The 55646-nt window shown below is 59.8% G+C and carries 57 protein-coding genes and 2 pseudogenes (1 of these 59 cut by a window edge); 38 read left to right on the forward strand and 21 right to left on the reverse strand.

All coding sequences use genetic code 11. The annotated features are described in order from the left end of the window. Positions 1–57: 57 nt before the first annotated feature. Complete coding sequence (locus tag BFP95_RS12450; protein ID WP_065875672.1) at positions 58–954, forward strand: LysR family transcriptional regulator; 897 nt, start codon at positions 58–60, stop codon at positions 952–954. 11 nt (positions 955–965) lie between these two features. On the opposite strand, the gene BFP95_RS12455 is transcribed toward BFP95_RS12450, so the two are convergent. Then, positions 966–1292 carry a DUF883 family protein gene (locus BFP95_RS12455; protein ID WP_032885107.1) on the reverse strand — a complete coding sequence of 109 codons (327 nt, stop codon included), beginning with the start codon at positions 1290–1292 and terminating at the stop codon, positions 966–968. 155 nt (positions 1293–1447) lie between these two features. On the opposite strand from BFP95_RS12455, the gene BFP95_RS12460 reads away from it, so the two are divergent. Together BFP95_RS12460 and BFP95_RS12465 are read left to right on the forward strand one after the other, a co-directional pair. After that, complete coding sequence (locus tag BFP95_RS12460) at positions 1448–1663, forward strand: dodecin (RefSeq protein ID WP_049710778.1); 216 nt, start codon at positions 1448–1450, stop codon at positions 1661–1663. 113 nt (positions 1664–1776) lie between these two features. Then, positions 1777–2001 (forward strand): DUF1161 domain-containing protein, encoded by a 225-nt coding sequence (locus tag BFP95_RS12465; RefSeq protein WP_049710777.1) that lies wholly within the window; start codon positions 1777–1779, stop codon positions 1999–2001. Positions 2002–2060: 59 nt separating this feature from the next. Here BFP95_RS12465 and BFP95_RS12470 read toward each other — a convergent pair whose 3' ends face one another. Then, complete coding sequence (locus tag BFP95_RS12470) at positions 2061–3062, reverse strand: LLM class flavin-dependent oxidoreductase (RefSeq protein ID WP_065891272.1); 1002 nt, start codon at positions 3060–3062, stop codon at positions 2061–2063. Positions 3063–3279: 217 nt separating this feature from the next. Between BFP95_RS12470 and BFP95_RS12475 the strand changes: the two genes are divergently transcribed. Together BFP95_RS12475 and BFP95_RS12480 are read left to right on the forward strand one after the other, a co-directional pair. Then, positions 3280–3711 (forward strand): OsmC family protein, encoded by a 432-nt coding sequence (locus tag BFP95_RS12475; protein ID WP_065875609.1) that lies wholly within the window; start codon positions 3280–3282, stop codon positions 3709–3711. Between the two features lie 155 nt (positions 3712–3866). Then, a complete protein-coding gene (locus BFP95_RS12480; protein WP_049710774.1) occupies positions 3867–4106 on the forward strand; it encodes a DUF1161 domain-containing protein in 240 nt (79 codons plus the stop codon). On the opposite strand, the gene BFP95_RS12485 is transcribed toward BFP95_RS12480, so the two are convergent. After that, complete coding sequence (locus BFP95_RS12485; RefSeq protein ID WP_065875610.1) at positions 4107–4529, reverse strand: PA0061/PA0062 family lipoprotein; 423 nt, start codon at positions 4527–4529, stop codon at positions 4107–4109. Positions 4530–4671: 142 nt separating this feature from the next. Here BFP95_RS12485 and BFP95_RS12490 point away from each other — a divergent pair, with 142 nt between their 5' ends. Continuing rightward, positions 4672–5715, forward strand: coding sequence for an aminopeptidase (locus BFP95_RS12490; RefSeq protein ID WP_065891271.1), 1044 nt, complete (start codon positions 4672–4674; stop codon positions 5713–5715). Between the two features lie 95 nt (positions 5716–5810). On the opposite strand, the gene BFP95_RS12495 is transcribed toward BFP95_RS12490, so the two are convergent. Continuing rightward, complete coding sequence (locus BFP95_RS12495) at positions 5811–6470, reverse strand: HAD family hydrolase (protein ID WP_065875612.1); 660 nt, start codon at positions 6468–6470, stop codon at positions 5811–5813. Next, positions 6467–7009 carry a gamma carbonic anhydrase family protein gene (locus BFP95_RS12500; RefSeq protein WP_065910195.1) on the reverse strand — a complete coding sequence of 181 codons (543 nt, stop codon included), beginning with the start codon at positions 7007–7009 and terminating at the stop codon, positions 6467–6469. The genes BFP95_RS12495 and BFP95_RS12500 overlap by 4 nt, the downstream gene beginning before the upstream one ends. Before the next feature lie 101 nt (positions 7010–7110). Between BFP95_RS12500 and prlC the strand changes: the two genes are divergently transcribed. The 8 genes from prlC to BFP95_RS12540 all read left to right on the forward strand — a co-directional run bounded on the left by prlC (position 7111) and on the right by BFP95_RS12540 (position 17279). Then, complete coding sequence (prlC, locus tag BFP95_RS12505; RefSeq protein ID WP_065891269.1) at positions 7111–9162, forward strand: oligopeptidase A; 2052 nt, start codon at positions 7111–7113, stop codon at positions 9160–9162. Continuing rightward, on the forward strand, positions 9159–9434 hold the full coding sequence (locus tag BFP95_RS12510; RefSeq protein WP_049710768.1) for a YheV family putative zinc ribbon protein: 276 nt from the start codon (positions 9159–9161) through the stop codon (positions 9432–9434). The genes prlC and BFP95_RS12510 overlap by 4 nt, the downstream gene beginning before the upstream one ends. A 272-nt stretch (positions 9435–9706) precedes the next feature. Continuing rightward, positions 9707–10459 carry a gluconate 2-dehydrogenase subunit 3 family protein gene (locus BFP95_RS12515; protein ID WP_065875615.1) on the forward strand — a complete coding sequence of 251 codons (753 nt, stop codon included), beginning with the start codon at positions 9707–9709 and terminating at the stop codon, positions 10457–10459. Between the two features lie 2 nt (positions 10460–10461). Further along, entirely contained in the window at positions 10462–12246 is a 1785-nt protein-coding gene (locus BFP95_RS12520) for a GMC family oxidoreductase (RefSeq protein WP_065875616.1), read from the forward strand. 12 nt (positions 12247–12258) lie between these two features. Beyond that, positions 12259–13557, forward strand: coding sequence for a c-type cytochrome (locus BFP95_RS12525; protein WP_065875617.1), 1299 nt, complete (start codon positions 12259–12261; stop codon positions 13555–13557). Between the two features lie 70 nt (positions 13558–13627). Then, complete coding sequence (locus tag BFP95_RS29785) at positions 13628–14686, forward strand: PA0069 family radical SAM protein (protein WP_065875618.1); 1059 nt, start codon at positions 13628–13630, stop codon at positions 14684–14686. A gap of 228 nt (positions 14687–14914) precedes the next feature. Then, the gene (locus BFP95_RS12535; protein WP_065875619.1) at positions 14915–15646 is read left to right on the forward strand and encodes a carbonic anhydrase; all 732 of its coding nucleotides are present in this window, start codon (positions 14915–14917) and stop codon (positions 15644–15646) included. Between the two features lie 85 nt (positions 15647–15731). Next, on the forward strand, positions 15732–17279 hold the full coding sequence (locus tag BFP95_RS12540; RefSeq protein WP_065891267.1) for a SulP family inorganic anion transporter: 1548 nt from the start codon (positions 15732–15734) through the stop codon (positions 17277–17279). A gap of 128 nt (positions 17280–17407) precedes the next feature. On the opposite strand, the gene BFP95_RS12545 is transcribed toward BFP95_RS12540, so the two are convergent. Continuing rightward, a complete protein-coding gene (locus BFP95_RS12545) occupies positions 17408–18055 on the reverse strand; it encodes a hypothetical protein (RefSeq protein ID WP_065875621.1) in 648 nt (215 codons plus the stop codon). A 368-nt stretch (positions 18056–18423) separates the two neighbouring features. On the opposite strand from BFP95_RS12545, the gene coxB reads away from it, so the two are divergent. The 4 genes from coxB to BFP95_RS12565 are packed head-to-tail and all read left to right on the forward strand — an operon-like array spanning position 18424 to position 22729. Continuing rightward, positions 18424–19551 (forward strand): cytochrome c oxidase subunit II, encoded by a 1128-nt coding sequence (gene coxB, locus BFP95_RS12550; RefSeq protein ID WP_065875622.1) that lies wholly within the window; start codon positions 18424–18426, stop codon positions 19549–19551. Positions 19552–19609: 58 nt separating this feature from the next. Next, positions 19610–21196 carry a cytochrome c oxidase subunit I gene (gene ctaD, locus BFP95_RS12555; RefSeq protein WP_065875623.1) on the forward strand — a complete coding sequence of 529 codons (1587 nt, stop codon included), beginning with the start codon at positions 19610–19612 and terminating at the stop codon, positions 21194–21196. Positions 21197–21254: 58 nt separating this feature from the next. Further along, positions 21255–21806 (forward strand): cytochrome c oxidase assembly protein, encoded by a 552-nt coding sequence (locus BFP95_RS12560; RefSeq protein WP_065875624.1) that lies wholly within the window; start codon positions 21255–21257, stop codon positions 21804–21806. 35 nt (positions 21807–21841) lie between these two features. Beyond that, a complete protein-coding gene (locus BFP95_RS12565; protein ID WP_065875625.1) occupies positions 21842–22729 on the forward strand; it encodes a cytochrome c oxidase subunit 3 in 888 nt (295 codons plus the stop codon). Between the two features lie 6 nt (positions 22730–22735). Here the strand turns inward: BFP95_RS12565 and BFP95_RS12570 are convergent, their stop codons facing one another. After that, a complete protein-coding gene (locus BFP95_RS12570; RefSeq protein WP_016978774.1) occupies positions 22736–22939 on the reverse strand; it encodes a twin transmembrane helix small protein in 204 nt (67 codons plus the stop codon). A gap of 28 nt (positions 22940–22967) precedes the next feature. On the opposite strand from BFP95_RS12570, the gene BFP95_RS12575 reads away from it, so the two are divergent. From BFP95_RS12575 to BFP95_RS12595, 5 genes are read left to right on the forward strand one after another with little or no spacing between them, the layout of a single operon-like run. Further along, on the forward strand, positions 22968–23732 hold the full coding sequence (locus BFP95_RS12575; protein ID WP_065880365.1) for an SURF1 family protein: 765 nt from the start codon (positions 22968–22970) through the stop codon (positions 23730–23732). Then, the gene (locus BFP95_RS12580; protein ID WP_065875673.1) at positions 23698–24282 is read left to right on the forward strand and encodes a hypothetical protein; all 585 of its coding nucleotides are present in this window, start codon (positions 23698–23700) and stop codon (positions 24280–24282) included. The genes BFP95_RS12575 and BFP95_RS12580 overlap by 35 nt, the downstream gene beginning before the upstream one ends. A 10-nt stretch (positions 24283–24292) precedes the next feature. Then, the gene (locus tag BFP95_RS12585; RefSeq protein ID WP_065891263.1) at positions 24293–25372 is read left to right on the forward strand and encodes a COX15/CtaA family protein; all 1080 of its coding nucleotides are present in this window, start codon (positions 24293–24295) and stop codon (positions 25370–25372) included. After that, positions 25360–26259 (forward strand): heme o synthase, encoded by a 900-nt coding sequence (cyoE, locus tag BFP95_RS12590; protein ID WP_065875628.1) that lies wholly within the window; start codon positions 25360–25362, stop codon positions 26257–26259. Before BFP95_RS12585 ends, cyoE begins: the two co-directional genes overlap by 13 nt. Next, complete coding sequence (locus tag BFP95_RS12595; RefSeq protein ID WP_065910197.1) at positions 26256–26891, forward strand: SCO family protein; 636 nt, start codon at positions 26256–26258, stop codon at positions 26889–26891. The genes cyoE and BFP95_RS12595 overlap by 4 nt, the downstream gene beginning before the upstream one ends. 161 nt (positions 26892–27052) lie before the next feature. Here the strand turns inward: BFP95_RS12595 and BFP95_RS12600 are convergent, their stop codons facing one another. Genes BFP95_RS12600 through BFP95_RS12610 form a run of 3 tightly spaced genes read right to left on the reverse strand, consistent with a single transcriptional unit; the run spans position 27053 to position 29554 of the window. Next, positions 27053–27823: a MetQ/NlpA family ABC transporter substrate-binding protein gene (locus tag BFP95_RS12600; RefSeq protein ID WP_065875630.1), complete on the reverse strand. Its 771-nt coding sequence runs from the start codon at positions 27821–27823 to the stop codon at positions 27053–27055. Between the two features lie 49 nt (positions 27824–27872). Next, complete coding sequence (locus BFP95_RS12605) at positions 27873–28547, reverse strand: methionine ABC transporter permease (RefSeq protein WP_065875631.1); 675 nt, start codon at positions 28545–28547, stop codon at positions 27873–27875. Next, positions 28547–29554, reverse strand: a complete 1008-nt coding sequence (locus BFP95_RS12610) for a methionine ABC transporter ATP-binding protein (RefSeq protein WP_065875632.1) — start codon at positions 29552–29554, stop codon at positions 28547–28549. Before BFP95_RS12610 ends, BFP95_RS12605 begins: the two co-directional genes overlap by 1 nt. Positions 29555–29799: 245 nt before the next feature. Here BFP95_RS12610 and katE point away from each other — a divergent pair, with 245 nt between their 5' ends. Next, entirely contained in the window at positions 29800–31962 is a 2163-nt protein-coding gene (gene katE / locus BFP95_RS12615; RefSeq protein ID WP_256534204.1) for a catalase HPII, read from the forward strand. Between the two features lie 84 nt (positions 31963–32046). Here katE and BFP95_RS12620 read toward each other — a convergent pair whose 3' ends face one another. From BFP95_RS12620 to zur, 4 genes are read right to left on the reverse strand one after another with little or no spacing between them, the layout of a single operon-like run. Continuing rightward, the gene (locus BFP95_RS12620; RefSeq protein WP_065875634.1) at positions 32047–32766 is read right to left on the reverse strand and encodes a PA5502 family lipoprotein; all 720 of its coding nucleotides are present in this window, start codon (positions 32764–32766) and stop codon (positions 32047–32049) included. Positions 32767–32803: 37 nt separating this feature from the next. After that, entirely contained in the window at positions 32804–33592 is a 789-nt protein-coding gene (znuB, locus tag BFP95_RS12625) for a zinc ABC transporter permease subunit ZnuB (protein WP_065880366.1), read from the reverse strand. Continuing rightward, entirely contained in the window at positions 33585–34364 is a 780-nt protein-coding gene (gene znuC, locus BFP95_RS12630) for a zinc ABC transporter ATP-binding protein ZnuC (protein ID WP_065880367.1), read from the reverse strand. Before znuC ends, znuB begins: the two co-directional genes overlap by 8 nt. After that, positions 34364–34846, reverse strand: a complete 483-nt coding sequence (gene zur / locus BFP95_RS12635) for a zinc uptake transcriptional repressor Zur (protein ID WP_065875637.1) — start codon at positions 34844–34846, stop codon at positions 34364–34366. Before zur ends, znuC begins: the two co-directional genes overlap by 1 nt. Positions 34847–34904: 58 nt before the next feature. Here zur and BFP95_RS12640 point away from each other — a divergent pair, with 58 nt between their 5' ends. Then, a complete protein-coding gene (locus BFP95_RS12640; RefSeq protein WP_065880368.1) occupies positions 34905–35834 on the forward strand; it encodes a zinc ABC transporter substrate-binding protein in 930 nt (309 codons plus the stop codon). 124 nt (positions 35835–35958) lie between these two features. Here BFP95_RS12640 and BFP95_RS12645 read toward each other — a convergent pair whose 3' ends face one another. Together BFP95_RS12645 and BFP95_RS12650 are read right to left on the reverse strand one after the other, a co-directional pair. Further along, positions 35959–36912 carry a homoserine kinase gene (locus tag BFP95_RS12645; RefSeq protein ID WP_065875639.1) on the reverse strand — a complete coding sequence of 318 codons (954 nt, stop codon included), beginning with the start codon at positions 36910–36912 and terminating at the stop codon, positions 35959–35961. A 56-nt stretch (positions 36913–36968) separates the two neighbouring features. Then, a complete protein-coding gene (locus BFP95_RS12650; RefSeq protein WP_065875640.1) occupies positions 36969–37259 on the reverse strand; it encodes a DUF2782 domain-containing protein in 291 nt (96 codons plus the stop codon). A gap of 74 nt (positions 37260–37333) precedes the next feature. Here BFP95_RS12650 and polA point away from each other — a divergent pair, with 74 nt between their 5' ends. Then, entirely contained in the window at positions 37334–40111 is a 2778-nt protein-coding gene (polA, locus tag BFP95_RS12655; RefSeq protein ID WP_065910200.1) for a DNA polymerase I, read from the forward strand. A 269-nt stretch (positions 40112–40380) separates the two neighbouring features. Here polA and yihA read toward each other — a convergent pair whose 3' ends face one another. Further along, positions 40381–41022, reverse strand: a complete 642-nt coding sequence (gene yihA, locus BFP95_RS12660) for a ribosome biogenesis GTP-binding protein YihA/YsxC (RefSeq protein ID WP_065875642.1) — start codon at positions 41020–41022, stop codon at positions 40381–40383. A gap of 192 nt (positions 41023–41214) precedes the next feature. On the opposite strand from yihA, the pseudogene BFP95_RS30315 reads away from it, so the two are divergent. The 7 genes and pseudogenes from BFP95_RS30315 to BFP95_RS12690 all read left to right on the forward strand — a co-directional run. Next, positions 41215–41311, forward strand: a pseudogene (locus BFP95_RS30315) (cytochrome); the annotation flags it as partial. 3 nt (positions 41312–41314) lie between these two features. Further along, positions 41315–41434: pseudogene (locus tag BFP95_RS30320) on the forward strand (cytochrome c5 family protein); the annotation flags it as partial. 36 nt (positions 41435–41470) lie between these two features. Beyond that, complete coding sequence (locus BFP95_RS12670; protein WP_065880370.1) at positions 41471–42082, forward strand: c-type cytochrome; 612 nt, start codon at positions 41471–41473, stop codon at positions 42080–42082. 168 nt (positions 42083–42250) lie between these two features. Further along, positions 42251–42886, forward strand: a complete 636-nt coding sequence (gene dsbA, locus BFP95_RS12675; RefSeq protein ID WP_049710737.1) for a thiol:disulfide interchange protein DsbA — start codon at positions 42251–42253, stop codon at positions 42884–42886. 10 nt (positions 42887–42896) lie between these two features. Further along, positions 42897–43775, forward strand: a complete 879-nt coding sequence (locus BFP95_RS12680) for an endonuclease/exonuclease/phosphatase family protein (protein WP_049710736.1) — start codon at positions 42897–42899, stop codon at positions 43773–43775. Then, positions 43772–45838, forward strand: coding sequence for a diguanylate cyclase (locus tag BFP95_RS12685; RefSeq protein ID WP_065910202.1), 2067 nt, complete (start codon positions 43772–43774; stop codon positions 45836–45838). Before BFP95_RS12680 ends, BFP95_RS12685 begins: the two co-directional genes overlap by 4 nt. Before the next feature lie 88 nt (positions 45839–45926). Beyond that, the gene (locus BFP95_RS12690) at positions 45927–46703 is read left to right on the forward strand and encodes an N-acetylmuramoyl-L-alanine amidase (protein ID WP_065875645.1); all 777 of its coding nucleotides are present in this window, start codon (positions 45927–45929) and stop codon (positions 46701–46703) included. Here BFP95_RS12690 and BFP95_RS12695 read toward each other — a convergent pair. Next, on the reverse strand, positions 46700–48487 hold the full coding sequence (locus BFP95_RS12695; RefSeq protein WP_065880372.1) for an ATP-binding protein: 1788 nt from the start codon (positions 48485–48487) through the stop codon (positions 46700–46702). The two genes, BFP95_RS12690 and BFP95_RS12695, sit on opposite strands and share 4 nt — an antisense overlap. 10 nt (positions 48488–48497) lie before the next feature. After that, complete coding sequence (algB, locus tag BFP95_RS12700) at positions 48498–49844, reverse strand: sigma-54-dependent response regulator transcription factor AlgB (RefSeq protein WP_065875647.1); 1347 nt, start codon at positions 49842–49844, stop codon at positions 48498–48500. 379 nt (positions 49845–50223) lie between these two features. Here algB and BFP95_RS12705 point away from each other — a divergent pair, with 379 nt between their 5' ends. The 5 genes from BFP95_RS12705 to BFP95_RS12725 all read left to right on the forward strand — a co-directional run bounded on the left by BFP95_RS12705 (position 50224) and on the right by BFP95_RS12725 (position 54635). Beyond that, positions 50224–50508, forward strand: a complete 285-nt coding sequence (locus BFP95_RS12705) for a hypothetical protein (RefSeq protein ID WP_065875648.1) — start codon at positions 50224–50226, stop codon at positions 50506–50508. A gap of 80 nt (positions 50509–50588) precedes the next feature. Further along, positions 50589–50753, forward strand: coding sequence for a DUF1328 domain-containing protein (locus BFP95_RS12710; RefSeq protein ID WP_003170804.1), 165 nt, complete (start codon positions 50589–50591; stop codon positions 50751–50753). A 2-nt stretch (positions 50754–50755) separates the two neighbouring features. Continuing rightward, positions 50756–51223 (forward strand): inhibitor of vertebrate lysozyme family protein, encoded by a 468-nt coding sequence (locus BFP95_RS12715; protein WP_065875649.1) that lies wholly within the window; start codon positions 50756–50758, stop codon positions 51221–51223. A 752-nt stretch (positions 51224–51975) separates the two neighbouring features. Further along, entirely contained in the window at positions 51976–53307 is a 1332-nt protein-coding gene (gene gltP / locus BFP95_RS12720) for a glutamate/aspartate:proton symporter GltP (protein WP_065880373.1), read from the forward strand. Between the two features lie 98 nt (positions 53308–53405). After that, entirely contained in the window at positions 53406–54635 is a 1230-nt protein-coding gene (locus tag BFP95_RS12725; protein WP_065880374.1) for a nucleoside recognition domain-containing protein, read from the forward strand. A 92-nt stretch (positions 54636–54727) separates the two neighbouring features. Here BFP95_RS12725 and lptE read toward each other — a convergent pair whose 3' ends face one another. Then, positions 54728–55339 carry an ABC-type transport auxiliary lipoprotein family protein gene (gene lptE, locus BFP95_RS12730; protein ID WP_065910204.1) on the reverse strand — a complete coding sequence of 204 codons (612 nt, stop codon included), beginning with the start codon at positions 55337–55339 and terminating at the stop codon, positions 54728–54730. Beyond that, positions 55336–55646, reverse strand: the final stretch of a protein-coding gene (locus BFP95_RS12735) for an MlaD family protein (protein WP_065910206.1). It continues 628 nt past the right edge of the window; the window shows 311 of its 939 coding nt (coding positions 629–939); its start codon lies off the right edge, out of view — the gene reads right to left on this strand; its stop codon occupies positions 55336–55338. Before BFP95_RS12735 ends, lptE begins: the two co-directional genes overlap by 4 nt.

Raw genomic sequence — 55646 nt, forward strand, 5'->3', positions numbered from 1 at the left:
TGACGGCCTATGCTGAAAACCGATAAGATCGCCGTAACCTGTCAGGAAAACTCACAGATGAGCCGAGACCTTCCACCCCTCAATGCCCTTCGCGCGTTTGAAGCCACCGCGCGGCTGAACAGCGTCAGCCAAGCAGCCGAACAATTGCACGTGACCCACGGCGCCGTCAGTCGGCAGTTGAAGGTGTTGGAGGAACACCTGGGTGTCAGCTTGTTCGTCAAGGATGGGCGCGGCCTTAAACTCACAGATTCCGGCGTGCGGCTACGGGATGCCAGCGCCGAAGCCTTTGAGCGATTAAGGGATGCATGTGCAGAGCTGACCCAGGCCAGCGCTGACGCGCCCTTCGTGCTTGGCTGTTCAGGCAGCCTGCTGGCGCGTTGGTTGATCCCGCGCCTGGGTCGCTTGAATGCGGACTTGCCGGATCTGCGCCTGCACCTGTCGGCAGGTGACGGTGATCTTGATCCTCGCCGCCCCGGCCTGGATGCGCTGCTGGTGTTCGCCGAACCGCCTTGGCCGGCGGATATGCAGGTGTATGAACTGGCCAGCGAACGCATCGGCCCGGTGATGAGCCCGCGTTTTGCCGGTTACGAGCGGTTGCGCGAGGCACCCGCCGCTGCGTTGTGCGATGAAGCGTTGCTGCACACCACATCGCGCCCGCAAGCCTGGCCCAGCTGGGCGCAGCAACACGGCATCAAGCCGGGCGCGTTGAAGCACGGCCAGGGTTTTGAGCATTTATATTATTTGCTGGAGGCGGCGGTGGCAGGGCTGGGTGTGGCGATTGCGCCGGAACCGCTGGTAGCAGAGGATTTGCGGGCGGGTCGCCTGGTGGCGCCGTGGGGGTTCAGTGAAACCCCGGCGCACCTGGCGTTGTGGCTACCCAAGCGCGCCGCAGACGGGCGCGCCGGGCAACTGGCGCAGTGGCTCAAGGTTGAGCTGTTGCGACAGGCTGATTAGCGGGTAAAAAATCAGTCACCACGTTTGCACAGCAGATAGGCTGCCAGCAGACCCAGTGCGCCGACAGCAACGCCGGCTGTGGTCCATGGGTGCTCTTGCGCGTAGTCACGGGTAGCAACGCTGGTTTCGCGGATTTTGACTTTGCTTTCTTCGTAGGCATCGCTGATCAGATGACGGGAGTGCTTGAGGGCATTCTCGGCATTGCTTTTCAGGGCCTTCAACGTTTTGCGCGACTCGTCGGACGCATCGTCCTTGAGGCTCTCAAGGGACTTGAGCAGGCTCGAAATCTCGGCTTCCATGCTTTCCAGTGACGCTTTGCGTAAAGAAGTGTTGGCCATGTGGACATCTCCTGAAGTGATTGAGTGGCGTGTGTAGATACCGACTGCGGCCTATTCAAAAAGTGCAGTAAATCTGAACTTTCGAGGACGAATCGTCGCCAGAAGCAGTAGGAACATTGACTGCTACGCTCACTAGAGACCTCAGGAGAAACGCCATGTCTGATCATCACACGTACAAGAAAGTCGAATTGGTGGGTTCGTCCACCACCAGCATCGAAGACGCCATCAACAACGCGGTGGCTGAAGCCAACAAGAGCATCAAGCACCTGGAATGGTTTGAGGTGACTGAAACCCGCGGCCATATCGAGAATGGCAAGGTTGCGCACTATCAGGTCACGCTCAAGGTAGGGTTCCGAATTGCCAGCAGTTGATCCTGTGAGTTGAACTTGCTGACTGGCCGATTGCCATAACCTGCGCTACAACGTTGGGGTGCCGATGCGACAGCGTCGGCACGTTCTATTCGATCAGCGTAAGGAAGTAACGGATGAAGAAGTTTCTGTTAGCAGTCGGTTTGTTGAGCATTGCAGGTACAGCCCTGGCGGCGGGCAAGCCATGCGAAGAGCTGAAAAGCGAAATCGCAGCGAAAATCGACGCCAAGGGCGCTTCAGGTTATTCGCTCGAAGTGGTGGATAAAGGCGCTTCTACCGACGCTCAAGTGGTCGGCAGCTGCGAAGGCGGTACCAAGGAAATCGTCTACAAGCGCGGTTAATCTCGTGCTCCAGACATAAAAAACCGACGCGAGTGCGTCGGTTTTTTTTCGCTTCGGGTTTAGCCTTTCATGACTTGCGCGAGCAGCTCGTAGGAATGAATCCGGTCAGCATGTTCGTACAGGTCGCTGGTGAAAATCAGCTCATCGGCGCCGGTCTGCTCGATCAACACCTCCAGCTTGGCGCGAATCTTCGCCGGGCCGCCGACCATCGCCAGGCCCAGGAAGCTGCCGACCGCGTCTTTTTCATGGGGCAGCCACAGGCCGTCCATGCTGTCCACCGGTGGGCGCTGCACCAGGCTTTGGCCGCGCATCAGCGCGAGGATGCGTTGGTACACCGAAGTGGCCAGGTAGTCGGCCTGCTCATCAGTGTCTGCGGCGACCAGCGGAATGCCGAGCATCACGTAGGGTTTGTCCAGCACGGCTGAAGGCTTGAAGTGGTTGCGGTAGACGCGAATCGCTTCATGCATCAAACGCGGTGCGAAATGCGAGGCGAATGCGTAGGGCAAACCGCGTTCGCCCGCTAGTTGTGCGCTGAACAAGCTGGAACCGAGCAGCCAGACCGGCACATTGGTACCGCTGCCGGGCACCGCAATAACCCGTTGGTCAGGCGTGCGTGGGCCCAGGTAGGCCATCAGTTCGGCCACATCGTCCGGAAAATCATCCGCGCTGCCGGAACGCTCACGGCGCAGGGCGCGGGCGGTCATTTGGTCGGAGCCGGGTGCGCGGCCCAGGCCCAGGTCGATACGGCCGGGGTAGAGGCTTTCCAGGGTGCCGAACTGTTCAGCGATCACCAACGGCGCGTGGTTGGGCAGCATGACACCGCCGGAACCGACGCGGATGGTCGAGGTGCCGCCGGCCAGGTAACCCAGCAATACCGAGGTGGCAGAGCTGGCGATGCCGTCCATGTTGTGGTGTTCGGCCACCCAGAAACGGTTATAGCCAAACTTTTCCACATGCTGGGCCAGGTCCAGGGAATTACGCAGCGCCTGCGCCGGGCTGCCGTTGGCGCGCACGGGCACGAGGTCAAGGGTCGAGAATTTTACGTCGGACAGCGATTTCATAAGCCTGCTTCTCCAATGGGGGCGCAGGCTTCTTAGACGAACCAAAACCTGCCGCTTCATGTGCATGGTCTATGCAATGAGGGCATATACCCGAGATTCAATAGCGGAATGGAAATTTCCTACTAAATTGCTAGGTTTCTCCGACAAGATGAACTTTGCCACGCCAACTATCCTCAGAACCCTTACTGAAGCAAAACCACCGTTCGAGGAGACCGCTATGAGTATCGTTAAAAAAGCATCCGCGCATTGGGAAGGTGACCTGAAGACTGGCCTGGGTTCCATTTCTACGGAGACCGGCGTATTGCGTGAAGCACCTTACGGCTTCAAGGCCCGTTTCGAAGGCGGCAAAGGCACCAACCCTGAAGAATTGATTGGCGCGGCCCACGCTGGCTGTTTCTCCATGGCGTTTTCCATGATTCTCGGCGACGCCGGGCTCAAGGCTGACAGCATCGACACCCAGGCTGACGTCACGCTGGATCAGGTCGAGGGTGGTTTTGCGATCACCGCCGTGCACTTGACCCTCAAGGCCAAGATCCCAGGCGCGAGCCAGGCGCAGTTCGATGAGCTGAGCAAGAAGGCCAAGGAAGGATGCCCGGTGTCCAAGGTGTTGAATGCGACCATCACCCTGGATGGCACGCTGGTTAACTGACACAGCAGATCCAATGTGGGAGCTGGCGTGTGTGGGAGCCAGCTCCCACACTTAGTTATGCGTTAAATCAGAACTCGTGTTTCACAAATGTGGTCCTATAGCCATTGCAGCCTTAGCCGCACACTCGTGCGCAATGCATTCAGGGAGCTTCACACATGAAACGTTTTGCCTTGGCGATCATCTGCGGTGTATTGGCCACATCGGCTGTGGCCGCTCCGAAAGATTGTGAAGAGCTCAGGAAAGAGATCGAGGTAAAGATCCAGGCCAAGGCTATTCCCTCCTACACCCTGGAAATCATTACCGCCGAAGAAGCCAAGAATCACGACAGCGCCATGCTTGTCGGTTCGTGCGAAAACGGTACCAAGCGTATCGTCTACCAGAAGAACAACGACTGATCAGATGCAGTTGACGCTGCGTTCTTCCGCGAGCAACTGACGTGCCGAGTCATACAGCCGGATATTAGGTGTGAAGGCCAGCGAGCGCCCTTCCAGCACATAGCGTTGGCCAGCCTGGAAGTGGTCGTATTGCAGGGTCATGAAGCAGGTGCGATACATCATCGAGCTGAGTCCGCCCAGGCCACCGCCTGCGGGCACTTCAAAATCGAAGCGCACCATTAATTCGTGACTGCCGGGCGGCATTTGGAAGTAACGCCCATCATTCAGGTTCTTACCGTCCAAACGCTGTGCCATCACCAGCCTGGACCCCGGCGTCGGCGTCGTGAAATCGACCCAGGCCTGTTGCGGGTCTGCCGGTGGCACAGGGGTTGTGGTGCAGGCACTGAGGAACAGGGCGGCGACGGGAAGCAAGAGCTGACGCATGGCAGGCACTCAACGGGATGAGAGAATTAAGCCTGGCGCCGACGGCAACAGACTCCCTATGAGTATAAACACGTCATGCCATGAAAAAATTCCACGCAGGCGCGATAGTCTGGCGGGCAGATTTCCCAGGAGCGGTCGGGGCATGGTCAGGCGTTTTCTTCCAGGGCTGATGGTGGTGGTGCTCAGCGGCTGCTCGAGCGTGAGCTATTACAGCCAATTGGCGAGTGGCCAGTGGCAATTGCTGCGGGCCCGGGAGCCAGTGGCGCAGGTTATCGCCGACCCTTTCCGCCCACCGCTGCTGCGCGAGCACCTGGCGCAATCACAAAAAGCGCGAACGTTCGCCAGTGAACATCTGCGCCTGCCTGACAACCAGAGTTACCGGCTGTACGCCGATATCGGCCGGCCTTATGTGGTCTGGAATGTCTTCGCCACGCAAGAATTTTCCCTTTCACCTGAAACCCATTGCTTCCCCATTGCCGGTTGCGTGGCCTATCGCGGCTACTACAACCAGGGCGCGGCGCGGGGCGAGGCGGCGTTGTTGAAGCAGCGGGGCATGGATGTGTCGATTGGCGGCGTCGAGGCTTACTCCACGCTGGGTTGGTTCAACGACCCGATCATGAATTCGATGATGAATTGGGGCGATGAACGCCTGGCCACGCTGATTTTTCATGAGCTGGCGCACCAGCGCTTCTATGTGAAGGACGACACCGAGTTCAATGAGTCGTTTGCCACGTTCGTTGAGCAGGAAGGCACTCGCCAATGGCGAGCCGCGCGAGGTTTGGCACCGCTTAGCAACGCATCACTGCAGCAGCGCGACCAATTTATCCGCCTGATTCTCGACACCCGTAAACGCCTGGAAGCGCTCTACGCCAAGCCCTTGGCGGCCGACGTGATGCGCCAGGCCAAGGCCGCGCAGTTCGAGCGCTTGCGCAGTGATTACCGACAATTGCGCGATAGCCAGTGGGGCGGTGATAAGCGGTATGACGCCTGGATCAACCAGCCGATGAACAATGCGCGGCTGTTGCCGTTTGGGTTGTATGACAGGTGGGTACCGGCGTTTGCGGCGTTGTTTGCGCAGGAGGGTGGGGATTGGGTGAGGTTTTATGCGGCGGTGGAGAAGATGGGCGGGTTGCCGGTGGAGCAGCGTAGAGCAGCGTTGAAACAGTTGGAAGGTGTTGGGCTTTAGGGCCTCATCGCAGGCAAGCCAGCTCCCACAATAGACCGATTTCCAGCATGAGAATGCGGTCGAATGTGGGAGCGGGCTTGCTCGCGAAGGCTATTTCAGCTGCGCGGCATAAACGCCTGATGCATCTCGGCCAATGTCTCAAAATGCCAAGTCGGCGCCTCGGCATTCAACTCCTCGAAACTGCCAAACCCATACCCCACCGCCGCCGAATCCAGCCCGTTGCTGCGCGCGCCGACCAGGTCATGCTTGCGATCACCAATCATCAAGGTGGTGGCCGGGTCCAGGCCTTCCTCACTGATCAGGTGGGCGATTAACTCGACCTTATTGGTGCGCGTGCCGTCCAGCTCGCTGCCGTAAATCACTTTAAAATGCCTGGCAAAATCGAAGTGCCGGGCGATCTCGCGGGCAAACACCCAAGGCTTGGACGTCGCCACATACAGTTGGCGGCCCTGGCTATTCAAGTCCTCCAACAGTGGCATCACGCCGTCAAACACGCGGTTTTCGTATAAGCCGGTGACTTTGAAACGCTCGCGATAGAAATTCACTGCCTCCCAGGCCTTGGCTTCATCGAAGTCGTAGAACTGCATAAAGGCTTGCAGCAACGGCGGGCCGATAAAATGTTCCAGCTTTGTCAGGTCTGGCTCGTCGATACCCAGCTTGCCGAGGGCGTATTGGATCGAACGGGTGATGCCCTCGCGCGGGTCGGTGAGGGTGCCGTCCAGGTCAAACAGGACGGTTTGGTAGGGCAGGCTCATCGGTCGAATCCTTCAGCCAGGTGCAGGTCTTTGAGCTTCACGTAGTTCGCGGCGCTGTAGGTGAAAAAGGCGCGCTCCTTGTCAGTCAACGCGCGGACTTGTTTAACCGGGCTGCCAACATACAAAAAACCGCTTTCGAGCTTCTTGCCCGGTGGCACCAGGCTGCCGGCGCCGATGATCACGTCATCTTCCACCACCGCGCCGTCCATCACGATGCTGCCCATGCCGATCAGGATGCGGTTGCCCACGGTGCAACCGTGCAACATGACTTTGTGGGCGATGGTCACATCGTCGCCGATCAACAACGGGAAACCGTCCGGGTTGAACGGCCCGGCGTGAGTGATGTGCAATACGCAGCCATCCTGCACGCTGGTGCGTACACCGATCCGGATGCGGTGCATGTCGCCGCGAATCACCGTCAGTGGCCAAACCGAGCTGTCGGTGCCGATTTCGACATCGCCGATCACCACCGCCGAAATATCGACAAAAGCCCCGGCGTCCAGGGTTGGCGTGTGGTTCTGATAGGTGCGAAGGGTCACGATAGCCTCTCTCTCTTCTGCTGATAGCTGCGGTGGGTGTTGATTGTAATTAAGATGGCCCCATCTTTGTCTTATCAGTTTCTTCAGCCAAGGTGCCAACCGTGAGCGCGAACAACCCTCTTCTGCAGTCCTACGACCTGCCGCCGTTCTCGGCGATCCGTGCCGAGCACGTCCAGCCGGCCATCGAACAGATCCTTGCCGATAACCGTGTTGCCATCGAAGGCATCCTGCAAAGCCAGGGGAAAAATCCGACGTGGGCCGGCCTGGTCCTGGCGATGGATGAATTGAACGACCGCCTGGGCGCCGCCTGGAGCCCGGTCAGCCACCTCAACGCCGTGTGCAACAGCGCTGAACTGCGCGAAGCCTATGAGGGCTGCCTGCCCGCGTTGAGCGCCTATTCCACCGAGATGGGCCAGAACCGCGCGCTGTTCCAGGCTTTTGAAGCCCTCGCCAATAGCCCGGAAGCTGCCGGTTTCGACGTGGCGCAAAAAACCATCCTGGAACACGCCCTGCGTGATTTCCGCCTGTCGGGCATCGATTTGCCGCCGGAACAGCAAAAGCGCTACGCCGAAGTGCAAAGCAAGCTGTCCGAGCTGGGCAGCAAGTTCTCCAACCAGTTGCTCGATGCTACCCAGGCCTGGACCAAGCACGTTACCGAGGAAGCCACGCTCGCCGGCCTGACCGACTCGGCCAAGGCGCAAATGGCTGCCGCTGCCCAGGCCAAGGGCCTCGACGGTTGGTTGATCACCCTCGAATTCCCCAGCTACTACGCGGTAATGACCTACGCCCAGGATCGCGCGCTGCGTGAAGAAGTCTACGCGGCGTACTGCACCCGCGCGTCGGACCAAGGCCCGAATGCCTGTCAGAACGATAACGGCCCGGTGATGGAACAGATCCTCGACTTGCGTCAGGAGCTTGCCCAATTGCTGGGCTACGCGTCCTTCTCGGAGTTGAGCCTGGCCACCAAAATGGCCGAGTCCAGCGACCAGGTGCTCAGCTTCCTGCGTGACCTGGCCAAGCGCAGCAAACCGTTTGCCGCCCAAGACCTGCAACAGCTCAAGGCTTATGCCGCCGAACAAGGCTGCGCCGACCTGCAAAGCTGGGACAGCGGTTTCTACGGCGAGAAGCTGCGTGAGCAGCGTTACAGCGTGTCCCAGGAAGCCCTGCGCGCCTACTTCCCCATCGACAAAGTGCTCGGCGGCCTGTTCGCGATCGTCCAGCGTCTGTACGGCATCGAGATCGCCGAGCAAAAAGGCTTCGACACCTGGCACCCGGATGTCCGCCTGTTTGAAATCAAGGAAAACGGCCAGCACGTCGGCCGCTTCTTCTTCGACCTGTACGCCCGCGCCAACAAGCGTGGCGGTGCCTGGATGGACGGCGCGCGCGACCGTCGCCGCACCGTAGACGGTGTACTGCAAAGCCCGGTGGCCAACCTGGTGTGCAACTTCACCCCGGCCGACAGCGGCAAGCCTGCCCTGCTGACCCATGATGAAGTCACCACGCTGTTCCACGAATTCGGCCACGGCCTGCATCACTTGCTGACCCGCGTCGAGCATGCCGGTGTGTCCGGCATCAACGGCGTGGCCTGGGATGCGGTGGAGTTGCCGAGCCAGTTCATGGAGAACTGGTGCTGGGAGCCGGAAGGCCTGGCGCTGATCTCTGGCCATTACGAAACCGGCGAGCCGCTGCCCCAGGACCTGCTGGAAAAAATGCTCGCGGCGAAGAACTTCCAGTCCGGCCTGATGATGGTGCGCCAGCTGGAATTCTCGCTGTTCGACTTCGAACTGCATGCCACCCACGGGGATGGCCGCAGCGTGGCGCAAGTGCTGGAAGGCGTGCGCGATGAAGTCTCGGTGATGCGTCCGCCGGCCTACAACCGCTTCCCCAACAGCTTTGCGCACATCTTCGCCGGGGGTTATGCGGCGGGTTACTACAGCTACAAATGGGCTGAAGTGCTCTCGGCGGATGCCTTCTCCAAGTTTGAAGAAGACGGCGTACTCAATGCCGAAACCGGCCGTGCTTTTCGCGAGGCGATCCTGGCTCGTGGCGGTTCCCAGGCGCCGATGGTGCTGTTCGTCGACTTCCGCGGACGTGCGCCGTCGATTGACGCACTCTTGCGCCACAGCGGCCTGAGTGAGGACGCGGCAGCATGAGCGAAGGGCCTGTGATTACCAAAAAGCAATTCATCGCCGGGGCGGTCTGCCCGGCGTGCAGCGAGCCGGACAAGTTGAAAATGTGGACCGAGGACAACGTGCCGCATCGCGAGTGCGTGGCCTGCGGTTATACCGACACACTGAATGACCAGGGTCTGTCGGTGCCCAAGGAATTGGGTACGCGGGTCAACACCTCAGCGTTGAAAGCGCCGGCTGATCCTAAAATTCAAGCCGTACAGTTTTTCCCCAACCCGAAGCTGAAAAAAGAGTAGGCGTCATACGCTGATCTAATGTGGGAGCAGCTTGTGTGGGAGCTGGCTTGCCTGCGATAGCATCACCTCGGTCTGATAGGACGACTAAGGTGTTTGCATCGCAGGCAAATCAGCTCCCACACAAGCTGCTCCCACTTTTTTTGCCTGCATTTATTCGACTTAGGTCGCTGAATCGATTCCCCTTATCCTTAGCCTGCTATCATTTGTAACTATTGATTGCCAAAAAGCTCACTAGAAGCTGATAACCCGTGACCAAATGATGAGGTGCCACCATGTCTGATCAAGATCAAGACAACCCCCGGCGTGACTTTTTGCGCAAATCCTTGACCTTGATCCCGGTGGTCACGGTTGCCAGCACCGGCCTCGGCGGCTCGATGCTGATGGCTACGCCAGAGCCAGCGCAGGCCGCGCCCGCGAAGCCTGCGGCCAGCGACAACGCCTATGAGCCTACGTATTTCACCGCCGAGGAATGGGCGTTTATCAATGCCGCCGTCGAGCGCCTGATTCCCGCCGATGCCCAAGGCCCAGGTGCCCTGGAAGCGGGTGCACCGGAATACATCGACCGCCAGATGAATACGCCTTACGCCAGTGGTGCCCTGTGGTTCATGCAAGGCCCCTTCAACGCTGACGCACCGCCCGAGATGGGCTGGCAGAGCAAATTGGTACCCAAAGAGATCTATCGTCTGGGCATTGCCGCGACGGATGCATGGTCGAAGGCGTTCAACGGTAAAGCTTTTGCTGCGCAAGACAGCGCTACCCGAGACGATATGCTGCGCCGCCTCGAGGCTGGCGGTAGCGAAGTTGCTGCGCATTTCGAGACGGTGCCGCCGAAGATGTTCTTCAACTTGCTGCTGCAAAATACCAAGGAAGGCTTCTTCTGCGACCCGATCCACGGCGGTAACAAAGGCATGGTCGGCTGGACCATGATTGGTTTCCCCGGCGCTCGCGCCGACTTCATGGACTGGGTTGAACGCAACGAGCAATACCCCTTCCCGGCAGTTTCTATCCGCGGTGAGAGGGCATAAACGTGGCGACCATCATGAAGAAAGTAGATGCAGTGATCGTCGGCTTCGGCTGGACCGGCGCGATCATGGCCAAGGAGCTGACGGAAGCGGGCCTCAACGTGGTCGCGCTGGAACGCGGGCCTATGCAGGACACTTACCCGGACGGCAACTATCCGCAGGTCATCGACGAATTGACCTACAGCGTGCGTAAAAAACTCTTCCAGGACATTTCCAAAGAGACGGTGACCATTCGCCATAGCGTGAATGATGTGGCGCTGCCTAACCGTCAGTTGGGTGCGTTCTTGCCGGGCAACGGCGTCGGCGGTGCGGGCCTGCACTGGTCGGGCGTGCATTTTCGCGTCGACCCGATCGAGTTGCGCATCCGCACCCATTACGAGGAGCGCTATGGCAAAAACTTCATCCCCAAGGACATGACGATCCAGGACTTCGGCGTGAGCTATGAAGAGCTGGAGCCGTTTTTCGACTACGCGGAAAAAGTCTTCGGCACCTCCGGCCAGGCCTGGACGGTGAAAGGCCAACTCGTCGGTGAAGGCCGTGGCGGCAACCCCTATGCGCCTGACCGTTCCAATCCGTTCCCGTTGGAATCACAGAAAAACACCGTCTCCGCACAACTGTTTCAAAAAGCGGCTAGCGATGTGGGTTACAAACCCTACAACCTGCCGTCGGCCAATACCTCGGGGCCGTACACCAACCCCTATGGTGCGCAGATGGGCCCGTGCAACTTCTGTGGTTTCTGCAGTGGCTATGTTTGCTACATGTACTCCAAAGCCTCGCCGAACGTGAACATCCTGCCAGCTTTGCGCCAGGTACCGAATTTCGAACTGCGGCCTAATTCCCACGTGCTCAAGGTCAACCTCGACAGCACCAAGCGCAAGGCCACCGGTGTGACGTACATCGACGCCCAGGGCCGGGAATGCGAGCAGCCGGCAGACCTGGTGATCCTCGGCGCATTCCAGTTCCACAACGTGCGTTTGATGCTGCTGTCCGGAATCGGCAAGCCTTACGACCCGATCACCAATGAAGGTGTGGTGGGCAGGAATTTCGCCTACCAGAACATGGCGACCATCAAGGCGTTCTTCGACAAGGACACCCACACCAACAACTTCATCGGTGCGGGCGGCAATGGCGTGGCCATTGATGACTTCAACGCCGACAACTTCGACCACGGGCCTCACGGCTTTGTGGGCGGCTCGCCGATGTGGGTCAACCAGGCCGGTAGCCGACCGATTGCCGGTACGTCCAACCCGCCGGGAACCCCGGCCTGGGGCAGCGCGTGGAAGCGCGCGACCGCCGATTACTACACCCACCAAGTGTCGATGGATGCCCACGGCGCCCATCAATCCTACCGGGGCAACTACCTGGATCTGGACCCGGTTTATCGGGATGCCTACGGCTTGCCGCTGCTGCGGATGACGTTCGATTGGCAAGAAAACGACATCAAGATGAACCGCTTCATGGTCGAGAAAATGGGCAAAGTCGCCGAAGCGATGAACCCCAAGGCGATTGCCGTGCTGGGCAAAAAGGTCGGTGAGCACTTCAACACCGCGTCGTACCAGACCACCCACCTCAACGGCGGCGCAATCATGGGCACCGACCCGAAAACCAGTGCCTTGAACCGTTACCTGCAGTGCTGGGATGTACACAACGTGTTTGTGCCAGGCGCATCCGCTTTCCCACAAGGTTTGGGCTACAACCCTACCGGCCTGGTGGCGGCGCTGACCTATTGGTCGGCCCGGGCGATCCGCGAGCAGTACCTGAAAAACCCCGGCCCACTGGTTCAGGCATAAGGAGCGATGACCATGAAAGCACTTGTTATCGCGACGTTTGCCCTATTCAGCAGCTGCTCGGTAAGCGCGGCTGAGACCGATCTGGTCAAGCAGGGCGAATACCTGGCCCGCGCCGGTGACTGCGTGGCCTGCCACACCGCAAAGGGCGGTAAACCGTTCGCCGGCGGCCTGCCGATGGAAACCCCCATCGGCGTGATCTATTCCACCAACATCACGCCGGACAAGACCGGCCTGGGCGACTACAGCTTTGAAGACTTCGACAAGGCCGTGCGCCATGGCGTCGCCAAGAGCGGTAGTACGCTTTACCCGGCGATGCCCTACCCGTCTTACGCACGTGTCAGCCAAAGCGATATGCACGCGTTGTATGCGTATTTCATGAAGGGTGTTGAACCGGTCGCCCAGGAGAACAAGGACAGCGATATTCCCTGGCCACTGAGCATGCGCTGGCCGTTGGCGGCGTGGCGCTGGATGTTTGCGCCCGAGGTGGCGGACTACCAGGCGCCCGCCAATGCTGACCCGGTGATCAGCCGTGGTGCTTATTTGGTGGAAGGCCTTGGCCACTGTGGCGCGTGCCATACGCCACGGGCTTTGACCATGCAGGAAAAAGCCCTGAGTGCCACTGATGGCAACGCGTTCCTGTCTGGCAGTGCGCCGTTGGAGGGCTGGATCGCCAAGAGCCTGCGCGGCGACCACAAGGACGGCCTCGGCAGTTGGAGCGAGGAGCAGCTGGTGCAATTCCTCAAGACCGGCCGCAGTGATCGCAGTGCGGTGTTTGGTGGCATGAGCGATGTTGTGGTCCACAGCATGCAGCACATGTCGGAAAATGACCTGACGGCTATCGCCCGTTACCTCAAGAGCCTGCCGGCGGTAGACCCCAAGGACCAGCCGCACCAGTACGACAAGCAGGTGGCTGATGCCCTGTGGAAAGGTGATGACAGCAAGCGAGGTGCGTCGGTGTACATCGACAACTGTGCGGCCTGCCACCGTACTGACGGCCATGGCTACACGCGGGTGTTCCCGGCGCTGGCGGGCAACCCGGTATTACAGACGGCGGATGCCACGTCGTTGATCAACATCGTGTTGAACGGCGGCACGTTGCCGGCTACGCACGCGGCGCCGTCGACCTTCACCATGCCAGCATTTGCCTGGCGCCTGTCGGACCAGGAAGTTGCGGATGTGGTCAGTTTCATTCGTGGCAGCTGGGGCAACCAAGGCGCGCCGGTGAAAGCCAGCGAAGTGGCGGACCTGCGCAAGAACGATATGCGCACCACCTCGGGTGACGACCTGGGACAGGTCACTCAAAAGCACTGACCGCCAAACGGCACTGGTCAGAAACCTTGTGCCTCGATACTGTATATAAAAACAGTATCGAGGCGTTTTCATGTCTACTCCGCTGCCGCCCCGTGGTCGGGGCACGGCCACCAACCTGCACAACCGCTTTGCGCCCACCGTCAGCGTGGTCGAGGACGACGGCTGGTATCAGGAAGTGCCGCCGACCCAGGGCACCGAAGTGCGTATCGAAACGGCCAAGACCATCATCACCCGCAACAACTCGCCGGACTTGCCGTTTGATCGTTCGATCAACCCTTATCGTGGCTGCGAGCATGGGTGTATCTACTGCTATGCGCGGCCCAGCCATGCCTATTGGGACATGTCGCCGGGGCTGGATTTCGAAACCAGGCTCATCGCCAAGACCAACGCCGCGGATGTGCTGGAGCAGCAACTGTCGAAGCCCGGCTACGTGTGTGCGCCGATCAATCTCGGTTCCAATACCGACCCTTACCAACCTATCGAGCGCGAGTACCGAATCACGCGGCAAACCCTTGAAGTGCTGCTGCGCTATCGGCACCCGGTGACCATCATCACCAAGGGGTCACTGATTCTGCGCGATCTCGACCTGCTCACCGAGCTGGCCCGGCAGCGTTTGGTGGCCGTGATGATCAGCCTCACCAGCCTGGACGACGAGCTCAAGCGCATCCTGGAGCCACGCACGGCGGCGCCCAAGGCGCGGTTGCGGGCGATTCGGGTGATGCGCGAGGCCGGGATCCCGGTGGGGGTGCTGTGCTCGCCAATGATCCCGATGATCAACGACAGCGAATTGGAAAGCCTGCTCACCGAAGCCCACGCGGCGGGCGCACAGAGCGCGGCGTACATGATGCTGCGCCTGCCGCTTGAGGTGGCGCCGTTGTTTGAAGAGTGGCTGGCGGCGCATTACCCGCAACGTGCGGCCCATGTGATGAGCCTGGTGCGCCAGGTGCGCGGCGGCGAGGTGTATGACAGCCGCTTTGGTGTACGCATGCGCGGCGAAGGGCCATTTGCCGATCTGCTGGCCCAGCGGTTCAACAAGGCGATCAAGCGGCTGGGGCTCGACCGTCGGGAAGGGTTCAATCTTGATTGCACAGCCTTCTGCCCACCGGGCAGGCAGATGGCATTGTTGTAGACTGACGTGTAAGGCGGCATCCGCCTTGTAGGAATAATCGCCTTTTGACATCACTGAAAGCCGCGTTCTAGAGCGGTTCATTCAGTTTGAGTTAAGTTTCGACGGTTACCTTGTTCAGCGAGTGACTGATGAGTCGGCACTCTGACCGTTGGGCGGTTTACAACTTTTCCAATGGCCTGGCGTCGAACTGACCTGAAAACTCCCCTGCATTAATCAAGAGGATGAATCATGAGTGACAAGGATAAACAGCCGTTGGCTGCGTCGGCTTCAGCCCCTCAGGTGGCGGAAACCGCCGATGCAGCGCTAAAGCATATCGTTGACGGCTTTTTGCATTTCCATCACGACGTCTTCCCCCAACAGGAAGAACTCTTCAAGAAACTCGCCACGGCCCAGAGCCCACGGGCGATGTTCATTACCTGCGCTGACTCGCGCATCGTGCCCGAGCTGATCACACAAAGCTCCCCTGGCGACCTGTTCGTGACGCGTAACGTCGGCAACGTAGTGCCGCCGTACGGGCAGATGAACGGTGGCGTTTCCACCGCTATTGAGTACGCCGTACTGGCCTTGGGCGTGCAGCACATCATTGTCTGCGGGCACTCGGATTGTGGCGCCATGCGTGCGGTGCTCAACCCCGCCAGCCTGGAGAAGATGCCGACCGTAAGGGCCTGGTTGCGACATGCCGAGGTCGCCAAATCCATGGTCGAGGACAACTGCGACTGCGCCAACGAAGGCGAGAGCATGAAGGTGCTGACTGAAGAAAACGTCATCGCCCAGCTGCAACATTTGCGCACCCACCCTTCCGTGGCTTCGCGCATGGCCAATGGTCAATTGTTCATCCATGGTTGGATCTACAACATCGAGACCAGCGAAATCCGCGCCTACGATGCGGATCAATCGACGTTCCTGCCGTTGGGCGGCGATGGGCCGATTCCTTCCGCGACGCCTAAAGCGCGCTTCTAAAACACTTCCCTGTCGGGTAAAGCGGTGGCTGCCATGGATGCAGCCAGGTTTTACCGCGCCCGGCCAATGCCTCGGGAGAGTCATCATGCGTGCTGCTCAATTGAAAGCTGTATTGCCACGAGAGCTGCTCGCCTCGGTGGTTGTTTTTCTGGTTGCCCTGCCCCTGTGCATGGGCATTGCTATTGCGTCCGGCATGCCGCCGGCCAAAGGGCTTATCACGGGGATCATCGGTGGTTTGGTCGTGGGTTGGCTGGCAGGGTCGCCGCTGCAAGTCAGTGGGCCCGCCGCAGGTTTGGCTGTGCTGGTCTTCGAGCTGGTGCGTCAGCACGGGATGATGATGCTCGGGCCGATCCTGTTGCTGGCGGGCTTTCTGCAACTGGTCGCCGGGCGTTTGCGTCTGGGCTGCTGGTTCCGTGTCACGGCGCCGGCGGTGGTGTATGGCATGCTGGCAGGGATTGGCGTGCTGATCGTGCTGTCGCAGATCCACGTGATGCTCGACGGCGCGCCCAAACCTTCGGGGCTGGATAACCTGGCAGGCTTCCCTGCGGCGTTGGCTGAAGCGATCCCGACCCTGGGCGGCGGCCTTGGCTGGCAGGCGGGATTGCTCGGTTTATCGACAATGCTGGTGATGTACACCTGGGACAAATTACGCCCGCAACGCCTGCGCTTTGTGCCGGGCGCCTTGTTGGGCGTTGGCCTGACCACCGTTGTCAGTTTGGTGCTGGCGTTGCAGGTCAAGCGTGTGGAGGTGCCGGAAAATCTCGCCGATGCCATCGACTGGCTGCGTCCCAGCGACTTGCTGAACCTCGCTGATCCGCAACTGTTGATCGCCGCGTTCGCCGTGGCGTTTATCGCGAGTGCCGAAACCCTGCTCTCCGCTGCGGCGGTCGACCGCATGCACAGCGGTCAGCGTTCTGATTTTGACAGGGAATTGTCTGCGCAAGGTGTAGGCAACATGCTGTGTGGCCTGGTCGGTGCCCTGCCGATGACCGGTGTGATCGTACGCAGTTCGGCCAACGTACAGGCCGGTGCCACGACGCGCTTGTCGGCGATGTTCCACGGTGTGTGGCTGTTGGGTTTCGTATTGCTGCTGTCGAGCGTGCTGCAAAGCATTCCAGTGGCGAGCCTGGCGGGTGTGCTGGTGTATACCGGGATCAAGCTGGTGGACATCAAGGCGTTCAAGGCGCTGGGGCGCTATGGGCGGATGCCGATGTTTACCTATGCGGCCACGGCGCTGGCGATCATCTTTACCGACCTGCTGACCGGCGTGCTGGTGGGCTTTGGGTTGACGTTGGTCAAACTGGCGTTCAAGGCCTCACGGCTTAAGGTCAGCCTGATCGACTTGCCCCAGGTCGATGAGATGGAGCTGCGCCTGACGGGGGCGGCGACCTTCCTGAAAGTGCCGGCGTTGACTCAAGTGCTGGCAACAGTGCCCGCTGGGACGACCTTGCACGTACCGCTGAACAACCTGAATTACATTGACCATTCTTGCCTGGAGTTACTGGAGGAATGGGGGCGTGCCAATGCGGCGAAGGGTTCGACACTGGTGATCGAGGCGCGTGGGTTGAAGCGCCGGTTGGAAGGGCGGGTGCGAATGACAACGGGGATAGGTTCGGCGCCATCTGTAAGCTGACGAAACCGGATCAAAATGTGTGCGGGCTTGCTCGCGAAGGCGGAGTGTCAGTCACCGGAAGTGTTGACTGAACCATAGCATTCGCGAGCAAGCCCGCTCCCACATGGGTTTTGCATTGGATCTAAGATCTAGGCCGGCTGATCCAACGCCAACTCAACCCCCAACTGCCGCGACAGGCACGGCCAGCGCTTCCACGCGGCCTCGGTGTTCGGGCTTTTGAGCGTTTCGCGGTAAGCCTCCACCGACTCCAGCGCAAAGCTCTCTTCGTTGAGCATTTCATCCACTGCGTGATGCACCGCCTCATCCAGTTGATTAGCGAATGTTTCGCCAATCAGTTGGTGGGCAATCACGTTAGCCACAGTGGTATCCGCTGGAATCAACGGCTGACCGAAATGCTTGATATACAGATCGTTGACTTCTTCCACCAGGCGATGGGCCAGGTAAGCCTCATCCAGCAGGCCGTCGAGCCCCTCGTGGCCCGCCAGGATCGCAGGCGGCTGCAGGAAGAAATGCTCGGCGATCTTCAGCACCGGTTTGATCTGGCTTTCGATACCGGCCTCGCGGGCCACGTCGTTGGCAGCGTCCAGCAAATCCGGGACGAGGTCGATGTAGGCGGTGACAAAGCGGCTCATGACAATGTTGCGATCACCGTCAGCCAGGGAAATGGCCGAATGCAGGTGCGGCAATTGTTTTTCCAGTTGCTGGGCAAGCTGGCCCGTGCTGGTTTCGTGTTGGTGGGCACGGGAAATCTGCTCGCGCAATGCGGCGGTGTTCATGAAGGCTCCAGTGATGCAGGCGTAGGAAAAGGGAGAGGATAAGGTAGCTCGTTTATACGAGCGCCTCAGACGCATTTGTCATAATTATTTCATGGTTATGCGCAGGCGTTATATCGAATCGCGATAGCGCAGCGCATAAACGATTCCGCAGCCTGTTTCATTAGGCCCAAATGCCTCATTTCAGCTCATTTACCCCTACACATTGCGGGGTTGCAGAGCCTGTCTATACTCGGATTTGTACGCGATTAGCTGATGACGCCAGACTGCATAAGCAGGCAAGGCTAAGCGGTTGTAAGCAGTATGGAAGCCGCTCCCTTCGACGCAGGTGCAAACCGGCGGGATAACAAGAACGATAAGGGGAACCCGCAATGATGCGACATCCACATGTTTGGATGGGCCTCCTGTTGTGGTCAGTATTCGGCCAGGCACATGCCGCCTGGACAACGAATATGGCGCCAGGGGCGACAGAAGTCAGTCACGCTGTGTTCGACCTGCACATGACCATTTTCTGGATTTGTGTGGTGATCGGCATCATCGTGTTTGGCGCGATGTTCTGGTCGATGATCGTTCATCGCCGGTCCACGGGCCAGGTCGCGGCGAAGTTCCACGAGAGCACGACCGTGGAGATCCTCTGGACCGTAGTGCCCTTGCTGATCCTGATCGCGATGGCCATTCCGGCGACCAAGACCCTGATCAATATCTACGACAGCAGTGAATCGGATATCGATATCCAGGTCACCGGCTACCAGTGGAAATGGCATTACAAATACCTGGGCCAGGACGTGGAGTTCTTCAGCAACCTGGCCACGCCCGCCGAACAGATCTACAACCAGGCGACCAAGGGCGAACACTACCTGCTGGAAGTCGACCAGCCGCTGGTGTTGCCAGTGGGGGCCAAAGTGCGCTTCCTGGTGACGGCCGCCGACGTGATCCACTCGTGGTGGGTGCCGGCTTTTGCGGTCAAGCGTGACGCCATCCCCGGCTTCGTCAACGAGGCCTGGACGCGTGTCGAGAAGCCCGGCATCTACCGTGGCCAGTGCGCCGAACTGTGCGGCAAGGACCACGGCTTCATGCCCATCGTGGTCGAGGTCAAGTCCAAGGCCGATTACGAAACCTGGCTCGGCGAGCGCAAGGCAGAGGCCGCCAAGCTCAAGGAGCTGACCTCCAAGGAGTGGACCCTGGAAGAGCTGGTGGCGCGTGGCGACAAGGTCTACCACACCACCTGCGTGGCGTGTCACCAGGCTGAAGGCCAGGGCCTGCCGCCGATGTTCCCTGCACTCAAGGGCTCGAAGATCGCCACCGGCCCGAAAGAAGGCCACCTGAGCATCGTCTATCACGGCAAGCCCGGCACCGCGATGGCCGCCTTCGGCAAGCAGCTCTCGGAAGTGGATATCGCCGCCGTGGTGACCTACGAGCGCAACGCGTGGGGCAACAACAAAGGCGACATGGTCACGCCTAAAGACGTGCTGGCCATCAAGCAGGCGGAAAGCAAATGACCTCTTTCATGGCGTTTACCTCGACCCGCCCTGCCCACTTGCTCTCAGGAGAACGGCCATGAGCGCTGTGATCGATGACCATGGTCACGCTGACCATGCCCACGGCCCCGCCAAGGGTTTGATGCGCTGGGTGCTGACCACCAACCATAAAGACATTGGCACCCTGTACCTGTGGTTCGCCTTCACCATGTTCCTGCTCGGCGGTTCGTTCGCCATGGTGATTCGTGCCGAATTGTTCCAGCCCGGCTTGCAGATCGTCGAGCCGGCGTTTTTCAACCAGATGACCACCATGCACGGGCTGATCATGGTGTTCGGCGCGGTCATGCCGGCGTTTGTCGGCCTGGCCAATTGGATGATTCCGCTGATGATCGGCGCACCCGACATGGCCCTGCCGCGCATGAACAACTTCAGCTTCTGGCTGCTGCCGGCGGCGTTTCTGCTGCTGGTATCGACCCTGTTCGCCCCCGGAGGTGGGCCGAATTTCGGCTGGACCTTCTACGCGCCGCTCTCCACCACCTATGCACCGGAAAGCGTGACGTTCTTTATCTTCGCCATCCACCTGATGGGCATCAGTTCGATCATGGGCGCCATCAACGTGGTCGCGACCATCCTCAATCTGCGTGCCCCCGGCATGACGTTGATGAAAATGCCGCTGTTCGTCTGGACCTGGCTGATCACCGCGTTCCTGTTGATCGCAGTCATGCCGGTGTTGGCCGGCTGCGTGACCATGATGCTGATGGATATCCACTTCGGCACCAGCTTCTTCAGTGCGGCCGGTGGCGGTGACCCCGTGCTGTTCCAGCATGTGTTCTGGTTCTTCGGCCATCCCGAGGTGTACATCATGATCCTGCCGGCCTTTGGCGCCGTCAGTTCGATCATCCCGACCTTCTCGCGCAAGCCGTTGTTCGGCTACACCTCAATGGTCTACGCCACGGCGAGCATTGCGTTCCTGTCGTTCATCGTCTGGGCGCACCACATGTTCGTGGTCGGTATTCCGTTGGTGGGCGAGCTGTTCTTCATGTACGCCACCCTGCTGATCGCCGTGCCCACCGGGGTGAAGGTGTTCAACTGGGTCAGCACCATGTGGCAAGGCTCGCTGACGTTTGAGACGCCGATGCTGTTTGCGGTGGCCTTCGTGATTCTGTTCACCATCGGCGGGTTCTCCGGCTTGATGCTCGCGATTGCCCCGGCCGACTTCCAGTACCACGACACCTACTTCGTGGTGGCGCACTTCCATTACGTGCTGGTGCCCGGCGCGATTTTCGGCATCTTCGCCTCGGCCTACTACTGGCTGCCGAAATGGACCGGCCACATGTACGACGAAACCCTGGGCAAGCTGCACTTCTGGCTGTCCTTCGTGGGCATGAACCTGGCGTTTTTCCCGATGCACTTCGTCGGGCTGGCCGGGATGCCGCGCCGGGTGCCGGACTACAACCTGCAGTTCGCTGACTTCAACATGGTTTCGTCGATTGGCGCATTCATGTTCGGGGCCACGCAGATTTTCTTCCTGTTTATCGTGATCAAGTGCATCCGTGGCGGTACACCGGCGCCGGCTAAACCGTGGGATGGCGCCGAGGGCCTGGAATGGAGCATTCCTTCGCCCGCGCCGTATCACACCTTCACTACGCCGCCGGAGGTCAAGTGAGCACATTGGTGGCTACTACTCCCAGCTCCCACAGAAAGTCAAAAGCGGGGGTGGTGTGATGGCTGAGTCCGTTCCGCTCAAACGCCTCGTCACCCGCCTGCTGATCCTGGTGGTGGCGATGTTCGCCTTCGGCTTTGCGCTGGTGCCGATCTATGACGTGATGTGCAAAGCGTTCGGCATCAACGGCAAGACCGCCGGGCAGTACGAGGGCTCGCAGGTGGTGGACCCCTCACGCCAGGTGCGCGTGCAGTTCCTGTCCACCAATGCCATCGATATGGTGTGGGATTTTTATGCCAAGGCTGACGAAGTGGTGGTCAACCCGGGCGCGGTGACCGAGATGCTGTTCGTGGCCTACAACCCCACTGACAAACCGATGACGGCCCAAGCCGTGCCGAGCATTTCCCCGGCCGAAGCGGCGATGTACTTCCACAAGACCGAGTGCTTTTGCTTCACCCAGCAAGTGCTGCAGCCAGGCCAGCGCATTGAGATGCCGGTGCGCTTCATTGTCGACCGCGACATGCCCAAGGATGTGAAGCATCTGACCCTGGCGTACACGCTGTTTGATATCACCGCGCGCCAACCGCCCGTGGCTGTCCATACCGGTGGCTAGCTACTGTTTGCCCGCTCAATCAGGAGAGCGAATACATGTCGACTCATGATACGTACTACGTACCGGCGCAAAGCAAATGGCCGATAATTGCCACGTTTGGCTTGTTGATCACCGTGTATGGCCTGGGTCTGTGGTTCAACGACTTGAAGGCGGCGCGCCCGGAATCCCACGGCCCGTGGATCTTTTTCGTGGGTGGCTTGCTGCTGGCCTACATGATGTTTGGCTGGTTCGGCGCGGTGATCAAGGAAAGCCGTGCCGGTTTGTACAGTTCGCAGATGGACCGCTCGTTCCGCTGGGGCATGACCTGGTTCATCTTTTCCGAAGTGATGTTCTTTATCGCGTTCTTTGGTGCGCTGTTTTATGTGCGGCACATGTCGGCGCCGTGGTTGGCTGGCGAAGGCTCAAAAGGCATTGCGCATATGCTGTGGCCAAACTTCGAGTTTGCCTGGCCGTTGCTTAACAACCCTGATCCGAAACTGTATCCCGCGCCGGAGGGGACCATCAGTCCGTGGGGCCTACCGCTGGTCAATACCATCTTGCTGGTGAGTTCCAGCGTGACCATTACTATCGCCCACCATGCCCTGCGCAAAGGCCATCGCGGCGCGCTGAAGATTTGGCTGGCGATCACCGTGCTGCTGGGCCTGGCATTTCTTGGGTTCCAGGCCGAGGAATATATCCACGCTTATAAAGAGTTGGGGCTCACGCTCGGCTCGGGCGTGTACGGCGCGACCTTCTTCATGCTCACCGGCTTTCATGGGGCGCACGTCACCATCGGCACCATCATTCTGTTCGTGATGCTGATGCGCATCCTGAAGGGACATTTCAATGCCGAGCACCAGTTCGGCTTCGAAGCAGCGAGTTGGTATTGGCACTTTGTGGACGTGGTGTGGATCGGGCTGTTTTTCTTCGTCTATGTGCTGTGAGGCGCCTTACCACGGCGCATGAGAAACCAGCTGGCCGCTGAAAAAGCCCCAGGCGATCAGCGCCACGGTGATCACGGCCAGTACCACGCGCACGGTCAAGGCGGTGACGAGGCGGTTGGAGTTGCCCTCGTCCTTGACCAGAAAGAACAAGCCACTGAACAGGCTCACGACAGTCGCGATCAGCATCAGGGCAATAGCGGCTTTGAGCATGGTCTGGCTCCAATTGGATGGGCGGGCAATGAAAACAAGTATAGCCAGCGCCATGAAAAGCTTTCGCCCCGGGATTGCGCCGACGCTGGTGGTGTTGGTGCTGCTGCCGTTGATGGTGGGCCTGGGGTTCTGGCAATTGTCCCGCGGCCATGAAAAACAGCTGATGGTGGACAATTATGCCGAGCGTCGCGCGGCTGATCCGATCAGCAGTGCACAGCTCAACGAGCTGGCTGACCCGGCTTTTCGTCGTGTGCGCCTGCGCGGGCAATTCGACGCCGAACACAGTGTGTTTCTCGATAACCGCCTGCGTGACGGCAAGGCCGGCGTAGAGCTGCTGCAACCCTTCCACGACCAGGCCAGCGGGCTGTGGCTCTTGCTCAATCGCGGCTGGCTGCCTTGGCCGGATCGGCGCACGCCGCCCGTCTTTGCCACCCCTGAGCAGCCCTTGAACCTGGATGCCTGGGTGTACGTCGCCCCCGGCGAAACCTTCCAACTGCATGCCGACCCGGCGAGCGCGCAATGGCCGCGCTTGCTGACCGCCCTGCATCCGGCCGCGCTGTGGGCTGAACTGGGGCGCAGCGGTTTCGCCTACGAGCTACGGGCCGAAGCAGGCCCCGGCACCTACGAAACCACCTGGCCCATCGTGGCCATGGGGCCGGAAAAACACCTGGCGTATGCCGTGCAGTGGTTCGCCATGTCGCTGGCCCTGCTGGCGCTTTACCTCTACCTCGGATGGCACAACAAAAAGGAGAAGCCCCATGGGAGCGGCCATGAATCCACTCAACATGTCTGACGTGCCTGATCGGCGCAAAGGCCGTTGGCAGCTGTTGCTGATCCTGATGATGGTGATCGGCCCGATGGCGCTGGCGACCTTCATGTACAAATTGCAGTTCTGGGTGCCGGAAAGCCGCAGCTACCATGGCGAGATGATCGGCAACGGCCAGACCCGCGCCGATATTGGCGTGCAAGCCGATGAACAGCGTTGGCAACTGCTGGTCACCGCGCCCGCTGCCTGTGCCGCGGATTGCCAGCAACTGGTGTACCTCGCGCGCCAATTGCAGATCGGTCTCGGCCGCGACGCCTCCCGTGCCAGCCACGCCTTGGCCAGTGCGCAGCCGGTCACCACCGACTACGAGGCCAAGCTCAAGGCTGAATACCCGCAACTGCAGCGTTACCCGCTGGACCTGGCGACCTTCACCAAGGACGCCGGCGCGCCGGGCGATGCACAGCTGTGGATCGTCGATCCCCACGGCAACCTGGTGCTGCGCTACGACGCTAAGGTCAAGGGCAAGGACTTGCTCAACGATCTGCGCCATCTGCTGAAACTGTCGAATATCGGATAAGGGCATCGTCATGGCCAAACCTGGATTTCGCCTCGCGTTGTTTGCCACCTTGCTGGCGCTGATCGTCGTGCTGCTGGGGGCTTATACCCGCCTGACCCATGCTGGACTGGGGTGCCCGGACTGGCCTGGCTGCTACGGTTTTATCAGCGTGCCGCAGAGCGAAACTCAGCTGGCCCATGCCGAACTGCATTTCCCCGATACACCGGTTGAGGCGGACAAGGGCTGGAGCGAAATGATTCACCGCTACTTCGCAGGTACGTTGGGCCTGCTGATCTTGCTGCTGGCGGCGCGCTCGTGGAGCCATCGGCGTGATCCCGGTCAGCCGGTGAAATTGCCGCTGTTTCTATTGGCGGTAGTGTTTGCACAGGCGGCGTTTGGCATGTGGACGGTCACGTTGAAGCTGTGGCCGCAGGTGGTGACGGGGCATTTGCTCGGCGGCTTTGCGACCCTGAGCCTGTTGTTTCTGTTGACCCTGCGCTTGTCGGGCGTGCTGCCTGCGTTGATCGTGCCCAAGCGCCTGCAGTATTGGGCGACGGCAGGCTTGGTGCTGGTGATCGGGCAGATTGCGCTGGGCGGCTGGGTCAGCTCCAACTACGCGGCGGTGGCCTGCGTTGATTTGCCAACGTGCCATGGCGAATGGTGGCCGGCGGCGGATTTTGCCAACGGCTTTCATCTTACCCAGCACATCGGCCCCAATTACCTGGGCGGGCAGCTGGACAGCGAAGCGCGCACGGCCATTCACCTGACCCACCGCATCGGTGCTGTCATCGTCAGCCTGGTACTGCTCGGCCTGGCCTGGCAACTGCGCGCCGTGGGCATGACGCGGTTGGCGGGCTTGCTGCTGATCGCCCTGGCTGCGCAAATCTGCCTGGGCCTGAGCAATGTGGCGTTCGGGCTGCCGCTGGCAGTGGCTGTAGGCCATAACGCTGGGGGCGTTGCGTTGTTGCTGAGTCTGGTGCTGGTCAATTACCACGCTCGCACCAGCCTGGTTCGGGTGCGTAATCAACGGCCGTTCGGCTGGCGTTTCAGCCCGCGCAAACACGTATCGGGCCTCATCACCCTTAAAGGAGAGATGCCATGGCGACCTTGATCGGCGCGCGTCACGGCCAGGCGATCTGGCGTGACTACCTGGAGCTGACCAAGCCGAAAGTGGTGGTGTTGATGCTCATCACCTCGCTGGTGGGGATGTTTCTCGCAACGCGCGCGGGTGTGCCGTGGACAGTGCTGGTGTTTGGCAACCTGGGCATTGCACTGTGTGCCGGTGGCGCGGCGGTGGTGAACCACGTGGTGGACCGGCGGATTGATGCGGTGATGGCGCGCACTCATAAGCGGCCGTTGGCGCAGGGGCGTGTGTCGCCGTTGGCTGCGTTGGCCTTTGCATTGTTTCTGGCTGTTGCGGGATTGGCGCTGTTGCTGGCGTTCACCAACCCATTGGCAGCATGGCTGACCCTGGCTTCGCTGCTGGGATACGCAGTGATCTACACCGGTTTCCTGAAGCGTGCGACGCCGCAAAATATCGTCATCGGCGGCCTCGCCGGTGCCGCGCCGCCATTATTGGGCTGGGTCGCCGTCACCGGCCATGTCAGTGCCGAACCCCTGCTGCTGGTGCTGATCATCTTCGCCTGGACCCCGCCGCACTTCTGGGCCCTGGCCATCCACCGCAAGGAGGAATACGCCAAGGCCGATATCCCGATGCTGCCGGTCACCCATGGCGAGCACTACACCAAGGTGCATATCCTGCTCTACACCTTCGCCTTGCTGGCGGTGAGCCTGATGCCGTATGTGATCCATATGAGTGGCCTGTTGTACCTTGCGTGCGCGCTGGTATTGGGCGGGCGCTTTCTGCAATGGGCCTGGGTGTTGTACCGTGGCGCTCGGCCGCACGCGGCGATCAACACCTTCAAGTACTCTATCTGGTACTTGTTGCTGCTGTTTATCGCCCTGCTCGTAGACCACTACTTACTGTTGAACCTATGACTCGAACTCAAAAAACTGTCTTCATCCTGGTGGCCCTGGTGGCATTGATCATGGGCCTGACCGTCAACAAAGTGCTCTCGGGCAAAGGCCAGGGCGACCCTACTGCCTTGATCGACGCCGGCATCATCCTGCTGCCGCAAAGCCGTCAGCTACCGCCAGTGACCATGACTAATCAGGACGGCCAGCCAGTGCTGGCCAATGAGTTGAAAGGCAAGTGGAGTCTGCTGTTCTTCGGCTACACCTTTTGCCCGGACATTTGCCCGACGACCCTCGCCCAACTGCGCCAGATCAAGAGCGAGCTGCCCAAGGACGTTGTGGATAAGTTGCAGGTGATCCTGGTCAGCGTCGACCCGCACCGCGACACGCCGACTCAGCTCAAGCAGTACCTGGGCTACTTCGACCCGCAGTTCCAGGGCCTGACCGGCGCGAATGTGGAGGATGTGCAGAAGGTCTCGAATGCCGTGAGCATTCCGTTCATTCCGGCGGATACCAGCAAGCCGAACTACACCGTCGACCACAGCGGCAACCTGGCGCTGATCGGGCCGGATGGGACGCAGCGTGGGTTTATCCGGGCGCCGTTGAACAATCAGAAGCTGGTGGTGCAACTGCCGGTGTTGCTACAGCGTAAATAAGCCGGACGCCAATTCAGCCTACACCACAAAACAAATGTGGGAGCTGGCTTGCCTGCGATAGCGGTGGGCCAGTCAACATATTCGGTGACTGACGCTCCGCCATCGCGGGCAAGCCCGCTCCCACATTTTTTGATCTCCAGTGTCTGGGAGATCGAGTTGGATCAGAACGCCGGCTTGATCGCGCCTTTGTACTTCTCTTCGATGAATTTCTTCACTTCCGGCGTGTGCAGGGCTGCGACCAGCTTCTTCACAGCGTCCGAGTCTTTGTTGTCTTCGCGGGTGACCAGGATGTTCACGTAAGGCGAGTCGCTGCCTTCGATGACCAGGGCGTCCTTGGACGGGTCCAGCTTGGCTTCCAGCGCGTAGTTGGTGTTGATCAGCGCCAGGTCAACCTGGGTCAGCACGCGCGGCAGGGTGGCGGCTTCGAGTTCGCGGAACTTCAGGTTTTTCGGATTGGCGGTGATGTCCTTGATGGTCGACAGGATGTCTGTCGGATCCTTCAGGGTGATCAGGTTGTGCTTGGCCAGCAGCAACAGCGCGCGGCCGCCGTTGGTGGCGTCGTTCGGGATCACCACGTTGGCGCCATCAGGCAGCTCAGCGAGGGTTTTGTATTTGCTGGAGTAAGCGCCCAGGGGTTCCAGGTGCACACCGGCTACGCTCACCAGGTGAGTGCCCTTGGTTTTGTTGAACTCATCCAGGTACGGCTGATGCTGGAAGAAGTTGGCGTCCAGGCGCTTTTCAGCGACCTGTACGTTCGGCTGCACGTAGTCGGTGAAGACTTTGACCTGCAGGTCCACGCCTTCTTTGGCGAGGGCAGGTTTCACGAATTCCAGGATTTCCGCGTGCGGGACCGGCGAAGCGGCGACCGTAATGGTCTCGGCGTGGGCGGAAAACGCGGCAACGGCGGCGAAAGCAACCAGTAGTTTTTTCATCCAGCAAGCTCCTTGTTCGGGCATGGCCGGCGGGGGCCGGCAATGGCCGTTATTTTCGAGAATAGTGCGTCACCAGCTTATCGCCGATGGTCTGCAGAATTTGTACCAGCACGATCAACATCACCACGGTGACGACCATGACGTCGTCCTGAAAACGCTGGTATCCATAACGAATGGCCAGGTCACCCAAGCCTCCGGCGCCCACTACACCCGCCATCGCGGTGTAGCCTACCAGTGCGATCGCAGTGACTGTGATTGCAGCAATGATACCGGGCTTAGCCTCCGGCAAAAGCGCCTTGATGATGATCTGCCGGGTGGTGGCGCCCATTGCTTGAGTCGCCTCGATGATGCCGCGATCCACTTCGCGTAGGGCGGTTTCCACCAGCCGTGCGAAGAACGTCGAAGCACCTACCACCAGCGGTGGAATCGCGCCGGCCACGCCAAGCGACGTGCCTGTGATAAAGATCGTCGTAGGGATCATCACAATCAGCAGAATGATAAATGGCAGAGAGCGTATGGCGTTGACCACGAATGCCAGTACTGCGTAGGTGGTCTTCTGCTCCAGCAACTGTCGGGGGCTGAAGAGAAACAGCAGAACACCCAGCGGCAGGCCCACCAGCACGGTGAACAGCAGCGAGGTACTGAGCATCAGCATGGTGTCGCCGGTGGCAACCCAGATGTCAGCCCAGTCAACTTTGTCGAAGTAATGCAGTAAAACGTCCATTAACGCAGGACCTCCATGTGCACATCGGCTGCGGTAAAGCGGGCGAAGGCCGCTTCCATGTCACCGCCGGTGATGGCCAGGGTCAATTGCCCGTAGGGGATGTCTTTGATGCGGTCGATACGACCGGCAAGGATGCTGTAGTCCACACCCGTTTCACGGGCGACGGTACCCAGCAAAGGCGCGTAGGTCGATTCACCCTGGAACGTCAGGCGCACGATGCGGCCTGGGACGTGGGCGAAATCATCGCGTTGCTCTCCTTCATCGACCTGCTCGGATTCTTGTACGAAGCGCTTGGTGGTCGGGTGCTTGGGGTGCAGGAACACATCGGCGACCGAGCCTTGCTCGACGATCACGCCGGCGTCCATCACCGCCACCTGGTCGCAGACGCGGCGGATCACGTCCATTTCATGGGTGATCAGCACGATGGTCAGCTTCAACTCGCGGTTGATCTCGGCCAGCAGTTGCAACACCGAAGCGGTGGTTTGCGGGTCGAGGGCGCTGGTGGCTTCGTCGCACAGCAGGATCTTTGGCTTGGTCGCCAAGGCACGCGCGATGCCGACGCGTTGCTTCTGGCCGCCGGACAACTGCGCCGGGTACTTCTTGGCGTGGTCTGACAGGCCGACACGGGCGAGTAACTCGGCGACGCGTAGGTCGATTTCCTTGCGCGACAATTCGCCGGCCAGGGTCAGTGGCAGTGCCACGTTGTCGGCAACGGTCTTGGACGCGAGCAGGTTGAAGTGCTGGAAGATCATCCCGACCTGCTGGCGGAAACGGCGCAGGCCGTTGGCGTCCAGGGCGGTGACTTCTTCGCCATCAACGGTGATTTGGCCGCCACTTGGTTCTTCGAGGCGGTTGATCAGGCGCAGCAGGGTGCTTTTGCCTGCACCGGAGTGGCCAATCAGGCCGAACACCTGGCCGTTTTCGACACTCAGGCTGGTGGCATGCAGCGCGGGAATATCCTTACCGGCGACGCGGTAAGTTTTATGGACGTTATGAAACTCGATCACGTAGCGAACCTTGTGGGGCGCATGGAAAAGGGATCAGCGGTTAGCCGGGCGCGCATTTTAGCCTGTCCGTATAGCGTTTCTTAGCATTTATTTCGCATTCAACCAGCGATTTGGCAATAACGCGATCAAAGGTCATAAAAAAGGAACGGCCCAAAACCTCATCAGTCACTACTTAAGCAACGCGATATCCCAGGTGCCGTGCCTGGGGTTTTTGCTCAAACGAGCCGGGGATCGCTCTGGCCACTTTGAATAAGGAGTTTTGTCTGATGAGTAACAAGAAGCCAGCCACCCCGTCGAAGAGTGAACTCGCGGGCACCGATACCCTGGACCGTAGCAACACCAACGCCAAGCTGCAGGCCCTGGAGGAATTCCGTTCCGATGCGACCGGCCAGGCCCTGCGTACCAACCAAGGCGTCAAGATTTCCGATAACCAGAACACGTTGAAAGTCGGCTCCCGTGGCCCGTCGCTGCTGGAAGACTTCATCATGCGTGAAAAAATCACGCACTTTGACCATGAGCGCATCCCGGAGCGCATCGTGCATGCCCGTGGGACGGGCGCTCATGGCTTTTTTGAAACCTATGCAGACCACTCGGCGCTGACCAAGGCCGGCTTTCTGCGCAATCCCGGGCAGAAAACCCCGGTATTCACGCGCTTCTCTACCGTGCAGGGCCCTCGCGGCTCAGGCGACACGGTGCGCGATGTACGCGGTTTCGCAGTGAAATTTTTCACCGACGAAGGCAACTTCGACCTGGTTGGCAACAACATGCCAGTGTTCTTCATTCAGGACGCGATCAAGTTTCCCGACTTTGTTCACGCCGTGAAACCTGAACCCCACAACGAAATTCCTACTGGCGGTTCGGCCCACGACACGTTCTGGGATTTTGTTTCGCTGGTGCCGGAGTCGGCGCACATGGTGGTGTGGGCAATGTCCGACCGCGCCATTCCCAAAAGCCTGCGTGCCATGCAGGGCTTTGGCGTACACACGTTTCGCCTGATTAATACCGAGGGCAAGTCCAGCTTCGTGAAATTCCACTGGCGTCCAAAAGTGGGCACCTGCTCGCTGGTGTGGGACGAAGCGCAGAAGCTGGCCGGTAAAGACACCGATTACCACCGCCGCGACCTGTGGGAGTCGATTGAAACCGGCGATTACCCTGAGTGGGAACTGGGTGTGCAGATCGTTGCAGAAGAGGACGAGCATAAGTTCGACTTCGACCTGCTCGACCCGACCAAGATCATTCCCGAAGAACTGGTGCCGATCACGCCGCTGGGCCGGATGGTGCTGAACCGCAACCCGGACAACTTTTTCGCTGAAGTCGAGCAGGTCGCCTTCTGCCCAGGCCATATCGTGCCGGGTATCGACTTTACCAATGACCCGTTGCTGCAAGGCCGTCTGTTTTCCTACACGGACACCCAGATCAGCCGCCTCGGTGGTCCGAACTTCCATGAGATCCCGATCAACCGCCCGGTCGCGCCGAACCATAACGGCCAGCGCGATGCCCTGCATCGCACGGTGATTGATAAGGGTCGTGCTGCTTACGAGCCGAACTCCATCGACGGCGGTTGGCCGAAAGAAACGCCTGCCGGCCCGACCGACGGCGGTTTCGAGACCTACTACGAGCGTGTCGATGCGAACAAGGTGCGTGAGCGCAGTGAATCGTTCGGCGACCATTTCTCCCAGGCCACGCTGTTTTTCAACAGCATGAGCCACCACGAGAAAGAGCACATCATCGCCGCCTACAGCTTTGAATTGGGCAAGGTCGAGCGCGAGCATATTCGTGCGCGTCAGGTGAATGAAATCCTCGCCAATATCGACCTGGAGCTGGCCAAGCGCGTTGCGCAGAACCTGGGTCTGCCGGCGCCGAGCAAAGGCACAGTAGCGCCACGTGAGACTTCGGTCAAAGAGTCCCCGGCGTTGAGCCAGGTGAACTTGCTGTCGGGCGATATCAAGACCCGCAAGGTGGCGATCCTGGCAGCAAACGGGGTTGATGGTGCTGCCATCGACGCAATGAAAAAAGCGCTCGCAGCAGAAGGCGCGCATGCCAAGTTGCTGGGGCCAACCTCGGCACCGGTCACCACGGCGGATGGCAAATCCCTGCCGGTGGATGCGTCCATGGAAGGCATGCCGTCGATTGCGTTTGATGCGGTATTCGTACCGGGCGGCGCGGACTCTGTGAAAGCGCTGAGTGGCGACGGTGTTGCACTGCATTACGTGCTGGAGGCCTACAAACACCTGAAGGCAATTACGTTGGCCGGTGAGGCCAAGCAGTTGCTGGACGTGCTCAAGCTTGAGGCGGATGCAGGCTTGATCGTGGGCGGGGATGCCAAGGCGTTCAAGGCGTTCTTCGCGGCGATCGCGCAGCATCGGGTTTGGGATCGTGAGCCTAAGGCCAAGGCGATTCCGGCTTAAGTCATTGGTTGTTTGTTAGATCGTCATCGCGGGCAAGTCCGCTCCCACAGTTCAAATGTGGGAGCGGGCTTGCCCGCGATGCTTTTAGTCCGCCTTGCGCGGAATCAGCACAACCTGCGCCGGAATGTGTTTCAAAATCTGCCGGTGAATCTTCAGGTCATACCCCGAATCAATCCGCTTCACCCGTTTGGTCAGTAACGTGGCCAGCCACGGGTAATCCTCGGTGCGCGGCGCCTGGATGCTCACGTCGCACTGGTAATTCACGACGTCGGTGGCGATTGCATCCAGCTGATGGCGCAGTGCTTCGATGTCGGTGAGGTTCAGTGCCACGGTGGTGCTTGGCGCTGCCGGGTCGATGACCTTGGCGGCGGGCTTGGTTTCAGCGGCTTTCAGGGCGGCTTCGGCTTTATCCAGCTCGGCTTTGCGGGCGTGGCTGATGGCGCTGTTAACGCCGCCAGTAAGTGCCGGTGCCTTTGGCATCAGCGCACGCGCACGGCTTAGCGCGGTGGCAGCTGCGTTAACGTCACCTTTTTGCAACACGATCTGGCTGCGCTGCAGGTAGGCCTCGGCCAATTGGCGTTGGTAGCCCTCAAGCGTCGGGTCGTTGGGCGACTGGGCTTGCAGGGTAGTCAACTGATCTTCGGCGGTAGCCAGCTCGCTGCTGGCCAGGTTTTGCTCCAGCTGCGCGATGGCCACAGCGCGTGCGTCCGGTGCCTGTTGGGCGGCGGGCGGTGTGCTTTGACAGGCGCCCAGCAGCAGGGAAAATGCGGCAAGGAGCAGATAACGTGCGGTGAACGGCTTCATTCCTGCGACTCTCTATTTGCGCAAAAAGCGAGCAAGTCTACACCCCTCGACGGGGCAGGACAAAACTCAGCAGAAACAGGGCGGCGGCCGTGACCACAATCGATGGCCCGGCAGGCGTGTCCTTGAACCAGGACAGCGCCAAGCCCCCGCACACTGCAAACATCCCCAACAGGCTGGCGCCGATCGCCATATGCTCCGGTGAACGGGCATGGCGCTGAGCGGCGGCGGCGGGAATGATCAGCAGCGACGTGATCAACAATACGCCGACAATCTTCATCGCGACAGCAATCACCACGGCGATCAACAACATCAGGGCCATGCGCAGGGCCGGCACGGGCAAGCCCTCTACCGTGGCCAGCTCTTCATGCACGGTGATCGCCAGCAGTGGGCGCCACAGGGCTACCAGCAACACCAGCACGGTCGCGCTGCCGCCGAGGATCCAGGCCAAGTCAGTGGGGCTGATCGCCAGCAGATCGCCGAACAGGTAGGCCATCAGGTCGATACGCACTTCGTGCATAAAGCTCAGCACCACCAGGCCCAAAGACAGGGTGCTTGGCGCCAGGATGCCCAGCAGGGTATCGGAAGCCAGTGGCTGGCGCTGTTGCAGGGTTACCAGCAGCACCGCCAAGAGCAGGCAACCCACGGTCACGGCGATGGTCGGGCTTACATCGAGCAAAAAGCCCATGGCCACGCCTAGCAACGCGGCATGCGACAAGGTGTCGCCGAAATACGCCATGCGCCGCCAGACCACGAACGAGCCCAACGGACCCGCAACCAGTGCCAAAGCCAAGCCTGCCAGCAGGGCGTAGAGCAGAAAATCAGCCATGCTTGCAGCTATCTCCATGAACGTGAGGGGTAGAAGGATCCTCCACGACCGCGCCATGCAGGTCATGCGCGTGGTCGTGGTGGTGGTGATAGATCGCCAGGCTCTGCGCGTTTTTGCCGAACAGCTCGACGAACGCGGGGTCGCCACTGACCTGTTCCGGGTGGCCGGAGCAGCACACGTGTCGATTGAGGCAGACCACTTGGTCGGTGGTGCTCATCACCAAGTGCAAGTCGTGGGACACCATCAGCACGCCGCAGCCATGCCGGTCGCGCAGGCGCGTGATCAGGCTGTACAGCTCGGCCTGGCCGGCGACGTCGACGCCCTGCACGGGTTCATCCAGTACCAGCAGTTCCGGCTCGCGCAACAAGGCGCGGGCCAGCAGCACGCGCTGCATTTCGCCGCCGGAGATGCTTTGCACCGGGCTGTCGATCACCTGTTCGGCGCCGACTTCCTTGAGCGCTGCCTGCGCGCGGGCACGGTCCACGCCCGGCACCAGACGCAGGAAGCGCAACACGGAAAGCGGCAGCGTCGGGTCGACATGCAGCTTCTGCGGCATATAGCCGACGCGCAGCTTGGGCTTGCGCCAGACGCTGCCGGTGTCGGGCTTGAGCAGGCCGAGCACGGCGCGCACCAGTGTGGTTTTGCCGGCGCCGTTGGGGCCGATCAGGGTGACGATCTGCCCAGGCTCCACGCTCAGTGCGATGTTATCCAGCACGTTTTGCCCGGCGAACGTGACCCCGACTTGTTCCAGGCGGATTAACGCATTGCTCATCAAGCCCCCTGGCAGCCCGAGCACAGGCCGACTACTTCGACCGTTTGCCCTTCGACCGTAAAGCCGACATCGGCAGCGCTGCTGATAATGGCGTCGCTGATGCTTTTTTGTTCAAGTTCGATGGCGGCATGGCACGCGCGGCAGATCAGGAATTGACCTTGATGCGCGTGTTCCGGGTGGTTGCAGCCGACAAAAGCGTTGAGCGAGGCAATGCGGTGCACCAGGCCGTTTTCCAGCAGGAAATCCAGCGCACGGTAGACCGTGGGTGGCGCTGCGCGGCGGCCGTCCTGCTCGCTGAGCACCCCGAGAATGTCGTAGGCGCCCAGTGGCTTGTGGCTCTGCCACACCAGTTCCAGTACACGCCGACGCAAGGCGGTCAGGCGCAAACCCTTCTGTGCACAGAGGGTATCGGCCTCCGACAGCGCGGTATGCACGCAGTGGGAGTGGTCGTGGGGACGGCTGGCAAGCGGTGTAATAGGCATGAGCGGCGACAGACATTTGATAGAGACGTTATTATGTTACCCGTTCCTACGCCATCGAGTGGTCATCGTGTCCCGACTTTTTCCCGTTTTTGTCGTATTTATCACCAGTTTGTTCATCAATGGCGCCGCTCAGGCCGAGGTCAAGGTGCTGACCAGCATCAAGCCTTTGCAGTTGATTGCTGCGGCTGTGCAGGACGGCGTGGCGGTTCCGGAGGTGTTGCTGCCGCCGGGTGCATCGCCGCATAACTACGCGCTGCGTCCATCCGACGTACGGCGCGTGCAGGCGGTGGACCTGCTGTACTGGATCGGTCCGGATATGGAGAGTTTCCTGCCGCGCGTGCTGAAAGGTCGTACGGCAACAACGGTAGCGGTGCAGGATCTTCCGGGTATGAAGCTGCGGCGGTTTGCCGAAGATAGCCACTCTCACGCCGACGATGCCGACGAACATGATCATGATCACCGCCCAGGCAGCCTGGATTCGCACTTGTGGCTGTCGACCGTGAATGCTCGCGTGATTGCGGCGCGTATGGCTGCTGATCTGGCGGCCGCTGACCCGGCCAATGCCGTGCGTTATCAGAGCAATGCGAAAGCCTTTGATGGGCGCCTGGATGTTCTGGATGCCCGTCTGAAAGCTCGTCTGGCGCCGATTGGCGGCAAGCCTTACTTCGTGTTTCATGAGGCCTTCGATTACTTCGAAGAGGCTTATGGGCTCAAGCACGCCGGTGTGTTCAGCGTTGCCGCTGAAGTACAGCCGGGCGCCCAGCACGTGGCGGCGATGCGTACGCGTTTGCAGGAAGTGGGCAAGACCTGCGTGTTCAGCGAGCCGCCGTTGCGTCCGCGTTTGGCTGAAACCCTGGTGGCGGGTTTGCCGGTGAAGCTGGCGGAGTTGGATGCGCTGGGCGGGTATACCCCGGCTACGGCTCAGGGTTATGAGCAGGTGTTGGAAAAGTTGGGGAATGACTTGGCTGGGTGCCTGGAATCGTTGTAACAGACGGCGCAGGTCAAATGTGGGAGCTGGCTTGCCTGCGATTGCGGTGGGCCTGCGACGAAATTGCTGGCTGACCTGACGCTATCGCAGGCAAGCCAGCTCCCACATTGACCGAGTTGGGGCTTTAGAGGGCGAACGGCAGTTGGATTGTGACCTGCTGGCGTTGTGCCAAGCGGTGCTCGAACTCTGCCGGGTCATGGATCAACACATCCTGCCCTGCAAACGACTCGGCGGCGATCAGGCGTGACAGCCAGAACCGCACACACGCCACCCGCAACATCGTCGGCCACAGTTCGGCTTCCTTGGCGGTGAACGGTCGCAGGCCGGCATAGGCGCCGAGCAGCGCACGGGCGCGTTGTCCGTCAATCACGCCATCGGCATCCGAACACCAGTCATTCAGGGCGATCGCCACGTCGTACAGCATCGGCCCGGAGCAGGCGTTGTAGAAGTCGATCAGGCCTGTGAGGTGCGTGCCTTCGAACATCGCATTGTCGCGGAACAGGTCGGCGTGGACGTTGGCGCGCGGCAGGGCGAGGATCTGGGCCTTGTGAGCGTCGATTTCCGTCAGTGCAGCTTGCAGCAGGCGCTGCTGTGCGTCGTTCAGGTGCGAAATCAGTTGCGTGCCTTCAGCCAGCATCCACTCCAGGCCGCGGTCGGTCTTGCGTTCCAGCACCTTTTCGCCTTGTGTCGCCAGGTGCAGGTGGCCAAGCAGGTCGCCGACCTGGGTACAGTGCTGGGCGTTGGCGTCCTTGATGTGCTTGCCGGCCAGGCGCGGTTGCAGCAGTGCCGGTTTGCCTTTCAGCTCGCGCAATGCAACGCCGTCGGTTGTACGCAGGGCGTAAGGCACGGGCAGGTCAGCGTCGTGGAGCACGTCGAGCAGCTCGATAAAGAACGGCATTTCTGCGACCGGGCCGCGCTCAACCAGGGTCAGGACATACTCGCCCTGCTCCAGGCTGATAAAGAAATTGGTGTTTTCACTACCGGCGGCAATCCCCTGGAAATCAAGCAGGCGGCCGAGCCCGTAAGGGGCGAGAAAGGTTTCCAGCTCGGGCCGAGCCAGGGGGGTGAACACAGACATGGTTAAAACTGCCAGTACGGGCGCCGCTGTGCGCGGCGCCAATTTAAGTTAAGAAATCATTTCCATTCGAAGATCTTCCATGACGGGATCAGCATATCCGGCTGGTCAGAGCGGATGAAGTTCGCATCGGTTCCGTCCGCGCGCACCAGGAAATACGGAGGCGCCCCTTTCGGAGTGACCTTGATTGCGTACAGGAACCCGTTCTGACGGTATTCCTGGATGGTCTTGTCGCCTTCCGTGCGAATGGTCACTTCCGGATCACCCCCAGGCGCATCGTCTGCCGCCATGGCAGCCAACGGAGCGAGTGCAATCAAGCCGGTCAACAGCAGGCGATTGAATGTGCGCATGATAACCTTGTCCCTTTGTCGTCATTGGTCCGGCTATTCTAGCGCCTGACCCGCCGAAAAGGTTGATTCTGCTCATGAGCCAAGCACCCCTCGTCCTGGTGGACGGTTCTTCTTATCTGTACCGCGCTTTTCATGCGCTGCCACCGCTGACCACCTCCAAAGGCCTGCCGACCGGTGCGGTCAAGGGCGTGTTGAACATGCTCAAAAGCCTGCGCAGGCAGTACCCGGACAGCCCGTTCGCGGTGGTGTTCGACGCCAAGGGTGGGACCTTTCGCGATGACATGTACGCCGAATACAAGGCCAATCGCCCAAGCATGCCCGATGACATGCGCCTGCAAATCGAGCCATTGCATCAAAGCGTAATCGCGCTGGGCTTCCCGCTGCTATGCGTCGAAGGCGTCGAGGCCGATGATGTGATCGGCACCCTGGCCCGCAGCAGTGCCGCCGCTGACCGCCCGGTGGTGATTTCGACCGGTGACAAGGACATGGCGCAACTGGTGGACGGCCACATTACCTTGGTCAATACCATGACCGGTAGTGCGATGGACATTGAGGGCGTAAAGGAGAAATTCGGCGTCGCTCCGGAGCAGATCATCGACTATCTGGCGTTGATGGGCGATTCGTCCGACAACATTCCGGGTGTTCCGGGTATTGGTCCTAAGACCGCGTCCGGCTTACTTGTAGGTGTGAACGGCGGCCTAAAAGAGCTTTATGAACAGCTGGATATCGTGCCGACCCTGCCTATCCGTGGCGCGAAGACGCTGCCGGCCAAGCTGGAAGAGCACCGGGAGATGGCGTTCCTTTCCTACCAGCTGGCGACGATCAAGATTGATGTGCCGCTGGATGTGGGCCTGGATGATCTGCACCTGATCGAACCGAACCGTGAAAAACTGCTGGAGCTGTATACGCTGCTGGAGTTCAAGAGCTGGATTGACGAGATCCAGCGTGACGCCAAGCGTGTCGAACTCAAGGCTGCTCCTGTCGTTGAAGCAGTCGTTGAAACCGTGGCGCCAGCGCAGACCACCTACACCACCATCCTCGACCAGGCGACGTTTGATGTCTGGTTGAAGAAGCTCAACGAGGCGAAGTTGTTCGCCTTCGACACAGAAACCACTGGCATCGACGCCCAACAGGCACAGTTGGTCGGTGTTTCCTTCGCCGTGCAGCCCCATGAAGCCGCCTACATCCCGCTGACCCACGCCTACATCGGCGTGCCGGAGCAGTTGGACCGTGACACCGTGCTGCTGGCCCTGAAGCCACTGTTGGAAGACCCGACCAAACTCAAGGTTGGCCAGCACGCCAAGTTCGACATGAACATCCTGGCCAACTGCGCCATCGGCGGCGACCCTGCACACGGCATTACCGTGCGGGGCATCGCGTTTGACACCATGCTCGAATCCTATGTGTTGAACGCCACCGCAACCCGGCATGACATGGACAGCCTGGCGAAGAAGTACCTGGATTACGACACCGTCAGTTTCCAGGATATCGCCGGCAGGGGCGCCAAGCAGCTCACCTTCGACCAGATCGCATTGGAGCAGGCCGGCCCTTATGCGGCTGAAGATGCCGATGTGACCTTGCGTCTGCATCAGGCGCTGTTCGCGCAACTTTCAGCCATCCCGAGCCTGGTGAGCGTGCTCACGGATATCGAGATTCCGTTGGTACCGGTGCTGGCCCGTATCGAGCGCCAGGGTGCGCTGGTGGACAAGGCGCTGCTGGGCATCCAGAGCATCGAGCTGGGCAACAAGATGGTCGAACTGGAGCGCCAGGCGTTCGAGATCGCCGGTGAGGAATTCAACTTGGGTTCGCCCAAGCAGCTCGGCGCGATTCTTTACGAAAAGCTCGGCCTGCCGGTGCTGAAAAAAACCGGCAAGGGCCAGGCGTCGACGGCCGAAGAAGTGCTGGCCAAGCTGGCTGAAGATGACTATCCGCTGCCCAAGGTGCTGATGCAGTACCGCAGCATGAGCAAGCTGAAAAGCACTTACACCGATCGCTTGCCGGAACAGATCAACCCGCGCACCGGGCGGATCCACACGTCCTATCACCAGGCGGTGGCGGCTACCGGGCGCTTGTCCTCGAGTGACCCGAACCTGCAGAACATCCCGGTGCGCACCGCCGAAGGGCGGCGGATTCGCCAGGCGTTTGTTGCGCCGAAGGGCTACAAACTGCTGGCGGCGGACTATTCGCAGATCGAGCTGCGGATCATGGCGCACCTGTCGAAGGACGAAGGGTTGATGAACGCCTTCCGTCACAACCTCGACGTGCACACGGCGACGGCCGCCGAAGTGTTCAAGGTTGAGCTGGGTGAGGTTACGTCTGACCAGCGCCGCAGCGCGAAGGCGATCAACTTCGGTTTGATCTATGGCATGGGCGCGCAGAAGCTTGGCAAGGACATCGGCGTCGATACCAAGACGGCCAAGGCGTACATCGACGTGTACTTCGCCCGTTATCCCGGGGTTCGCGAGTACATGGAGCGCACCCGCGCCCAGGCTTCCGACCAGGGCTACGTCGAAACTTTCTTCGGGCGCCGGCTGTATTTGCCGGATATCCATTCCAACAAGCCCCAGGAGCGCGCGGCGGCAGAACGCACTGCGATCAACGCGCCAATGCAGGGCACGGCGGCGGACATCATCAAGAAAGCCATGGTGCTGGTGGACAATTGGCTGACCGATTCGGGCCTGGATGCCAAGGTCATCCTGCAGGTGCACGATGAATTGGTGCTGGAAGTGCGTGAGGACTTGGTGGCCGAAGTCAGCGAGAGGATCCGTGAGCACATGAGTGCGGCTGCTCAGCTGGATGTGCCGCTGCTGGTGGAGGTAGGTGTGGGTGATAACTGGGACGAAGCGCACTGATTACGGGGCTTTGCCACCACCTTGCGTGGTGGCAGAGTGCTTTAGTCCGGAAGTCGCCGTCAGTTATTTCCAATAGTTTTTTGAGCCTGCCGGAACTTAACCCGTGAACTGCCACTCAGAGTTACTGAATGGGTGGTGAAGCCCTTCAATGCTCCTATGTTGTGTTAAGTGTTGGCAGATATCTGGACCCCGCCCTAGCGGTCCGGAACTTGAACCCCGAACTTCCCCTCCCCATACGAAGTCCGGGGTTTTTTTTGCCTGCAGAAAAGTTACTCCGCGACTTCCGCGCCCTTGTCGGCCAATTCCATCCAGCCGGCCAGCACGGTGTAGGCGTCTTCCAGGCCCAAGCGCTTCGGCGCCGAGAACAGCTGGATAGTGATCGCGTCACCCCAGCCTTTACGGATTTCGGCCTGCACTTTGAGCAGGGTGTTCTTGGCGGCGCCGTAGGTCAGTTTGTCGGCCTTGGTCAGTAGGATATGCATCGGCATACCGCTGGCAACAGCCCAATCGAGCATCAGCAGGTCGAAATCGGTCATCGGATGGCGGATGTCCATCATCAAAATCAAACCCTTCAAACTCTCGCGACCACCCAGATAAGCCTCGAGGTGACGCTGCCAGTGCAGCTTCAGCGGGATGGGTACTTTTGCGTAACCGTAGCCCGGAAGGTCGACCAGACGCCGATCATCGTCTAGCTTGAAGAAGTTGAGGAGTTGCGTGCGACCCGGGGTTTTCGAGGTGCGTGCCAGGCTGGCGTGAGTCAGGGTGTTCAGTGCGCTGGACTTACCGGCGTTGGAACGACCGGCAAAGGCGACTTCAAAGCCTTCGTCATCGGGGCATTGGTCAACTTTGGCGGCGCTGAGCATGAATGTGGACTGTTGGCACAGGCCGAGGATGGGATTCTTGAGTTGCATGAGATTTCCGATGTGGGCGATGCCGAGAAAGGGTGCGGCAAGCGGTGTCGTTTCCGTTTCAGTAGCGCCAGTATATAATGCCGCAGATTTTGTGTGTGCTTTGTCCCAGCGAAGGACGAGGTTCACGGGAGCGAAAGACCTTTATTGCGCATTAGAACGCAAAACGCTCTCAAACCCTGAAATGGTCGACGTATGACCAAGTGGTTGCGCGCTGTCGGTGTCCTGGTCCCGCTTTAATGGTGCTCAGGCTACACAGGATCCTGAAGCGGTGTACAACCGAGTTTGCGTGGTCACGCTGGTGCAACACGTGACCCAGGGTTTCAAGGCAATGCCGCCGCGTGGTTTGTGCATGGACTGCAGTACTGAGGATTACCAGGCCATCATTGAGTTGATGGTGAGTAAACCCGGTTGATAACTCTTAAACCCTTAGCCGTAGTTGGATTAGCTGATGAACAAACTGATCGTGAGTCTGCTGTTGACCTTGGGCATCACCGGTGTTGCCCATGCTGCAGGCGACGCTACAGCGGGCCAGGCGAAAGCCGCCGTATGTGGTGCTTGCCATGGACCGGATGGTAACAGCCCGGCGCCGAACTTCCCCAAACTGGCCGGCCAGGGAGAGCGCTACCTGACCAAACAGATGCAGGATATCAAGTCTGGCAAGCGCACGGTCCTGGAAATGACCGGCTTGCTGACCAACCTCAGCGATCAGGACCTGGCAGACATCGCCGCGTATTTTGCCAGCCAGAAAGGCAGTGTGGGAGCTGCCGATCCGAAACTGGTGGCCCGTGGTGAGAAACTGTTCCGCGGCGGTGACCTGGAAAAAGGTCTTCCTGCCTGCACCGGCTGCCACTCGCCAAATGGCGCTGGTATAGCAGCCGCTGGCTTCCCGCACTTGAGTGGCCAGCACGCAACCTACATCGCCAAACAGTTGACCGATTTCCGTAAGGAAGAGGCCGGGCGAAGCAACGACGGCGATGCGATGATCATGCGCACAATCGCTCGCAAGCTGAGTGATGAAGACATTGCGGCGGTCTCCAGCTACATCCAGGGCCTGCACTGAGGCGCGCACGACGTTAACGCTCGATTAATCCATCGATGCAAGCATAAAAAGGGTGGCTTAGGCTGCCCTTTTTTGTGGCCGCTACCGTTACACTAACGAACTCATGCCCGCGTAGACCTGTCACAACAAAGGTCGCGTGAGGCGACTTTATTTGTCCAGGAGTAAAGCATGCGTAATCTGATCCTCAGCGCCGCTCTCGTCACTGCCAGCCTCTTCGGCATGACCGCACAAGCTGCCGATGTGCCGCTTGAAGCCGGGAAAACCTATGTTGAATTGGCCAACCCGGTTCCGGTTTCGGTGCCAGGCAAGATCGAAGTGGTGGAGCTGTTCTGGTATGGCTGCCCGCATTGCTACGCTTTTGAGCCGACGATCAACCCATGGGTTGAGAAACTGCCTAAGGATGTGAACTTCAAACGTATTCCAGCCATGTTTGGCGGCCCATGGGATGCTCACGGCCAACTGTTCCTGACCCTGGAAGCCATGGGTGTGGAACACAAGGTCCATAACGCTGTATTCGAAGCTATCCAAAAACAAGGCAAGCGCCTGACCAAACCAGACGAAATGGCTGACTTCGTTGCCACCCAAGGTGTCGACAAAGACAAGTTCCTGGCTACCTTCAACTCCTTCGCGATCCAGGGCCAGATCAAACAGGCCAAGGAACTCGCGCAGAAGTATGGCGTGCAAGGTGTACCGACGCTGATCGTCAACGGCAAATACCGTTTTGACCTGGGTACTGCTGGCGGCCCGGAAGCTGTGCTTAATGTTGCCGACCAACTGATCGCCAAAGAGCGCGCAGCCAAGTAAGGGGCCCGTCATGCGCCGCTGGGGTACCGAACGTGTGGTTGGCCTGCATGATCCGCAGGTCAACGAACATCACCTGGAAACCACGGGTTTGCCGCCGGACAGTCGTCTGCGGCTGCTGAGCTTCAATATCCAGGTGGGCATCAGTACCGAGAAGTATCGGCATTACCTCACCCGTGGCTGGCAACACCTGTTGCCCCACAACGGGCGTGCCGGCAACCTGCAAAAGATCGGCAACCTGTTGAATGACTTTGACCTGGTTGCCCTGCAGGAAGCCGATGGCGGCAGCATGCGCTCCGGCTATATCAATCAGGTGGAGCACTTGGCCCAGCTGGGTGCCTTCCCTTATTGGTACCAGCAGCTCAATCGCAACCTCGGGCGTCTGGCGCAGCACAGCAATGGCGTGCTCAGCCGCTTGAAGCCTTCTGCCATCGAAGACCACCCGCTACCAGGCCCCAAGGGCCGGGGCGCTATCCTTGTGCGTTTTGGCGAGGGGCCAGAGGCTTTGGTCGTGGTGATGATGCACCTGGCGCTGGGTGCGCGCACCCGGACCATGCAATTGGCCTACATCCGAGAGTTGATTGGCAATTACAAACACCAGGTGCTGATGGGGGACATGAACACCCACGCCAGCGACCTGCTGCTGAATTCCCCGTTGCGCGACCTTGGGCTACTGGCACCGCAAGCCGAAGCCACGTTTCCCAGCTGGCGCCCGCAACGCTGTCTTGACCATATCCTACTAAGCCCGACCCTCACACTCGAGAGTGTGCAGGTGCTGGCGCAGCCCATCTCCGATCACCTGCCGGTCGCGGTAGAGATTCGCCTGCCGGGTTCGCTCACGGCCGATGCATTCCCCGCGCTGAGTCCCGGCCCTCGCGGACCCCTTGCATGAGCGACGACGCCCAGCGCTGGAAAGAGAAGTACCTTAAAAGCATCGAGCAACAGGAAAAGCTCGAACGTCGCTGGGCCGCCCGTCTTGACCTGCTGCGCCGTGGGCTCGTACGCAGTACGTTGGCGGCTGAGGGCACCGATCGCGCGGTTGATCAATGCATGAAGGAAATGCGCGACGTTGTCCGCACGGATGACATGGACGCCGCCCTCGCCGCGTTGCTGCCGCGCCTGGAAAAGGCCGTTCTGGATTCAGAGCAGCGCCGCGAAACCCGGGTCGACCAGATCAGCACCGCGCTGACCTCCCTGGTCACGCAACTGCAAAAGCTGCCATTACCGCGTGAGGTCGCCCGGCCGCTGAAAACATTCGCCAAGCAGTTGGACGGACGCGTCGGCCAGGCACGTGAGATCCCGTTGTTGCTGAGCGAGTTGAGTGGCCTGCAAAGCCAGGCGCTGAATAACCTGGAGCCGGACAGCGAAACTATGCGCTCAGGGCCTGGGCTCTTGCAGCGCCTGTTTGGTTCCAAGGATTTTGCGAACGAGACGGTAGCGGACGAGCCGGTCCCCAGCCCGGCGGCGCCCCTCCCTGTGGCCAAGCCTGTCGCCGAACCTCAGCAGCCCGAGCAGTCCGAGGAACTGACGCAAGCCTTGCGCGCCTTTGCGCCACAGCCTCAAGAGCCGGTTGTCCCTGCAGTTGAATCAGATGCACCGGCAAAGGTTGCCGAGGTCTCCAGTGAAACGTTCGTCTACGAGGCCGCCGCTCAAGCCGCTCCTATTGAAGTGCTCGCAGCGCCCTTGGCGCGTGTGGAGCCCGAGCCCGAGCCCGAACTTCAGGCAGAACAGCCGGCACCGGAAAGCGCCCTTGCCGCCTTCATTGAAACATCCGAACTTCAGGTCGAAACCCCGGATAAGACTGTCATCGGCAGCCTGTCGCTGCCGCCTGTGCTGGAGGTCGAAGAGTCCGACCCCGACGAGCTGCAATCGGATGGCGTGTATTCCTTGCCCGACTCGCCGGAGCCGTCCTACAGCTCCGTGGCCAAGCACATTGAAGACACCCTGCTCGGCCTGCTGGAGGAGCTGGCATTGCCCGAGCGCCATCAGCCCCAGGCCGAAGCCATGCGTGAGCGTCTGGCCCACGGCCTGAACTGGTACGAACTGCTGCCTATCCTCGACGACCTGGCAGTCTTGATGCTGGCGATCACCGACAGTGGCCAGCATGAGTTCGAGGCTTACCTCAAGCAGCTCAACGAGCGCCTCGAAGCGTTCCAGGGGCATTTGCAGGTCGCCAGCGACGGCCACGCCGATAGCCGTTCCGCCGCCCGGGAGCTGGACACGCAGATCCGCGAACAGGTCGACGGCCTGCAAAGCAGCGTGCAGGAAGCCGCCGACCTGGACAGCCTCAAGCACGTATTGGAAAGCCATCTCGAAGGCCTGCTAGGCACCATGGATGAGCACCAGCAGCAGCGCGATCAACGTGAGCAGGAAACGGCTGCACGTCTGAAGGGCCTGGCCGAGCGGGTTGCCAATATGGAGCAGGAAGCCCAAGGCTATCGCGAGCACCTGGAGGTTCAACGCCAGAAGGCCCTGATCGATCCACTCACCGGCTTGCCCAATCGCGCAGCGTGGAGTGAGCGCCTGGATCAGGAGGTCAACACTTGGCACCAGCGCGGCAACAACCTTTCGCTGGCGATGCTGGACCTGGATCACTTCAAGCGCATCAACGATGGCTACGGCCATCTGGCTGGCGACAAGGTGCTGAAGATCATCGCCAATGTGCTGCGCAAACGCCTGCGACCGACTGACTTTATCGCGCGCTTTGGCGGTGAAGAGTTTGTCTTGCTGATGCCTGACTCATCCTTGACGGATGCCCTGGCGGCGGGCGAGGTGTTGCGCGCAGCGATTGAAGCGTGCCCGTTTCATTTCAAGGGCGAGCCGGTGACGATCACGGTGTCCATGGGCGTGGCGCAGTTCCAGCCGGGAGAGCGCAGTGACCTGGCGCTCAAGCGCGCCGATGCGGCGCTATACCGGGCAAAGGCGGCGGGACGGAATCGGGTGCAGGCAGCCTAAAAAATGTTCCATTTTGTAATTTGACCGCCGGGCCACAATCGGTACGTTACACTGTTGCATTATCGTCTTCAGTGTAATGCCTTCCGCCATGAAATCCTTGTACTTTGCTTTTGTGCTCCTTCTGCTTGCGGGCTGCGCCAGCGGCCCTCGCCTGGACACCAACCACCCCTCGGTGAATCACGATAACCGCGTGCAATTCGTGGTCGTCCATTACACTTCCACCAACCTTGAACGCTCCCTGGCATTGCTCACCCACGGCCAGGTCAGCAGCCACTACCTGATCGGCGACGATGCCTCCGCCACCATTTACAAGCTGGTGGATGAGAGCCAGCGCGCCTGGCATGCCGGGGAAAGCGAGTGGATGGGGCGCACCTGGCTTAACTCCAGCTCCATCGGTATCGAGATCGTGAACCCTGGCTACAAGGACACGCCGACTGGCCGACTCTGGTACCCCTACTCTGAGGCGCAGGTGCAATCCCTGGTGGTCTTGCTCAAAGACATCAGTAAGCGCAACGGCATCGACCCCAAAAACATTATTGGTCACAGCGATATCGCACCGCTGCGCAAGTTGGACCCGGGCCCGCTATTTCCTTGGAAGCGCCTGGCTGCTGAAGGGCTGGGCGTATGGCCGGATGCCCAGGCTGTCGCGCGCTACCGGGTGCAATACGCCACCGAGCTGCCGAGCATTACCTGGTTTCAGGAAGAGTTGGCGCGTCTGGGCTACCAGACACCCCAGACCGGGGAGCTGGATGTAGCCACGCGTCACGTGATCGCAGCGTTCCAGATGCATTTCCGGCCATCGCTGTTTGATGGCGCGCCGGATGCGGAGAGTGCAGCGATCCTGCGAGCGTTGAACCACCGTTAAAGCGGCAACGCCATATAGAACTGAGTGCCTTGCCCCGGCCGCGAATACACGCCCATGCGGCCGCCGTGCAATTGTACGATCTCCTTGCACAGCGCCAGCCCCAGGCCAGCGCCGCCTTTCTTGCGACCCACCTGAACAAAGGGCTCGAAGATCCGCCCCTGTTGCCCGTAAGCGATGCCTTCGCCGTTATCTTCGACGCTGATAATCACCCGCTCGCCATGCCGGCGCGCCTGCAGGCGAATCTGTCCGCCCGTGGCGGTATGGCGCAGGGCGTTACCCAGCAGGTTGTCGAGCACCCGCTCCAGTTGTGCCTGGTCTGCATACAATCTGGGCAGGTCGGATTGAGTTTCTACCAGCAGTTCGACGTTTTGCGCGTTGGCCGGCTCGACGAAGCGCGCCCGGGCGTGTTCCAGCAGGTCAGTCACATCGCACGGCCCCAGCGTGAGTTTCTGCAGGCCGTTCTGGTAGCGCGAGAAATTGAGCAAGTCGTTGATCAACTGCATCAGGCGCTGCATCTCTTCATTGACCGTGTCCAGCAGGTCCGCTTCACGGGACTCTGCGGGAAACTTCGCGCGTTCGCGGAACAGCCCGAATGCCATGTGCATGCCCGTCACCGGCGTACGCAGTTCATGGGAGGCGCGTAGGACGAACTCGCTGCGCACCCGCTCGAATGCCCGTTGTTCGGTGACGTCATGCAGCACCATCACCGCGCCGAGGATGTGCCCCTCGGTATGGCTCACAGGGGTCAAGCTGTAGGTCAGCAGGCGCAGTTCGCCTTCGACTTCCACTTCCAGATCATCCGGCGCCCGCTCCAGGTTGCCGCCTCGCAGTACCAGTTGCAGTTGCTCGTCCAGTTCCGGACGCACCAACGCCTCGCCCAGGCCTTGGCCGAGGCGTTCCTCGTCCCAACCTAATTGCCGCTGGGCGACAGGGTTGAGATGCTCCAGGCGGCCTTGGCGGTCGATCATCAGCAAGCCATCGTCAATGCTGTCGAGCACCGCTTGCAGGCGCTGCTGGCCCGCCAGCAGTTCATCGACGTTGGTCGCCTGATGCTGGCGCAACGCTTCGGCCATGATGCCGAAGCGCCGGGTCAACAGGTTCATTTCCGCGGCAGAGGAGATGGGCAGCGTCACTTCGAAATCGCCCTGCCCGATCTTGTCCGCCGCCTTGGCCAGGGCTTCGATCGGCCCGCCAAAACGCCGGGCAATGCCATGAGCCGTAATGAATCCGATGATCAGCACCGCGAGCCCCACCAATCCCAGAAGGCCGGCAATCAGCAAGGCGCGCGCGCGGGACTTGTGTTCGGTGGAGCTGATGTTTTCCAAGGCGTGCTTGTGTTCGGCGATCAGGCCGTTACGCAGCACGTTGAACGTTTCGTGGAGTTTTTCCTTGCTGCCCGGCGGCGGCGAAGCCTGCTGAGACTCATCGAAAGCCTTTAGGAAACTCAAGTAGTCCGTCTTGGCCTCGCTGAAGCCGCTTCCGGTGTGCGCTTGCCGCTCATGGGCAATCCCCTGATCGAGCAAATCAAAGTAGCGTCCTTTCGAGGCTTCCAGGGCGCCCAGATCAGGGCGCGCCTCCAGCATCATCATCAACTGGTCGCCCAGGCTCTGACGCAGCTTGAGCCCCAGGTCGAGGGTAACGAAGTTGCTGCGAATTGAAGACTCCTGGGTCTTGGCCATTTGCATGACGCTGACCAGGCCCAGGATCAAACCCAGCAGGGCAACGGTGATCAGCGCGGAGATGCTCAGGAATAACCGAGTGCGCAGTTTCATCGCTAACTTCATAGGGTACAGCTCACAGGTTGTACTGTTTACGTTTGCGGTACAGGGTCGACGCGTCGATACCCAGGGTGCGAGCCGCCTGGTCCAGTGTGTCGCTGGTAGCGAGAACAGCGCCGATGTGTGCCTTCTCCAGCTCGTCGAGGCTCAGCGCCGCACCGATACGCGGCGCATTGTTGGTCGGCTGCTCAGACATCCCAAGGTGACTGATTTCGACCTTCTCCTGGGGACAAATGATGCTGGCGCGCTCCACCACGTTGCGCAGCTCACGGATATTCCCCGGCCAGCGATAGTTGAGCAACGCTTCGCGTGCTTCATCGCTGAAGCCGCGTGCAGGTCGGGCGTATTCCTTGACGAAGCGCGCCAGGAAACGGTCGGCCAGGGTCAGGATGTCTTCACTTCGCTCTCGCAGCGGCGGCAGGTGCAAGGTGATCACGTTGAGGCGATACAGCAAGTCCTCGCGGAAACGGCCGTCGCGCACCATGTCTTCCAGATTCAGGTTGGTGGCCGCGAGGATACGTACGTCGGCACGACGGGTGACCGGATCGCCCACACGCTCGTATTCCTTGTCCTGGATGAATCGCAGCAATTTAGGTTGCAAGGTGAGTGGAAAGTCGCCGATCTCGTCGAGAAACAGCGTGCCCCCATCTGCTTGGTTGACGCGGCCCAAGGTGCTTTCACTGGCACCGGTAAAGGCCCCACGGCTATGGCCGAACAACTCACTTTCCATCAGCTCTGCGGTCAGCGATGGGCAGTTAATAGTCACACAGGATTTCTTTGAGCGCTTGCTCCAGCCGTGAATGGCTCGTGCCAGCTCACCTTTACCGGTACCGGATTCACCCAGGATCAAAATGTTGGCGTCTGTCCCGGCCACCTGGCGTGCGGTTTCCAGCACCACCATCATCGACGGGCTGTGGGAGTCGAGGCCATCTTTCGGTTGGCGCACTTCGCCCTCGAGGGCCTCGAGGCGCGCAGAGAGTTGACGCACTTCCAGTTGCTTGGCGGTGGCGAGGCGCAGTTGGTCGGGGCTGCAAGGCTTCACCAAGTAGTCGGCGGCGCCAGCCTGGATCGCGTCAACAGCGGTGTCGACCGCCGAATGGGCGGTCACAATCACCACGCGCATCCAGGGCGCCTGGATGCGCATCTGCGCCAGCACATCCAGACCGTTGTCTTCGCCCAAGCGCAAGTCCAGGAAGCACAGGTCGAACACCTGGCGCTGCATCAAGGTATCGGCCTGGGCAGCGCTGTTCGCGGTAGCCACTGTGTAGCCTTCATCTTCCAGGCAATAACGGAAGGTGCGGAGGATCGCGGATTCGTCATCCACTAAAAGAATGCGGCCTTGAAGTTCCTTGGCTGATTCCATCTGTCCCGCGCTCCCTAAAAGTATGAATGATGGTGTTTAGTCCCGGAATAATCGGGCAAGTTGCATGGTTTATTCTGATCGATAAATGACGACGTCGTGCAGGTATCTGCAGTCCTGTCTACAAAGCCCCGTCTGATGGCGTTTTCATGCCGTCTTGCCAGTTCGGCAACACACCTTCCGCTTTCTATCCCTTGATCCGACCGCTGGCCGTCGTGCATTTCGCACGGCGCCAAGTGGGGGATCGTGCAGGATGCTGGGCTCATGGTTATTCATGAATAGATAAGTTGTTGATTTAATTAGGTTTTATTTTGTAAAAAAACTGGCATGCGCTCTGCAATATCCCTCTCAACAAATAATCAAAATGTGGGAGACCAGCAGCATGACTCGCCAAAGCCTTAGCCAATTGCGTGTATCGCCACTGCGCTTGCAGCAAGGGCTGTTTGCCAGCTTGGCGCTGATGGTCACGTTGATTGGTGGTCAGCAGTTGCAACATTGGCAGCAGAGTCAGCAGCAGGTTCCTCAGTTTGAGCGTCCGGCCATGACCCAGACCCATTTCCGTTCCGTTGGCAGCGTTGCTCCCAGCGCAACAGCCCCGCAATTGCGGATGGTTGACCAGGCGTCTTCCCTGAGTGAACTGCCATCCCAAGAGCGTTGGGTGTTCTAGGCAACAAAAAGGCCACTTGTGTTGAGTGGCTGTACGGCACCACAGCTGTTACCTCTTAAAGAACGATAAGGAGAATCACCATGTTGAGTTGGGCAATCACATTTCTGATCATCGCCATTGTGGCTGCAGTCTTGGGCTTCGGTGGTATCGCGGGCACCGCCACGGGTATCGCAAAAATCCTGTTTGTGGTCTTCCTGGTGATGTTCATCGCTTCTTTCTTCTTTGGTCGTCGCGGCCGAGGCTGAAAATGACCACTCTGTCCTTCAAAGCCATTACTGCCGCCCTGCTTCTGGGCGGTAGCGGCTTGGTGATGGCCGCCAATGACGGCCAATCCCGAGCCAACGAATTGCTCAGCGCGGACCCGCAATACCGTGAAACCTGGCAAGGCGTGGTGAAGAAAGAAGAGCGTCTGCCGGAATGGGTATTGAACCTGTCGGGCACGGCCGAGCAAATGAATGCCGTGGAAGAAGACGGTGATAAGTATTTGGTTGGGCCGCTCTGCGAAACCGCTGACACGTGCCTGAACAAGCGCTTGATCGTTGCCTTCAGCCTCGACAAGGAAGATGCCTACGCCATGTTGGTGGAAGTCCCGGCCGGCCTGCCGGCGGACAAGTCACCCACGCGGCACGCCGACTACCGTTTTATCGGCAAGCCGGACGAGGGCATGCAGAAGCTCCTGATGGAGCAACTCAAGAAAGATCCGAATTGGTACTAGGTTCCGTTTGACGCGATTGTCGTCTGCGGAACTAGCGTCCATGGAAAGAAGCCCCCTCGCTTCTTTCTATCTGCACAGCACGCCAAGTGCTGTGCATGACCAAGGGGCCGGGTTGTGCTGATCAATCGCGATCGGCGTGACCTACGGGTACAGGGAGTACCTGCGAAAGGGCCGGGTCAGGCGAAAGGCTGCGACGCAGGTTCACAAGCTTATGGCTTGCTGAACTTGCGGCGCGCTTATGACGTCAACCCTCTGCCTCGTTGTCCCTCTTCATATACCTGCCTATACCTCCCTTAGTCGCAAATTTCCGTTCTGCTTGTTCCCAACCATTTCTTAGTGTGTCGGCTCGACCATCTATCGATAAAATTGGTCTGGGCCTATAGGGCATTTCTGACACTAAACAGCGGAGTTCCCAAGCATTTCTAGCAATGCTCGCGACACGCGCTGAATCTCTGCGCGAGCCGGGTTTGGCAGGTTCACGGCATGTTTGTCGGACAAAATGTCACATTTGAACTGACCGTTTGGACAGTTATTATGAAAAAAGACCATGCCGATTCGGCATAGGGTAGGCGTTTACGGCATTAGACGTCGCTCCCTTGCATGGGAATAGTTGCGCCTTTTTTCGCCTGCCAGTAAGCCATTTCGGCCACGCTGCGGTGACCTTCCATGGAGGCAGATGCACACACTTTTTCGCCCTCGGGCGTTGCAGCTGGCGCGTTTGCCTTAAGTTCACTTGAAGTAAGGGTAATGACATGAAGAAGGCAAAGCTAAGCCTCGCCTGGCAGATCCTCATCGGTTTGGTGCTGGGGATCGCAATCGGTGCTGTGCTCAACCATTTCAGCGCTGAAAAGGCCTGGTGGATCAGCAATGTGTTGCAGCCAGCGGGCGATATCTTTATCCGCCTGATCAAGATGATCGTGATCCCGATTGTGATCTCCTCGCTGATCGTCGGCATTGCCGGTGTCGGTGACGCGAAAAAACTCGGGCGTATCGGCGTCAAAACCATCCTTTACTTCGAAATCGTCACCACCATCGCCATCGTGGTCGGCCTGCTGCTGGCCAACCTGTTCCACCCGGGTGCTGGCATCGACATGAGTACCCTGGGTACCGTCGATATCTCCAAATACCAGGCGACTGCCGCCGAAGTGCAGCATGAGCATGCGTTCATCGAGACCATCCTCAACCTGATCCCATCGAACATCTTCGCCGCCGTGGCCCGCGGCGAAATGCTGCCGATCATCTTCTTCTCCGTGCTGTTCGGCCTGGGATTGTCGAGCCTCAAGCCTGAGCTGCGTGAGCCGCTGGTGACCATGTTCCAGGGCGTGTCCGAGAGCATGTTCAAAGTCACCCACATGATCATGAAGTACGCCCCGATCGGCGTATTCGCACTGATCGCCGTCACCGTCGCCAACTTCGGCTTCGCCTCCTTGCTGCCGCTGGCCAAGCTGGTGATCCTGGTTTACGTCGCCATCCTGTTCTTCGCTTTCGTGATTCTCGGCCTGATCGCCCGCCTGTTCGGCTTCTCGGTGATCAAGCTGATGCGCATCTTCAAGGATGAGCTGGTGCTGGCCTACTCCACCGCCAGCTCCGAAACCGTGCTGCCGCGCGTGATCGAGAAGATGGAAGCCTACGGCGCGCCGAAGGCCATCTGCAGCTTTGTGGTACCGACGGGTTACTCGTTCAACCTCGACGGTTCGACCCTGTACCAGAGCATCGCGGCGATCTTCATTGCCCAGCTGTACGGCATCGACCTGTCGATTGGCCAGCAGTTGATGCTGGTGCTGACCCTGATGGTCACCTCCAAAGGTATCGCCGGCGTACCGGGCGTGTCCTTCGTGGTACTGCTGGCTACCCTGGGCAGCGTGGGTATTCCGCTGGAAGGCCTGGCGTTCATCGCCGGTGTCGACCGCATCATGGACATGGCGCGTACTGCGCTCAACGTGATCGGCAACGCCCTGGCCGTACTGGTCATCTCCCGCTGGGAAGGCATGTACGACGATGCCAAGGGCGAGCGTTACTGGAACTCCCTGCCGCACTGGCGCAGCACGCAAGCGCGGCCAGTCGGCCAAGCTACGCGCGGCTGATAGCACGACGGCTCTGAAACAAACCCCGGAAAATTCCGGGGTTTGTCGTTTCTGCCAGCCCCGTTATCATTCGCCCCATTCTTTGGGGGATTCAACTGATGCTCAATGGCCTGTGGCTTGGCTTCTTTGTCGTGGCAATGGTGTCAGCACTGGCGCAATGGCTGATTGGCGGTAATGCCGGGATTTTTGCGGCAATGGTCGAAAGCATTTTCGCCATGGCCAAACTGTCGGTGGAAGTGATGGTGCTGCTGTTCGGCACCCTGACGCTGTGGCTGGGTTTTTTGCGCATCGCCGAAAAAGCCGGGATCGTCGATTGGCTGGCCAAGGCGCTGGGCCCATTGTTTCGCCGCCTGATGCCTGAAGTGCCCGCCGGCCACCCTGCCATTGGCTTGATCACCCTCAATTTTGCAGCCAACGGCCTGGGCCTGGATAACGCGGCAACGCCCATCGGCTTGAAAGCGATGAAGGCATTGCAGGAACTCAACCCCATCCCCAACACGGCGAGTAACGCGCAGATCCTGTTCCTGGTGCTCAACGCGTCTTCGTTGACGCTGTTGCCGGTGACCATCTTCATGTACCGCGCGCAGCAAGGTGCTGCGGACCCGACGCTGGTGTTTTTGCCGATCCTGCTGGCGACCAGTGCGTCTACCTTGGTGGGTCTGTTGTCGGTGGCGATCATGCAGCGCCTGCGGCTGTGGGATCCGGTGGTGCTGGCCTATCTGATTCCGGGTGCGTTGGTGCTGGGCGGCTTCATGGCGTTGCTGGCGACGCTGTCCGCCACCGCACTGGCGGGCTTGTCGTCGATCCTCGGCAACCTCACGCTGTTCGGCCTGATCATGCTGTTCCTGGTGATTGGCGCGCTGCGTAAGGTGAAGGTGTACGAGGCGTTCGTCGAAGGCGCCAAAGAAGGCTTCGATGTGGCCAAGAATTTGCTGCCGTACCTGGTGGCGATGCTGTGTGCCGTCGGCGTGCTGCGAGCATCCGGCGCGCTGGACTTTGGTCTGGAAGGTATTCGCCACGTCGTGGCCTGGACCGGCATGGACACGCGGTTTGTGGATGCCTTGCCCACTGCCATGGTCAAGCCGTTCTCCGGCAGTGCCGCGCGGGCGATGCTGATCGAGACCATGCAAACCCAAGGTGTGGACAGCTTCCCGGCGCTGGTGGCGGCGACGATCCAGGGCAGTACCGAGACCACCTTTTACGTGTTGGCGGTTTATTTTGGTTCGGTGGGGATCCAGCGGGCGCGGCATGCGGTGGGATGTGCGTTGCTGGCGGAGTTTGCCGGCGTCGTGGCGGCGATTGCGGTGTGCTACTGGTTCTTTGGCTGAGGCTTAAACCCCTTTCGCAGGCAAGCCAGCTCCCACATTTGACTGTATTCACACATCAAAATGTGGGAGCTGGCTTGCCTGCGAAGAGGCCCTCAGCGTTTCGGTGCACTATTGCCCTGCGCAACCACCCAATCCACCACCTGCTTATTCAACTGATCCCCCGCCAGTCCAAACCCAGCCACCACGGCCGGCACCTTGGTGTCATTCACCGGCTGTCTCACCTCAAATCGCCGGCTGGCAATAATCCGCTGATCACTCCCCCGCACCAGCCGCGCATCCAGGCGAATCACCACCTCCACCGCACTGCCTCGGTACTCACTCTGGAATGCCTGCAATTGCCCGCCCAGCTCATAGTCGGCCTGCAGATTGGTCTCGTCGGTGCTCAATAACGTTACCCGCCCATCGCGCTGAAACCCGTCCAGCAGGCGATTACGCAACAGCACCGGGGTCGGATCGCTCCAGCGCGAGTTCGCATAACTGCTGATCAGGTCGCCATTGGGCACCACGGCAATGCGCGGGCTGTCTAGAAATTCGCTGGTCTGCGGCTTGGTCACGCGCAGCGACCAGGCGACCGGGGTGCCCTGTGTGGTGGTCTGGGCCGAGGCCAGGCGATACACATCCGAAGGGTCGGCCTTGGGCAGGATCGAGCACGCGCTGACGAGCGCCAGGGCCACAGGGGCGATCATTTGGTAAGCACGCTTCATGGCGTGAACTCCTTGTTCTGGTCGCTGCCCAGCAGGTAACCGCTGGGGTTGGCTTCCAGGCGGCGAGAGATAGCGCGCAGCGAGCCGAGGGTTTCGCGCAGTTCGCGCACGGCCGGTGCCAGTTCATTGAGGCCTTGCATGCCGCTGTTTACCGAACTCTTGTTGTCTGTCAGCAAGGTGTTGATGGTGGCGGTGCTCTGTTCAAGAGACTTCATGGCTTTTTCTGCGCTGCCAAAGGCTTGTTTGCGTTGATCGTTGAGCAAACCGTTGGCATTGCGCATCAGCACCGTGGTTTGCTCCAAGGCGG

It is taken from the genome of Pseudomonas sp. 58 R 12, from assembly GCF_900005865.1.
GTDB classification, from domain to species: Bacteria; Pseudomonadota; Gammaproteobacteria; order Pseudomonadales; family Pseudomonadaceae; genus Aquipseudomonas; species Aquipseudomonas tritici.

Coding starts and splice junctions, on each gene's coding strand:
- BFP95_RS12450 (WP_065875672.1), top strand. CDS start 58: ATGAGCCGAGACCTTCCACCCCTCAATGCCCTTCGCGCGTTTGAAGCC.
- BFP95_RS12455 (WP_032885107.1), bottom strand. CDS start 1,292: ATGGCCAACACTTCTTTACGCAAAGCGTCACTGGAAAGCATGGAAGCC.
- BFP95_RS12460 (WP_049710778.1), top strand. CDS start 1,448: ATGTCTGATCATCACACGTACAAGAAAGTCGAATTGGTGGGTTCGTCC.
- BFP95_RS12465 (WP_049710777.1), top strand. CDS start 1,777: ATGAAGAAGTTTCTGTTAGCAGTCGGTTTGTTGAGCATTGCAGGTACA.
- BFP95_RS12470 (WP_065891272.1), bottom strand. CDS start 3,062: ATGAAATCGCTGTCCGACGTAAAATTCTCGACCCTTGACCTCGTGCCC.
- BFP95_RS12475 (WP_065875609.1), top strand. CDS start 3,280: ATGAGTATCGTTAAAAAAGCATCCGCGCATTGGGAAGGTGACCTGAAG.
- BFP95_RS12480 (WP_049710774.1), top strand. CDS start 3,867: ATGAAACGTTTTGCCTTGGCGATCATCTGCGGTGTATTGGCCACATCG.
- BFP95_RS12485 (WP_065875610.1), bottom strand. CDS start 4,529: ATGCGTCAGCTCTTGCTTCCCGTCGCCGCCCTGTTCCTCAGTGCCTGC.
- BFP95_RS12490 (WP_065891271.1), top strand. CDS start 4,672: ATGGTCAGGCGTTTTCTTCCAGGGCTGATGGTGGTGGTGCTCAGCGGC.
- BFP95_RS12495 (WP_065875612.1), bottom strand. CDS start 6,470: ATGAGCCTGCCCTACCAAACCGTCCTGTTTGACCTGGACGGCACCCTC.
- BFP95_RS12510 (WP_049710768.1), top strand. CDS start 9,159: ATGAGCGAAGGGCCTGTGATTACCAAAAAGCAATTCATCGCCGGGGCG.
- BFP95_RS12515 (WP_065875615.1), top strand. CDS start 9,707: ATGTCTGATCAAGATCAAGACAACCCCCGGCGTGACTTTTTGCGCAAA.
- BFP95_RS12525 (WP_065875617.1), top strand. CDS start 12,259: ATGAAAGCACTTGTTATCGCGACGTTTGCCCTATTCAGCAGCTGCTCG.
- BFP95_RS29785 (WP_065875618.1), top strand. CDS start 13,628: ATGTCTACTCCGCTGCCGCCCCGTGGTCGGGGCACGGCCACCAACCTG.
- BFP95_RS12535 (WP_065875619.1), top strand. CDS start 14,915: ATGAGTGACAAGGATAAACAGCCGTTGGCTGCGTCGGCTTCAGCCCCT.
- BFP95_RS12540 (WP_065891267.1), top strand. CDS start 15,732: ATGCGTGCTGCTCAATTGAAAGCTGTATTGCCACGAGAGCTGCTCGCC.
- BFP95_RS12545 (WP_065875621.1), bottom strand. CDS start 18,055: ATGAACACCGCCGCATTGCGCGAGCAGATTTCCCGTGCCCACCAACAC.
- coxB (WP_065875622.1), top strand. CDS start 18,424: ATGATGCGACATCCACATGTTTGGATGGGCCTCCTGTTGTGGTCAGTA.
- ctaD (WP_065875623.1), top strand. CDS start 19,610: ATGAGCGCTGTGATCGATGACCATGGTCACGCTGACCATGCCCACGGC.
- BFP95_RS12560 (WP_065875624.1), top strand. CDS start 21,255: ATGGCTGAGTCCGTTCCGCTCAAACGCCTCGTCACCCGCCTGCTGATC.
- BFP95_RS12565 (WP_065875625.1), top strand. CDS start 21,842: ATGTCGACTCATGATACGTACTACGTACCGGCGCAAAGCAAATGGCCG.
- BFP95_RS12570 (WP_016978774.1), bottom strand. CDS start 22,939: ATGCTCAAAGCCGCTATTGCCCTGATGCTGATCGCGACTGTCGTGAGC.
- BFP95_RS12575 (WP_065880365.1), top strand. CDS start 22,968: ATGAAAACAAGTATAGCCAGCGCCATGAAAAGCTTTCGCCCCGGGATT.
- BFP95_RS12580 (WP_065875673.1), top strand. CDS start 23,698: ATGGGAGCGGCCATGAATCCACTCAACATGTCTGACGTGCCTGATCGG.
- BFP95_RS12585 (WP_065891263.1), top strand. CDS start 24,293: ATGGCCAAACCTGGATTTCGCCTCGCGTTGTTTGCCACCTTGCTGGCG.
- cyoE (WP_065875628.1), top strand. CDS start 25,360: ATGGCGACCTTGATCGGCGCGCGTCACGGCCAGGCGATCTGGCGTGAC.
- BFP95_RS12595 (WP_065910197.1), top strand. CDS start 26,256: ATGACTCGAACTCAAAAAACTGTCTTCATCCTGGTGGCCCTGGTGGCA.
- BFP95_RS12600 (WP_065875630.1), bottom strand. CDS start 27,823: ATGAAAAAACTACTGGTTGCTTTCGCCGCCGTTGCCGCGTTTTCCGCC.
- BFP95_RS12605 (WP_065875631.1), bottom strand. CDS start 28,547: ATGGACGTTTTACTGCATTACTTCGACAAAGTTGACTGGGCTGACATC.
- BFP95_RS12620 (WP_065875634.1), bottom strand. CDS start 32,766: ATGAAGCCGTTCACCGCACGTTATCTGCTCCTTGCCGCATTTTCCCTG.
- znuB (WP_065880366.1), bottom strand. CDS start 33,592: ATGGCTGATTTTCTGCTCTACGCCCTGCTGGCAGGCTTGGCTTTGGCA.
- znuC (WP_065880367.1), bottom strand. CDS start 34,364: ATGAGCAATGCGTTAATCCGCCTGGAACAAGTCGGGGTCACGTTCGCC.
- zur (WP_065875637.1), bottom strand. CDS start 34,846: ATGCCTATTACACCGCTTGCCAGCCGTCCCCACGACCACTCCCACTGC.
- BFP95_RS12645 (WP_065875639.1), bottom strand. CDS start 36,912: ATGTCTGTGTTCACCCCCCTGGCTCGGCCCGAGCTGGAAACCTTTCTC.
- BFP95_RS12650 (WP_065875640.1), bottom strand. CDS start 37,259: ATGCGCACATTCAATCGCCTGCTGTTGACCGGCTTGATTGCACTCGCT.
- polA (WP_065910200.1), top strand. CDS start 37,334: ATGAGCCAAGCACCCCTCGTCCTGGTGGACGGTTCTTCTTATCTGTAC.
- yihA (WP_065875642.1), bottom strand. CDS start 41,022: ATGCAACTCAAGAATCCCATCCTCGGCCTGTGCCAACAGTCCACATTC.
- BFP95_RS12670 (WP_065880370.1), top strand. CDS start 41,471: ATGAACAAACTGATCGTGAGTCTGCTGTTGACCTTGGGCATCACCGGT.
- dsbA (WP_049710737.1), top strand. CDS start 42,251: ATGCGTAATCTGATCCTCAGCGCCGCTCTCGTCACTGCCAGCCTCTTC.
- BFP95_RS12680 (WP_049710736.1), top strand. CDS start 42,897: ATGCGCCGCTGGGGTACCGAACGTGTGGTTGGCCTGCATGATCCGCAG.
- BFP95_RS12685 (WP_065910202.1), top strand. CDS start 43,772: ATGAGCGACGACGCCCAGCGCTGGAAAGAGAAGTACCTTAAAAGCATC.
- BFP95_RS12690 (WP_065875645.1), top strand. CDS start 45,927: ATGAAATCCTTGTACTTTGCTTTTGTGCTCCTTCTGCTTGCGGGCTGC.
- BFP95_RS12695 (WP_065880372.1), bottom strand. CDS start 48,487: ATGAAGTTAGCGATGAAACTGCGCACTCGGTTATTCCTGAGCATCTCC.
- algB (WP_065875647.1), bottom strand. CDS start 49,844: ATGGAATCAGCCAAGGAACTTCAAGGCCGCATTCTTTTAGTGGATGAC.
- BFP95_RS12705 (WP_065875648.1), top strand. CDS start 50,224: ATGACTCGCCAAAGCCTTAGCCAATTGCGTGTATCGCCACTGCGCTTG.
- BFP95_RS12710 (WP_003170804.1), top strand. CDS start 50,589: ATGTTGAGTTGGGCAATCACATTTCTGATCATCGCCATTGTGGCTGCA.
- BFP95_RS12715 (WP_065875649.1), top strand. CDS start 50,756: ATGACCACTCTGTCCTTCAAAGCCATTACTGCCGCCCTGCTTCTGGGC.
- gltP (WP_065880373.1), top strand. CDS start 51,976: ATGAAGAAGGCAAAGCTAAGCCTCGCCTGGCAGATCCTCATCGGTTTG.
- BFP95_RS12725 (WP_065880374.1), top strand. CDS start 53,406: ATGCTCAATGGCCTGTGGCTTGGCTTCTTTGTCGTGGCAATGGTGTCA.
- lptE (WP_065910204.1), bottom strand. CDS start 55,339: ATGAAGCGTGCTTACCAAATGATCGCCCCTGTGGCCCTGGCGCTCGTC.